This is a genomic window from Streptomyces natalensis ATCC 27448 (assembly GCF_000935125.1).
GTDB classification, from domain to species: domain Bacteria; phylum Actinomycetota; class Actinomycetes; order Streptomycetales; family Streptomycetaceae; genus Streptomyces; species Streptomyces natalensis.
Genome location: NZ_JRKI01000017.1, coordinates 170,748 through 227,049 on the forward strand (window position 1 = coordinate 170,748; position 56,302 = coordinate 227,049).

52 protein-coding genes and 1 pseudogene (1 of these 53 running past the window's edge) are annotated in these 56,302 nt (G+C 72.9%); 16 read left to right on the forward strand and 37 right to left on the reverse strand.

The genetic code is table 11. The annotated features are described in order from the left end of the window. Positions 1-18 precede the first annotated feature (18 nt). Entirely contained in the window at positions 19-768 is a 750-nt protein-coding gene (locus tag SNA_RS11930; RefSeq protein ID WP_044364732.1) for a GntR family transcriptional regulator, read from the forward strand. Between the two features lie 18 nt (positions 769-786). Here SNA_RS11930 and SNA_RS11935 read toward each other — a convergent pair whose 3' ends face one another. Further along, positions 787-2,148: an MFS transporter gene (locus tag SNA_RS11935; RefSeq protein ID WP_044364735.1), complete on the reverse strand. Its 1,362-nt coding sequence runs from the start codon at positions 2,146-2,148 to the stop codon at positions 787-789. 203 nt (positions 2,149-2,351) lie between these two features. Between SNA_RS11935 and SNA_RS11940 the strand changes: the two genes are divergently transcribed. Further along, the gene (locus SNA_RS11940) at positions 2,352-3,632 is read left to right on the forward strand and encodes a type ISP restriction/modification enzyme (RefSeq protein ID WP_420823470.1); all 1,281 of its coding nucleotides are present in this window, start codon (positions 2,352-2,354) and stop codon (positions 3,630-3,632) included. A 166-nt stretch (positions 3,633-3,798) separates the two neighbouring features. Here the strand turns inward: SNA_RS11940 and SNA_RS39410 are convergent, their stop codons facing one another. From SNA_RS39410 to SNA_RS11950, 3 genes are all read right to left on the reverse strand, one after another. Further along, entirely contained in the window at positions 3,799-4,062 is a 264-nt protein-coding gene (locus SNA_RS39410; RefSeq protein ID WP_078969868.1) for a hypothetical protein, read from the reverse strand. Positions 4,063-4,321: 259 nt separating this feature from the next. Continuing rightward, positions 4,322-5,128: an SGNH/GDSL hydrolase family protein gene (locus SNA_RS11945; RefSeq protein ID WP_030072436.1), complete on the reverse strand. Its 807-nt coding sequence runs from the start codon at positions 5,126-5,128 to the stop codon at positions 4,322-4,324. 145 nt (positions 5,129-5,273) lie between these two features. Next, positions 5,274-5,993 (reverse strand): YoaK family protein, encoded by a 720-nt coding sequence (locus SNA_RS11950; RefSeq protein WP_030072434.1) that lies wholly within the window; start codon positions 5,991-5,993, stop codon positions 5,274-5,276. A 232-nt stretch (positions 5,994-6,225) separates the two neighbouring features. Here SNA_RS11950 and SNA_RS11955 point away from each other — a divergent pair, with 232 nt between their 5' ends. Continuing rightward, positions 6,226-7,398, forward strand: a complete 1,173-nt coding sequence (locus tag SNA_RS11955; RefSeq protein WP_275041998.1) for a DUF5925 domain-containing protein — start codon at positions 6,226-6,228, stop codon at positions 7,396-7,398. Positions 7,399-7,458: 60 nt separating this feature from the next. Here SNA_RS11955 and SNA_RS11960 read toward each other — a convergent pair whose 3' ends face one another. The 7 genes from SNA_RS11960 to asnB all read right to left on the reverse strand — a co-directional run bounded on the left by SNA_RS11960 (position 7,459) and on the right by asnB (position 13,606). After that, positions 7,459-8,586 carry a sensor histidine kinase gene (locus tag SNA_RS11960; RefSeq protein WP_030072428.1) on the reverse strand — a complete coding sequence of 376 codons (1,128 nt, stop codon included), beginning with the start codon at positions 8,584-8,586 and terminating at the stop codon, positions 7,459-7,461. 10 nt (positions 8,587-8,596) lie between these two features. Beyond that, a complete protein-coding gene (locus SNA_RS11965; protein ID WP_030072426.1) occupies positions 8,597-8,827 on the reverse strand; it encodes a hypothetical protein in 231 nt (76 codons plus the stop codon). 224 nt (positions 8,828-9,051) lie between these two features. Beyond that, the gene (locus SNA_RS11970; protein ID WP_037794028.1) at positions 9,052-9,732 is read right to left on the reverse strand and encodes a response regulator transcription factor; all 681 of its coding nucleotides are present in this window, start codon (positions 9,730-9,732) and stop codon (positions 9,052-9,054) included. Positions 9,733-9,808: 76 nt separating this feature from the next. Further along, positions 9,809-10,228, reverse strand: a complete 420-nt coding sequence (locus SNA_RS11975) for a hypothetical protein (RefSeq protein WP_037794020.1) — start codon at positions 10,226-10,228, stop codon at positions 9,809-9,811. Positions 10,229-10,331: 103 nt separating this feature from the next. Next, on the reverse strand, positions 10,332-11,108 hold the full coding sequence (gene ddaH, locus SNA_RS11980) for a dimethylargininase (RefSeq protein ID WP_044364739.1): 777 nt from the start codon (positions 11,106-11,108) through the stop codon (positions 10,332-10,334). Between the two features lie 83 nt (positions 11,109-11,191). Beyond that, positions 11,192-11,581: a GntR family transcriptional regulator gene (locus SNA_RS11985; protein WP_044364906.1), complete on the reverse strand. Its 390-nt coding sequence runs from the start codon at positions 11,579-11,581 to the stop codon at positions 11,192-11,194. 174 nt (positions 11,582-11,755) lie between these two features. After that, the gene (gene asnB / locus SNA_RS11990) at positions 11,756-13,606 is read right to left on the reverse strand and encodes an asparagine synthase (glutamine-hydrolyzing) (RefSeq protein ID WP_030072419.1); all 1,851 of its coding nucleotides are present in this window, start codon (positions 13,604-13,606) and stop codon (positions 11,756-11,758) included. 215 nt (positions 13,607-13,821) lie between these two features. On the opposite strand from asnB, the gene SNA_RS11995 reads away from it, so the two are divergent. Beyond that, entirely contained in the window at positions 13,822-14,751 is a 930-nt protein-coding gene (locus tag SNA_RS11995; protein WP_030072418.1) for a GNAT family N-acetyltransferase, read from the forward strand. A 79-nt stretch (positions 14,752-14,830) separates the two neighbouring features. On the opposite strand, the gene SNA_RS12000 is transcribed toward SNA_RS11995, so the two are convergent. Next, a complete protein-coding gene (locus SNA_RS12000) occupies positions 14,831-15,445 on the reverse strand; it encodes a class I SAM-dependent methyltransferase (RefSeq protein WP_030072416.1) in 615 nt (204 codons plus the stop codon). Between the two features lie 276 nt (positions 15,446-15,721). Here SNA_RS12000 and SNA_RS12005 point away from each other — a divergent pair, with 276 nt between their 5' ends. Further along, positions 15,722-16,750, forward strand: coding sequence for a lytic polysaccharide monooxygenase auxiliary activity family 9 protein (locus SNA_RS12005; RefSeq protein ID WP_044364742.1), 1,029 nt, complete (start codon positions 15,722-15,724; stop codon positions 16,748-16,750). 109 nt (positions 16,751-16,859) lie between these two features. Here SNA_RS12005 and SNA_RS12010 read toward each other — a convergent pair whose 3' ends face one another. Then, positions 16,860-17,318 (reverse strand): Lrp/AsnC family transcriptional regulator, encoded by a 459-nt coding sequence (locus SNA_RS12010; protein WP_030072412.1) that lies wholly within the window; start codon positions 17,316-17,318, stop codon positions 16,860-16,862. Between the two features lie 81 nt (positions 17,319-17,399). On the opposite strand from SNA_RS12010, the gene SNA_RS12015 reads away from it, so the two are divergent. Further along, complete coding sequence (locus SNA_RS12015) at positions 17,400-18,689, forward strand: APC family permease (RefSeq protein ID WP_044364745.1); 1,290 nt, start codon at positions 17,400-17,402, stop codon at positions 18,687-18,689. Positions 18,690-18,699: 10 nt separating this feature from the next. Here the strand turns inward: SNA_RS12015 and SNA_RS12020 are convergent, their stop codons facing one another. Further along, positions 18,700-19,182 carry a hypothetical protein gene (locus SNA_RS12020; RefSeq protein WP_030072410.1) on the reverse strand — a complete coding sequence of 161 codons (483 nt, stop codon included), beginning with the start codon at positions 19,180-19,182 and terminating at the stop codon, positions 18,700-18,702. 110 nt (positions 19,183-19,292) lie between these two features. Here SNA_RS12020 and SNA_RS12025 point away from each other — a divergent pair, with 110 nt between their 5' ends. After that, entirely contained in the window at positions 19,293-19,901 is a 609-nt protein-coding gene (locus SNA_RS12025) for a TetR/AcrR family transcriptional regulator (protein ID WP_044364747.1), read from the forward strand. A gap of 31 nt (positions 19,902-19,932) precedes the next feature. Here SNA_RS12025 and SNA_RS12030 read toward each other — a convergent pair whose 3' ends face one another. The 3 genes from SNA_RS12030 to SNA_RS12040 form a co-directional block, all read right to left on the reverse strand. Continuing rightward, complete coding sequence (locus SNA_RS12030) at positions 19,933-20,787, reverse strand: esterase/lipase family protein (protein WP_044364749.1); 855 nt, start codon at positions 20,785-20,787, stop codon at positions 19,933-19,935. Positions 20,788-21,040: 253 nt separating this feature from the next. Beyond that, the gene (locus tag SNA_RS12035) at positions 21,041-22,105 is read right to left on the reverse strand and encodes a DNA polymerase Y family protein (protein ID WP_078969856.1); all 1,065 of its coding nucleotides are present in this window, start codon (positions 22,103-22,105) and stop codon (positions 21,041-21,043) included. Next, positions 22,102-25,659, reverse strand: a complete 3,558-nt coding sequence (locus SNA_RS12040; RefSeq protein ID WP_030067880.1) for a DNA polymerase III subunit alpha — start codon at positions 25,657-25,659, stop codon at positions 22,102-22,104. Before SNA_RS12040 ends, SNA_RS12035 begins: the two co-directional genes overlap by 4 nt. Positions 25,660-25,881: 222 nt before the next feature. Between SNA_RS12040 and SNA_RS12045 the strand changes: the two genes are divergently transcribed. Further along, positions 25,882-26,964, forward strand: coding sequence for a YhgE/Pip domain-containing protein (locus SNA_RS12045; RefSeq protein WP_044364752.1), 1,083 nt, complete (start codon positions 25,882-25,884; stop codon positions 26,962-26,964). Positions 26,965-27,394: 430 nt separating this feature from the next. Continuing rightward, the gene (locus SNA_RS12050; protein ID WP_030067878.1) at positions 27,395-27,838 is read left to right on the forward strand and encodes a subtilase-type protease inhibitor; all 444 of its coding nucleotides are present in this window, start codon (positions 27,395-27,397) and stop codon (positions 27,836-27,838) included. 127 nt (positions 27,839-27,965) lie between these two features. On the opposite strand, the gene SNA_RS12055 is transcribed toward SNA_RS12050, so the two are convergent. From SNA_RS12055 to SNA_RS41180, 5 genes and pseudogenes are all read right to left on the reverse strand, one after another. After that, positions 27,966-29,039: a S1 family peptidase gene (locus tag SNA_RS12055; RefSeq protein ID WP_030067877.1), complete on the reverse strand. Its 1,074-nt coding sequence runs from the start codon at positions 29,037-29,039 to the stop codon at positions 27,966-27,968. A gap of 475 nt (positions 29,040-29,514) precedes the next feature. Beyond that, complete coding sequence (locus tag SNA_RS12060) at positions 29,515-30,600, reverse strand: slipin family protein (RefSeq protein ID WP_078969858.1); 1,086 nt, start codon at positions 30,598-30,600, stop codon at positions 29,515-29,517. Positions 30,601-30,773: 173 nt separating this feature from the next. Next, positions 30,774-31,682, reverse strand: coding sequence for a S1 family peptidase (locus tag SNA_RS12065; protein WP_030067874.1), 909 nt, complete (start codon positions 31,680-31,682; stop codon positions 30,774-30,776). Between the two features lie 503 nt (positions 31,683-32,185). After that, positions 32,186-33,994, reverse strand: a complete 1,809-nt coding sequence (locus tag SNA_RS12070; RefSeq protein WP_044364755.1) for an FAD/NAD(P)-binding protein — start codon at positions 33,992-33,994, stop codon at positions 32,186-32,188. A 29-nt stretch (positions 33,995-34,023) separates the two neighbouring features. Continuing rightward, positions 34,024-34,158 (reverse strand): annotated as a pseudogene (locus SNA_RS41180) (amino acid ABC transporter permease); the annotation flags it as partial. Positions 34,159-34,776: 618 nt separating this feature from the next. Here SNA_RS41180 and SNA_RS12080 point away from each other — a divergent pair. Next, the gene (locus tag SNA_RS12080; RefSeq protein WP_044364760.1) at positions 34,777-35,271 is read left to right on the forward strand and encodes a GNAT family N-acetyltransferase; all 495 of its coding nucleotides are present in this window, start codon (positions 34,777-34,779) and stop codon (positions 35,269-35,271) included. Between the two features lie 551 nt (positions 35,272-35,822). Next, positions 35,823-36,272 (forward strand): cell division protein SepF, encoded by a 450-nt coding sequence (locus tag SNA_RS12085; protein WP_030067869.1) that lies wholly within the window; start codon positions 35,823-35,825, stop codon positions 36,270-36,272. Between the two features lie 88 nt (positions 36,273-36,360). On the opposite strand, the gene SNA_RS12090 is transcribed toward SNA_RS12085, so the two are convergent. Both SNA_RS12090 and SNA_RS12095 read right to left on the reverse strand, forming a co-directional pair. Beyond that, the gene (locus SNA_RS12090; protein WP_044364763.1) at positions 36,361-37,563 is read right to left on the reverse strand and encodes an acyl-CoA dehydrogenase family protein; all 1,203 of its coding nucleotides are present in this window, start codon (positions 37,561-37,563) and stop codon (positions 36,361-36,363) included. A 134-nt stretch (positions 37,564-37,697) separates the two neighbouring features. Next, positions 37,698-39,341, reverse strand: a complete 1,644-nt coding sequence (locus SNA_RS12095) for an MFS transporter (protein WP_078969860.1) — start codon at positions 39,339-39,341, stop codon at positions 37,698-37,700. 235 nt (positions 39,342-39,576) lie between these two features. On the opposite strand from SNA_RS12095, the gene SNA_RS12100 reads away from it, so the two are divergent. Both SNA_RS12100 and SNA_RS12105 read left to right on the forward strand, forming a co-directional pair. Continuing rightward, positions 39,577-40,746, forward strand: coding sequence for a membrane protein (locus tag SNA_RS12100; RefSeq protein WP_044364766.1), 1,170 nt, complete (start codon positions 39,577-39,579; stop codon positions 40,744-40,746). A 277-nt stretch (positions 40,747-41,023) separates the two neighbouring features. Further along, positions 41,024-42,061 (forward strand): phosphatase PAP2 family protein, encoded by a 1,038-nt coding sequence (locus SNA_RS12105; RefSeq protein WP_030067865.1) that lies wholly within the window; start codon positions 41,024-41,026, stop codon positions 42,059-42,061. Positions 42,062-42,176: 115 nt separating this feature from the next. On the opposite strand, the gene SNA_RS12110 is transcribed toward SNA_RS12105, so the two are convergent. From SNA_RS12110 to SNA_RS12125, 4 genes are all read right to left on the reverse strand, one after another. After that, entirely contained in the window at positions 42,177-42,392 is a 216-nt protein-coding gene (locus SNA_RS12110; protein ID WP_030067864.1) for an I78 family peptidase inhibitor, read from the reverse strand. Positions 42,393-42,767: 375 nt separating this feature from the next. After that, positions 42,768-43,763, reverse strand: coding sequence for a hypothetical protein (locus SNA_RS12115; RefSeq protein ID WP_241779615.1), 996 nt, complete (start codon positions 43,761-43,763; stop codon positions 42,768-42,770). Then, a complete protein-coding gene (locus tag SNA_RS12120) occupies positions 43,760-45,016 on the reverse strand; it encodes a glycosyltransferase family 4 protein (RefSeq protein ID WP_044364769.1) in 1,257 nt (418 codons plus the stop codon). The genes SNA_RS12115 and SNA_RS12120 overlap by 4 nt, the downstream gene beginning before the upstream one ends. A 216-nt stretch (positions 45,017-45,232) precedes the next feature. Next, a complete protein-coding gene (locus tag SNA_RS12125; protein WP_052808899.1) occupies positions 45,233-45,934 on the reverse strand; it encodes a transglycosylase family protein in 702 nt (233 codons plus the stop codon). Between the two features lie 285 nt (positions 45,935-46,219). On the opposite strand from SNA_RS12125, the gene SNA_RS12130 reads away from it, so the two are divergent. Next, complete coding sequence (locus tag SNA_RS12130) at positions 46,220-47,038, forward strand: hypothetical protein (protein ID WP_030067857.1); 819 nt, start codon at positions 46,220-46,222, stop codon at positions 47,036-47,038. A 169-nt stretch (positions 47,039-47,207) separates the two neighbouring features. Beyond that, complete coding sequence (locus tag SNA_RS12135; RefSeq protein WP_044364771.1) at positions 47,208-47,489, forward strand: hypothetical protein; 282 nt, start codon at positions 47,208-47,210, stop codon at positions 47,487-47,489. A gap of 61 nt (positions 47,490-47,550) precedes the next feature. On the opposite strand, the gene der is transcribed toward SNA_RS12135, so the two are convergent. The 5 genes from der to aroH form a co-directional block, all read right to left on the reverse strand. Next, a complete protein-coding gene (gene der / locus SNA_RS12140; RefSeq protein WP_044364773.1) occupies positions 47,551-49,011 on the reverse strand; it encodes a ribosome biogenesis GTPase Der in 1,461 nt (486 codons plus the stop codon). 58 nt (positions 49,012-49,069) lie between these two features. Further along, positions 49,070-49,738 carry a lysophospholipid acyltransferase family protein gene (locus tag SNA_RS12145; RefSeq protein ID WP_030067854.1) on the reverse strand — a complete coding sequence of 223 codons (669 nt, stop codon included), beginning with the start codon at positions 49,736-49,738 and terminating at the stop codon, positions 49,070-49,072. Then, positions 49,735-50,466: a (d)CMP kinase gene (cmk, locus tag SNA_RS12150; protein ID WP_030067853.1), complete on the reverse strand. Its 732-nt coding sequence runs from the start codon at positions 50,464-50,466 to the stop codon at positions 49,735-49,737. Before cmk ends, SNA_RS12145 begins: the two co-directional genes overlap by 4 nt. Before the next feature lie 87 nt (positions 50,467-50,553). Next, on the reverse strand, positions 50,554-51,639 hold the full coding sequence (locus SNA_RS12155) for a prephenate dehydrogenase (protein WP_030067852.1): 1,086 nt from the start codon (positions 51,637-51,639) through the stop codon (positions 50,554-50,556). Next, positions 51,636-51,998: a chorismate mutase gene (gene aroH, locus SNA_RS12160; protein WP_030067851.1), complete on the reverse strand. Its 363-nt coding sequence runs from the start codon at positions 51,996-51,998 to the stop codon at positions 51,636-51,638. Before aroH ends, SNA_RS12155 begins: the two co-directional genes overlap by 4 nt. Before the next feature lie 135 nt (positions 51,999-52,133). Here aroH and SNA_RS12165 point away from each other — a divergent pair, with 135 nt between their 5' ends. Then, a complete protein-coding gene (locus tag SNA_RS12165; RefSeq protein WP_030067850.1) occupies positions 52,134-52,841 on the forward strand; it encodes a nucleotidyltransferase domain-containing protein in 708 nt (235 codons plus the stop codon). A gap of 398 nt (positions 52,842-53,239) precedes the next feature. Here SNA_RS12165 and SNA_RS12170 read toward each other — a convergent pair whose 3' ends face one another. The 4 genes from SNA_RS12170 to SNA_RS12185 all read right to left on the reverse strand — a co-directional run. Then, positions 53,240-54,262 (reverse strand): ADP-ribosylglycohydrolase family protein, encoded by a 1,023-nt coding sequence (locus tag SNA_RS12170; protein ID WP_241779616.1) that lies wholly within the window; start codon positions 54,260-54,262, stop codon positions 53,240-53,242. Positions 54,263-54,338: 76 nt separating this feature from the next. After that, positions 54,339-55,445: a pseudouridine synthase gene (locus SNA_RS12175; protein WP_030067847.1), complete on the reverse strand. Its 1,107-nt coding sequence runs from the start codon at positions 55,443-55,445 to the stop codon at positions 54,339-54,341. Further along, positions 55,445-56,101, reverse strand: a complete 657-nt coding sequence (gene scpB / locus SNA_RS12180; protein WP_044364920.1) for an SMC-Scp complex subunit ScpB — start codon at positions 56,099-56,101, stop codon at positions 55,445-55,447. The genes SNA_RS12175 and scpB overlap by 1 nt, the downstream gene beginning before the upstream one ends. Positions 56,102-56,151: 50 nt before the next feature. Further along, positions 56,152-56,302, reverse strand: the final stretch of a protein-coding gene (locus SNA_RS12185; RefSeq protein WP_030067845.1) for a segregation and condensation protein A. The gene runs 830 nt beyond the window's last position; 151 of the gene's 981 nt are visible here — the last part of the coding sequence; its start codon lies beyond the right edge, outside the window — the gene reads right to left on this strand; its stop codon occupies positions 56,152-56,154.

The following is a 56,302-nucleotide window of genomic DNA, read 5'->3' on the forward strand; positions in this document are numbered from 1 at the left end:
TGACACCGGAGCCCCTCTGTGACCACCTTCGCCCCCGACTCGCTCGCCCTGAACCGCAAGCTGCCGCTGTGGTACCAGGTCTCGCAGTCGCTGCGCGCCTCCATACTGGGCCGCTCGCCCGACGCACCGCTGCGGCTGCCCACCGAGGACGCCCTCGCCGCGCACTACGGCGTGAGCGTGCTGACGATGCGCCAGGCCCTGAAGGAACTGGAGACGGAGGGGCTGATCAGCCGGCACCGGCGGCGCGGGACGTTCATCGAGCCGGGGGCGCAGCGCGGTGCGCCGGTGCGGCTGCTGGGTTCGGTCGATGCGATCGTGGCCCAGCAGTCCGGGATGCGCACCGAGCTGCTGGAGCACGGGCCGGTGCCGGTACCGTCCGGCCTGGCCGAGCATTTCCCGGGGCTGACGGAGGTCGCCGGGTTCCGGCGGCTGCGCAGCGACGAGGAGACGGGCGAGCCGACCAACCACGCGCGCAACTACGTCCGGCCCGATGTGGCCGACCGGATCGACCCGGCGGATCTGGAGCGCTGGCCGATGACCAAGGTGCTGCGGGACGCGGTGGGCGTACGGATCGGCCGGATCACCGACACCGTCGAGGCGCGGCTGGCGGATCCGGAGACCGCGGCGCTGCTCCAGGTGCCGCTGCTCAGCCCGATCCTGCACTACACGGGCCTGACCTGTGACGAGGACGGCCGGGTGGTCGATATCGCGGTGATCCACTACCGCGGCGACCGGTTCTCGTTCACCGTCACGCTGGACGCGCACTGACGGCGGCCGCCCGTCCGCTCAGATGCGCTCCAGGCTCCGTCCCGTGGTGCGCGGCCCCAGCAGCGCCACGTCCAGGCACAGCAGCACCATCAGCACCGCCGACCCGGTGAACACCGCGGCCGCGCCCAGCCGGTCCAACAGCGTCAGCGCGACGAACGGCAGCACCACGGACGTCAGCCGGGACAGCGAGTAGGCGATGCCGATGGCGCTGCTGCGCAGGCCGGTGGGGAAGATTTCGGTCTGGTAGACGTGGAAGGCGTTGGAGAAGACGTTGCTGCACACCGTCAGCAGGAAGCCGAACGCGACGATCGCCCAGGTGGCGTCGGCGAAGCCGAAAGCGAGACCGCAGCCGGCGATGCCGAGCGCGGCGGCGATGATCAGCGTACGGCGCTCGATCCGGTCGATGAGCGGGACGGACAGCGCGGAGCCGATCGGATAGCCGCAGTAGCTCAGGGCCGCGTACAGCAGCGATTCGGTGACGGTGTGACCCTTCGCCGTCAGCACCACCGGCGCCAGCGAACCGAAACCGTAGTAGCCGACGGTCTGGAGCACCTGGAAGAGCCACCACATCACGGTGCGCCGCCGGAAGTCGCCGCGGAACATCTCGCCCAGCGGCACCCGGCGCTCGGGGACGGTTTCGGCCTCCGGGACGGACGGGAGCGTCCGGCCGGTCTCGTGGGCCACCCGTTCCTCGATCCCGCGGACGATCCGGGCGGCCTCCTCCTCGCGGCCCTGGACCGTCAACCACCGTGGGGATTCCGGCAGTTGGCGCCGCATGAGCTGGATGAAGGCGGCGCCCAGCGCGCCCGCGACCAGCAGCCAGCGCCAGCCGTCGATGCCCAGCGGCTGGTGTCCGGCCACCAGCCGCGCGCCCAGCAGCGCCGCCACCGGCACCCCGGCGAAGCCGAAGGTGTACGCCAGGGCGATATAGCGGCCGCGTACCGCCCGGGGCAGGAACTCGGCGAGGTAGGTGTCGACGAGGACGAGTTCGGCGCCGAGGCCGAGCCCGCACAGGAACCGCAGCACGAGCAGCGCGCGCAGATCGGGAGCCAGCGCGCAGGCCAGCGAACAGGCCGCATAGCCGCCCAGGTTGACCAGGAACATCCGGCGCCGCCCGAAGCGGTCGGCCAGCACCGACAGGACGTTGGCGCCGACGAACATGCCGAGGAACCCGGACGCGATCACCGCGGACTTCGCGACGTCCCCCAGGTGCCACTGCGCGGCGAGGACTGCGGCGAGCACCCCGCCCAGGAAGATCTCGTAGAGGTCGAAGAACGCACCGATCCCGACGGTGAGGGTGAGCCGGCGGTGCCAGCGGGACGGCGGCAGCCGGTCCAGCCGTGCCGCGGCCCGCGCTCCCGCCACGGCGGTGTCGGTCATACCGTCCTCCCCTGCATACGGTCTCCCCTGCGTACGGTCCTCGCGCGGCCCGGTCGGGCGTAGGGCCTGTCCGTTGGCGGGACCGTACCGTCCAAGATCAGTTGGCGGAAGGGCGCACCGGGGCGGGACGGGCACGCCGTCGGGGCGCTCGCGCCCGTCGCTACCATGCCGGGGTCAGCCGAACGGTCCGGGAGGGGCTCCGCGTGACGGCGAAGCAGGACGCGCCACGGAACGACGTACCGCGGAAGGACGCACCGCAGGCGGCCGCGCCACGGCTGGCCGACCTGATGCCGTGGTCGGTGCCGCCGCTCCGGCTGGGCCGCTCCTGGGTACGGGGGCCGGATCCGGCCGTGCTGCGCGCCCGGTGGAACGCGCTGGTGACCGCAGAGGACGCGGCCGCCCGCGAGCGGCTGTTCCGCCCGTCGCGGTCGCGGACCCTGCATTCGGCCGTCGCCCAGCTGCCGGGCCAGGCCACGCCCACCGGCCGGCTGGCCCGCGCGAGCGGCCCCTGCCCCGAGCCCGTACGGATCCTGCACGGCCCCTTCGACCGGCAGTGGCTGCTGCCCGACCACCGGCTGATCGACGGGGCGCGGCCCGAGCTGTGGCGGGTGGCGGACGCCCGGCAGCTGTTCGCGGTCGAGCTGGGGCCGGTGCCACAGACGCCGGGACCCGCCGTGGTGTGTTCCGCCCTCCTGCCGGACGGGCGTTCCCCGGCCGGCCGCCCGGGCCGGATCCACCCCCTCCACCGCCGTCCCGGCGGCGCCGAACCCAATATCGCGCCCGGCCTGCTCGGCCTCCTCGCCCGCCGCCTGGACCGCCCGGTGGGCCCGACGGACCTGCTGGCCTGGATCGCCGCGAGCGGCCGCCACGCCCCCGACGGCACCGAAGTCCCCCTCACCACGGATGCGGACGTCTGGGACACCGGCGTCGCGCTCGGCGAGCGCCTGCTGTGGCTGCACACGTACGGGGCCCATCCCTACGGGGCGGGCGTCGGCGAACGGCCGCGGATGCCGGGCGGCCGCCGCCCCTACGTCCGCTCGGCACTGCCCGCCCGCGGTCTGCCGGCCTCTCTCGCCTACGACGACGGCGAGGAGGCCCTGCTGCTCGGCGACGGCCGGATCTCGCCGGTGCCGCAGGGCGCCTGGGACTTCCACGCGGGCGGGGTACGGGTGCTGGAGTCCTGGTTCGAGGAACGGACGGCCCCCGCGGACCCCGCGCAGGGCGCGCTGGCGGCGCTGCGCACCCCCGCCTGGCCGCAGGAGTGGACCTCGGAGCTGCTGGAACTGATCACCGTGCTGGCGCTGCTGGCCGAAATGGCCCCGGAGCTCGCCGGGTTGACGGCCCGTACGGCGGACGCCCCGCAGCTGACCGCCAAGGAGCTGCGGGAGGCGGGCGTCCTTCCCGTACCGGCCGCGGCGCGCCGCCCGGCATCCGTGCTCGACCATCAGGAAGAGGGGCCGGAGGGCCAGTTCGCGCTGTGGTGAGCGGTCCGCGCAACAGTCCCCGGAAGGGGGCCCACGAAAAAACCACCCGTCACAAGAACGGGTGGTGAAGGAAGAGCCGGGTGGTGCGTGCCTCGGCGAGCACACCGACGCGCTGCGCGGCAACGCGGTGCCGGGACGGTGTGGTCGCGCGAGGTCTCGCGTCAGGTCAGCCGTGGCCGCCGAACAGCGAACGCCGAAGCCTGCGCAGCGGAGCGAACAGCGACACCCTGGCTCCGCGGCTCTTCCTCGTGCGGGAGTGATCACGGGTGGTGAGTTCGCGCATCAGCGACGTCGCACCTTCCGTCTCCCGCTGCGGTATGGCGGGTCCGCCGAGCACCGCGAGATGGCGGTCCAGACGCGCACTGGACGCGCCGCTTCCGCAACTGATGGCAGGGACTCTCGCCCTGCTTCGCACTGTTATCTGTTCCATGACTCTCCCCACCCTGACGAGGGCACCCGGCACGGGCAGGGTAACCCTATCTCCCTTGGAGGACATGCGTGCAGACCGGTCAACGGATTCACCTGCCTCTCTTGACGTTGCCGAACACCATACGTAATGACCCCTACAGGACGCTCAGCAGGGCGAGTTGACTGACCGTCGGGCCGCTTGGGGCCATCTGACGGGGCAACGGGACGCACGAGGAGGTTCCGGGAGGGCGGTTCCTCCCCGGCGTCGTGTGTACGGACGGTCACGCAGCGGAGGCGAGGACCGGGAGATAGCCGCCCGACTGACCGGCGGCGGTGGGGTGGTAGGACTCGTCGACCGGGTAGGTCACGCTGTGCAGCCAGGGGCTGCCGGAGCACAGTTCATGGCCGGAAAAGGTGGGGTTGACGTCGGCGAAGGAGAAGCCGTGGTCGGCGGCGCGCTTGGCCATGACGCCGTTGATGTCGTCGGCCGCGGCGTCTATGGCGGACCGGGACTTCTCGGTGAGCCCGGCGACGCAGACCCCGCCGAGCTTGTAGAAGTGCGGGTAGCCCAAAACCACCACACGGGCGGACGGGGCCTTGGCCTGGATGGCGTTGTACACGGTGTCGAGCTTGCCGGGCAGCGTGGTGTCGATGTACTGGCGCGCCTGGGCGATGCGGGCCAGGCAGGCGCTCTCACCCTGGAGCGCACAGGTCGTCATGGTGTCGGCGAAACCGGCGTCATTGCCGCCGATGGTGATGCTCACCAGTCCGGTGGAGCTGTTCAGCGGGCCGAGCTGGCCGTTGACAACATCACCCGTACGGGCGCCGGAGCAGGCGGTGAAGGAGAAGGTCGAGGGGGTGTGGGCGGCGGCCCAGAGGGCCGGGTAGGCCCTGGTGCTGCGCTTGCAGGAGCCGCTGCTGCTGTCGTAGCTGCCGGCTCCGACACCCGAGGAGTAGGAGTCACCGAGGGCCACATAGCCGGTGGCGCCGGAGAGTTGGTCGGATGCGGCGGCGCTCGCGCCGGTGAGCGTGAGCGCCGTGGTGACAAGGAAGGCGGCCCCCAGGGCCGCCGCACGGGACAGTCTCATGGAACCTCCCATAGCAGGATCTCTGCCTTATTCGTGGTAGCAGGACCCCCGGAGCGCCGGAAGTGTCCATGCCAAGAATCCCTCCCGTGTCGTCCAGCATTCACGGGACATCCACCGATGTGTCCGGATCTTCACCGCGATATCTTCACTGCGATGTCCTTGGCGGGCCGTCCTGACGGTGGGTGAGTCCCGGTACGAGGAGCGCGGTGGCCGCGACCAGTACGGCGACGAGCAGCAGGACCAGGTGCGGGCGGGTGCCCAGTCCGATCAGCCAGGCTCCCAGCAGCGCGCCCAGGAACATCGAGGCCACCGAGGCCAGCCGGCGGGGCACGGCGTGGGTGCCGTGGCCCAGCCGTCTGTCGTGGCCGAGCGGGGAGCCGCTGAACAGGGCGGTCATCGCCCGGGTCGCCACAGTGGTGGTCAGGTCGGGAGCGCCGACCCGTATGGCGGTGACGTTGCGGACGCCCATCGCCACCGCCATCAGGCCGATGACGGTGCAGCGCCGGGCGAGCGCCGGCCCCCAGGCCGGGCCGGCCTCCCAGCCGGTCACCGCCGCGGCGGCCAGCAGCCCGGCCTCCGCCAGCAACGCCGCCGGGAACCAGTGCTGCTGACGGTCGGCCAGCGTGGCTTCCATCCGTGCGCCGAGCACCGCGCCCAGCGCGAAGGAGCCGAGCGAGACGACGGTGAGCACCACCGGGAGCCCGCCCTGCCCGGCGATACCGAAGCCGAGGAAGAGCAGATTGCCGGTCTGGGTGGCGGTGAAGACATGGCCGAGGGCCAGAAAGCTGACGGCATCGAGCACACCGGTGGCCACGGTGAGGCACACCATGACCACCGTCAGGGCGGTTCCGCTCGGCGGCTCCACGCGGCGGCTCCCTTCGAGCGGCGGTCACGCCGGCACAAGTGTCCGCCGGCCCGCGGCCGCCGTCCGGCCATTGCGCCGTCTGTGGGCGGCCCTCGTCCTGACGGGCCGACGGGCGCCGCGCGACATCGAGGCCCGGCTTCCGGCGCCGGGGCCGCGTGGCCGGGTTGCTCCGTCTCCGCGGAGCCGGGTTATTCCGTATACGCGGCGGGGCCGTCTGGCGGATCATGGCGGCATGTGTGCCGATCACGTGCAGCCGTCCCTCGTGCCGCCGTCCGCCGAGCCACCCAACGCCGTACCCCCTGCCGCCGCGCCGCCGTCCGCCGCCGGGAAGGCGCTGCCGATCCGGCTGACCATGGACGACAGCGATGCGCCCGCCGATGTCGTCGATGCGCTGTTCCTGGGGCGGTTCGCCAACGGCGAGCAGCCGTACGCCCGCAGCCGCTCGGTCGACCGGGTGAAGTCCGGGCTGACGCTGCTGCCGCCGGGGGCGCGGGTGCTGCGGGCCGCACGCGACGAGGACCGCAGCGCCACCCTGGCCGAGGGCGACGGCTACACCCTGCTGGTCTCCCGCTGGAGCCGCGGCGCCGATGTGACGGTCACCGCCGTCACCGACGAACTGGCCGAGAAGGTGCTGGGGCAGTCGGCCGACGGTGCGGAGGACGAGCCGGAGCCGCAGCCGGACGATGTCGCGATGGGCTTCTGGTACTTCTCGCCGCGCCGCGGTCCGTACCGCACCTCCCGGCAGATCACGGCCGGCACCTGGGAGGAGATCCGCCGCAACTACACCGCGCCGGTGGCCGAGGCGATGGATGCGCTGATGAAGGTCGCGCCCGAGGAGATCGCCGGCCGCCTCCTGCTGCTGCACGGCCCGCCCGGCACCGGCAAGACCTCGGCGCTGCGCACGCTGGCCCGCTCCTGGCGCGACTGGTGCCAGGTGGACTGCGTACTGGACCCCGAACGGCTCTTCAACGACGTCGGCTATCTCATGGACATCGCCATCGGCGAGGACGACGGCGCCGGCAAGGGCCGTTGGCGGCTGCTGCTCCTGGAGGACTGCGACGAGCTGATCCGCGGCGAGGCCAAGCACACCGCGGGCCAGGCGCTGTCCCGGCTGCTCAACCTCACCGACGGGCTGCTCGGCCAGGGCCGCAACGTCCTGGTCGGCGTCACCACCAACGAGGACCTCGAACGGATGCACCCCGCGGTGGTGCGCCCCGGCCGCTGTCTGGCCCGTATCGAGGTCGGCCCGCTGACCCGCAGGGAAGCGGCCGGCTGGCTCGGCACGGAGGAGGGCATCGGCCGCGACGGCGCCTCCCTGGCCGAGCTGTACGCCCTGCGCCGCGGAACCCGCCCGGCATCGGTCCCGGCCCAGGGCCCGGGAGGGGAGGCGGGGTTGTACCTGTGAGCGGCTGTATTCGTGAGGGGCGGCCTGCTTCACGAGCCGGCCGACGCGGTCGCCGGCCCCTCAGGCGGTGACCTCCACGACCAGCCGCCAGGTGCGGCGGGACGCGTCCGGGCCGGTGTGCAGCGTGCCGCCGACCAGGGCGAGGCGTTCGCGCATCCCGGTGAGGCCGTATCCGGAGACCGGCGGGCCGGCGGTGACGAAGGCGGCGGCGCGCGGGATGTCGTTGCGCACCTCCAGGCGGACGCGGTCGGCGCCGTAGTCCAGGCCGACGGTGACGGCGCCGCCGGGTGCGTGCTTGGCGGCGTTGGTGAGCGCCTCACGGGTGACGCGGACGAGGACGACTACGGGGCCGGAGGGCAGCGGGCGCGCGGTCCCGGTGGTGGTCAGCCGCACGTCGGTGCGGTGGTCGCGGCCGAAGTCCGCCACCAGCGCGGCCAGCATGTCCGGCAGCGGGATCACCTCGTCGCGGAGCGCGGCGACCGCGGCCGCCGCTTCGGCCAGGCCGTCGTCGGCCAGCCGGCCCGAGCGCCGGACCCGGGCCCGCGCGCCGTCGAGGTCCCCGCCCTCCAGCAGCGCATCGGCCGCCTTGAGCTGGACGGTCAACGCGCCCAGCGAATGCGCGAGCACATCGTGGATCTCCCGCGCGATACGGGCCCGCTCCCCCAGCACGGCGACCTGGGCCTGTTCCTGCTGCATCAACGTGGTCTGGTGCAGCAGCCGTTCGGCCTGGTCGGCCCGCAGCCGGTACTGCCGCTGGTTGAGGCCCAGCAGGGTCAGCAACAGCATCATGACGGCGTAGCCGGCCAGATCGCCCGGTCCGGCGCCGCCGGCCGCCGAGGTGAGCAGGGTCAGCAGCAGACAGCCGCAGAGCACCGGCCACAGGGCGGCCGCCCTCGGCCGGTGCCAGGCGGCGAACCGTCCGAGCAGCACGCTCACCAGGATCACCGCGGTGGAGTCCTGGGCCCAGCCCGCGGCCACCGCGGGCAGCAGGGCGCTGAGGAGCAGCGCGACCCCGGCCCGGCGCGGCCGGGCTGTGACGAGGAAGTGGAAGGCGAACCAGCCGGCGCAGCAGGCGCCGTAGACCACCCACAGGGTCAGGGAGCCCTCGCGGGCGGTGGCCAGCGTGCCGGCCAGCAGACCGAAGCCGACGATCTGCATGACCACGTTCGCGGAGGCGTACCGCGTCATGGCCGGCCGGTCACCGCCGCCGGTCGCGGTGGCGCCGGCTGTCCAGGACGGTGCGGGCGAGCGGTACGGCGTGCTCGCGCGCCCGGTTCAGCGTTTCCTGACCGGCCGTTCCCCGGCGCCTGAGGTACAGCAGCGCCGCGAAGGCGATGATGGCGAGAAGCAGGACACCGCCCGCGATCAGGGCGAACCGTAACAGCACGAAATTCATCAGCATGTCGCCGTTCAGCGCCAAGGCCCCCATGCTTTTCTCCCTCCGTTTTCTCTCCGGATTTCCGTCCGGATTTCCGTCCGGACGTCTTTCCGGACTTCTCTCCGGATTTTGCTCCGGCGGATTCCGGCTTTCCCGCCGGCGGATTTCGACGCTATCGCGGCGATCGGCCGCACCGGGGCGGTCCGCGGGTGGACTTCGGGTGGAGGCAGGTGGATTTCCCGTCCACCTGCCTCCACCTGGCCGGTCATCCCCGGTTATACGGGGTCGGTGTCGGTGTCGGTGTCGGTGTCGGCGTAACGGTGCTGTTGGGCGTAGCGAATCGCCTGGGCGCGGTCCTTGCTTCCCGTCTTGGCGAAAATGCGGTTGATATGGGTTTTGACGGTGGGTTCGCTGATGAACAGCCGCCGGGAGATGTCGCGGTTGCCGCATCCGGCGGCGATCAGCTTGAGGACGTCGATCTCCCGCACGGTGAGCCCGTCGGCGGGCGCCGGGACCGGCCGGCCGCGGGTCGCCGCCTGGATGAGGGTGCGCTGTACGCCGGGGTCGAGCACCGCCTGCCCGGCGGCGGCAGCGCTCAGCGCGCGGGCGATGGCGTCCTTGGTCGCGGACTTGGTGAGATAGCCCAGGGCCCCGGCGCTCAGCGCCTCCAGAGCCAGGTCCTCGGACGCGTAGGTGGTGAGGACGACGACCTGGGTCCCGGGGTGGTCCCGCCGCACCCGCGAAGTGGCCTCCGCGCCGGTGACGTTGGGCATGCCCAGGTCCATCAGGACGACGTCCGGGCGGTGTTCGGCGACCTGGGCGACCGCCTCCGCGCCGTCGCCCGCTTCGGCCACGACCGTGATGCCCGGCATGGTCCCGAGGAGCAGAACGAGTCCTTCGCGCACCGCCGCCTGGTCGTCGGCCACGATCACCCGGATGCTGGCTTGTGTGGTCACGGTGCCAGTGTCCCCCGCGGCGTCGATCACGGCCAAGGCGATGGCAGCACGCCCGGGAGTCGATAAATCGCTGCTGCTACGGCCGACTTGAGGGACCGGAGGCCGACAGCGGGCGCACATCGGACGCGCCCGTCCCCGTCGCCCCCGTCCGCGACGCCGCCTCGCGCCACACCTGCGACGCCTGCGATACGGTGACGGCGATCCGGCTGAACGGGGCGGTCGGGCGCAGCTCGATCCGGACGACGGGGCCTCGGCGCGGGGCGAGGGCCAGGAAGTCCCGTCCGTCGCGGTGGCGCCACTCCCCCAGGCAGAGGGAGCCGGGCACCTTGAGCCCCCGCACCCGAGTCCCCCGCACGGCGCGCCACCAGTCCTCCTGGACCGACACCTCCGCGACGGCCCCCAGGGGCACGCGCAGGGATCCGCGCCGGGCCACCACCCTCTCCCACCAGGCCAGACGGACCACCAGCACATCCGCCGCCAGCTCCAGCCGCGCCATCACCCTGCACCTCCTGGGACACCGCCGTCCGGGCCCGCCCGGCACAGCGAGGCGATCATGCCCGATGTGCCCCAGTATGCAGGGAGTGAACGCGATCAGCGCGTTATGCGGCGAGCCCGCGCAACCGTATCGACAGGCAGGTGACGCAGCCCTCCAGCTTCTCGAATTCGCCGATGTCCACCAGGACCGGCCGGTAGCCGAGGCCGGCGAAGAGCTCCGCGGTGCGCGGCGCGGAGGAGGCCATCAGAAGGGCGTCGCCGCCCAGGAGGACGACGTGCGCGCCGGCCTCCTCGGGAACGGGGCGGAAGGCGGGGAAGAGGGCGGGGTCCTCGACCAGGGCGGGGTGGCCGATGACCGTGCCGTCCGGCAGGGCGGTGACCGCGGACTTCAGATGCAGCACCCGGCTGATCGGTACGGCGACGACACGGGCCCCCAACGGTTCGAAGGCGGCGCGGAGTTGGCGTACCCCCTCGGCGTTGGTGCGGCCGCCGCGGCCGACGTACACGGTGTCGCCGATCTTGAGGATGTCGCCGCCGTCGAGCGTGCCGGGCGCGCGGACCTCGTTGAGCGAGCAGCCCAGCGCCTCGGCGGCGCGGCGGGCGGCGGGTATCTCGGCCCGGCGCACCTCCGCGCCCGGCCGGGCGATCAGCGCCACATTGCGGAAGACGACCATGGTGTCCTCGATGAACACCGCGTCCGGGCAGTCGTCGGCGGGCGCGACCTCGGTGGTGTGCCAACCGTGGTCCCGGAGCGTACGGACATAGCGTTCCCACTGGTCCAGGGCGAGCGCGGGGTCCACCGGGCGGCGTTCGACATGGGTGACCAGACCCTCGGCTATCCGGGGGCCGGGGCGGCGGACGAGGGCCTGGGGGCTGGGCATGAGTCGCTTTCCTTCGGGTCGGGAGGAGAGGAGAGGACAGGGGGAGAGAGGAAGGGAGAGGCCGGGGAAGGGGTCGGTGCGGGTCAGGCGTCCGTGTCGTAGGCCGCCCGCAGCGCATCGCGGACCGCGGCGAGGGCGGTGCCGTGGTCCAGGCCGAGGCGCCGGGCGCGCCGGGCGTAGATCTCGGCGGCCGCGGCGACCTCCTTGTCGGCGGCCTCGCCGGCCGCCGCGACGAAGCTGCCGTTGCGGCCGCGGGTCTCGATCACCCCGTCGCTCTCCAGGGCGCGGTAGGCCTTGGCGACGGTGTTGGCGGCCAGACTCAGCTCTTCGGCGAGCCCGCGGACGGTGGGGAGCTTGTAGCCGACGGGCAGCCGGCCGTCCCGGGCACGGTCGGCGATCTGGGTGCGTACCTGCTCGAATGGCGCGTCGGCCGCGTCCGGATCGATGGTGATCGTGAGGGTCTGCGGGGACACGGTGGCGCTCCTGGTGCGGACGTCGGTGCGGGGCACCCATTGTGCGCCAGGAGCGGCCACCACGCCGGTTTTCCGGCGGTAGCCCTTTGGGGTGGTGACGGGCCGGTGTGACAGGCGGGGCCCAGGGCCTGTCCGGAGTGTGCCGCGGGCCGGCACCGACCCCTCGGACGGGTTCTAGAGCTCCAGGGACGTACCGGTCGTCCGGAGCCAGGCGTCGATGCCGAGGACCAGTTCGGCGCCGGGCCGGATGTCGTTGTCGGCGCCGTCGGCGGTGGCCTCGGCGGTGGCGCCGGCGTCCAGCAGCGGCCGTACGGGGGCGGTGCGGTCGGCGGTCAGGTCCCTGAGCCGGTCGCGCAGCACCTCGCTGTACCGGGGGTCCTGGGTGCTGGGGTAGGGGCTCTTGACGCGGTCGGCGACCAGGTCGGGCAGGACGTCGCGGGTGGCGGCGCGCAGCAGCGACTTCTCGCGGCCGTCGAAGGTCTTCAGGGACCAGGGGGTGTTGAAGACGTAGTCGACCAGGCGGTGGTCGCAGAACGGGACGCGGACCTCCAGGCCGACGGCCATGCTGGCGCGGTCCTTGCGGTCGAGGAGGATCTGCACGAAGCGGGTCAGATGCAGGTAGCTGATCTCGCGCATCCGGCGCTGGAGTCCGGTGTCGCCGTCCAGGTACGGGACTTCGGCGAGCGCCTCGCGGTAGCGGCGGGCCTGGTAGCCGCGCAGATCGAGCTTGTCGAGCAGGGCACGGTCCAGCAGCGCCTCGCGGGTGGCGTTGCCGCCGGTGAAGCGTCCCGACAGGCCCGCGGCGATCCACGGGAAGGTGTCGGCGTGCACGGCCTCGGGGTCGTGGAACCAGCGGTAGCCGCCGAAGATCTCGTCCGCGGACTCGCCGGAGAGGGCGACGGTCGACTGTTCCCGGACGGCCTTGAACAGCAGGTAGAGGGAGGTGTCGCCGTCACCGAAGCCGTTGGGCAGATCGCGGGCGGCGAGGACGGCGGCGCGGTGGGCGGGGTCCATCAGGTCGGCGGTGTCCAGGACGATGTCGCGGTGGTCGGAGCGGACGTGTTCGGCCAGGGCGTGGGCGTACGGCCCGTCGGGGGTGCCGCGCAGGTCGTCGGGGGTGAAGTTCTCGGTGTAGCCGGTGAAGTCGACGGCGAAGGAGCGGACCGGGCCGCTGCCCTCCGCCGCCAGTGCCTTGGCGGAGAGCGCGGTGATGGCGGAGGAGTCCAGGCCGCCGGAGAGCAGGGTGCACAGCGGCACATCGGCGATCAGCTGGCGGGCGACGATGTCGTCGAGCAGGGCGCGGATCCGCGCAACGGTGGTGTCGCGGTCGTCGGTGTGCTCGCGGGCCGTGAGCGCCCAGTAGCGCTTGATGGTCAGGCCGCCGCGGCCCACCCGGACGATATGGCCGGGGCGCACCTCGTACATGCCCTTGTAGACGGCGTGGCCGGGGGTCTTGGTGAAGGTGATCAGTTCGGCGAGGCCCTCGGCGTCGACGGTGGGCCGTACGGAGGGGTGGGCGAGGATCGCCTTGGGTTCGGAGCCGAAGAGGACGCCGTCGGAGGTCGGGTAGTAGTAGAGCGGCTTGATCCCCATCCGGTCGCGTATCAGCAGGAGTTGTTCGGTACGCGGATCCCAGAGCGCGAAGGCGTACATACCGTTGAGGCGCTCGACGAAGCCCTCGCCCCACTGGAGGTAGGCGTGCAGGACGACTTCGGTGTCGCTGCTGGTACGGAAGGTGTGGCCGAGCCGGGTCAACTCCTCGCGCAGTTCGCGGTAGTTGTAGACCTCGCCGCTGTAGGTCGTCACGACCAGGGTGCGGCCGTCGTGCTCGACGGCCATGGGCTGTGCGCCTCCCTCGATGTCGATGACGGCGAGGCGGCGGTGGCCGAGCGCGGCGTGGGTGTCGAGCCAGATGCCCGCGGCGTCCGGCCCGCGGCGGGCCATCGTCGCGGTCATCGCCTCCAGGGTCGCCCGGCGCCCCGTCAGGTCGTTGTCGTAGGAGATCCATCCGGTGATTCCGCACATGGTTCGCGGCTCCTCTCCACGGTGGTGCGGCGGGCCGCCGCATCCGGCCGGCGTCACCGTACGCCCAGATAGATGCAGTGGCCACCTATTAGCCGCACAAGCCGTCCGGAATGAGCCACACCCCTGCCACACTTCGGAAAAGGGACGGCCAACTGCCCGCCGCCCAGCGGAAAAGGAGAGGCAAAACGGCCGGGGGCGGCGTACCGTCCGCGCTCATGACTCTTCTCGTACGCGACTTCCGCGCCGCCGACGCCAAGGCCGTGGCGGAGTTGCAGCGTGCCGCGCTGCCCTTCATGGTCTTCACGCCGCAGGGCATCGCCTGGCAGGCGGCCGACGCGCTCCCGGAGGAGCACCTGCGGATGTTCGTCGCCGAGCTGGACGGCCGGATCGTCGGCTCGGTCAGCAGCAGGCTGTTGTGCGAGAGCAGCACCCCGGGCCAGGGCGCGGCCACCCCGAAGGTGCACCCGGACCACCGGCGCCGGGGCGCCGGCACCGCCCTGCTGACCGCGGCCGAGGAGCATCTGACGGCGGTCGGCGCCACCCACCTCTTCACCTGGGCCGTCGACGAACCCGGCCCCCTGGCCTTCGCCGAGCGCCGCGGCTACCGCCGCACCCGTTCCGCCCACTGCCTCCGCCTCGACCTCACCACCGCCGATCTGCCGCCGCTGCCCTCCCCGCTCCCGCCCGGCGTCCGCCTGCTCACCGCCGCCGACTTCGGCGCCGACCCGCACCCCCTCTTCGCCGCCGACGCCGAGGCCATCGCCGACGAGCCGGGCGACGTCCCCACCGACGCCCTCACCTACGACAACTGGCTGCGCACCATCTGGGAACGCCCCGATATCGACCTCGACCTGACCTCCGTGGTGACCGTCGGCGACACGGTCGCCGCCTACAGCCTGGCCGCCACCGACAACCTGGGCCGCTACTCCTCGGTCGGCACCGGCACCCGCCCCGCCTTCCGCGGCCGCGGCCTGGCCCGGCTGGCCAAGGCGCACTCCCTCCGCCGCGCCCGGGACGCCGGCTGCACCGTGGCCTTCACCGGCAACGACGCCACCAACGCCCCGATGCTCGCCATCAACCACTCCTTCGGCTACCGGCCGTTCCTCGGGGAATGGAGGTGCGTCCGGGAGCTGGGACGGGGGTGAGCCGCCGGACGTGCGTCACGGGGCCGGGGCGAGCCGCCGGACGTACCTCACGGGGCCGGGGTGAGCCGCCGGACGTACCTCACGGGGCGTGGGCGATCAGCACATAGCGCTCATCGGTCACCTCCTTGCCCCACAGGACGGAATCCCCGGAGAGCGACTCCAGCTCGGTACGGACCGCCAACGGGGCCACGAGACCGGTCAGTTCGGCGCCCGGTATGCCCATGGGCTCCGCCTCGCCCCACCGTCCCTCGACCAGCACCAGCCGCCCACCGGGCACCAGCAGGCCGGCCCAGCGCCGGAGCACGGCCGCCGGATCGGGCAGCGCCCACAGCACATGCCGCACCAGCACCGCATCGAACCGCCCCTCCCCCACGGGCGGTTCGGCGGCGTCCCCGACCAGGAACCGGGCGTCATGCCCCGCGAGCTTGGCGCGCGCCCGCGCGACCATTCCGGCCGAGCGGTCGACGCCGGTGACCCGATGCCCCTGCTCGACGGCCAGCAGCGCCAGGCTCCCCGTACCGCACCCGAGGTCAAGTATCCGAGCGGGCCCGTCCGGCAGCCAGGACCGCAGCCGCCCGGCCCAGGCCGCCCGCACGGCGGGATCCCGCAGCCCGTGATCGGGCTCGTCGTCGAAGCGCTCGGCGGCGGCTTCCCAGTAGGCGGCGTCGGCGGTGGGCAGATCGTTGGTGGTCATGTCTCGAGGGTGCCATCGACCACTGACAATGCCCGCTTTGGGCGCTCCTGCCTGTGCCCCCGCTTAGCCCTTCCTTAAAGCGACCATAAGGATCTCCAGGATCGGCCCTCGGGGCTCAAATCCGCTGTTCAGCGCGGCTAGCGTGCTTCTCGCAAGGCGGGGTTCGTGCCATTGGTGCCGTTCATCGGGGGGCGGCACCGGGCATGCGTCCCGACCCCCCACGGCTCGTCTCGCCGGCCGCCTCGTCCGGCAGATCCGATGAAGGAGACCCCCACGATGACCGCTCGTCGTCAGGACAGCCGCAAGACCGGTCACACGGCCGGCCGCAGGGCCGCCCGGCTCGCCCTGGCGGGCGTGGCACCGCTCGCACTCACCGTCGTGACCGCGGGGCCGGCCGCGGCGCACGGTTCGATGTCGGACCCCGTCAGCCGGGTCTTCGCGTGCTACGCGGAGGGTCCCGAGAGCCCCAAGTCCGCGGCGTGCAAGGCGGCCGTCCAGGTCGGCGGCGCGCAGGCGCTCTACGACTGGAACGCGGTGCGGGACGGCAACGCGGCGGGCCGGTCGAAGACGAAGATCCCGGACGGGAAGCTGTGCAGCGCCGGCAACCCGGAGTACAAGGGGCTGGATCTGCCGCGCGGCGACTGGCCGTCGACCGCGATGAAGGCGGGCACGCACACCTTCCACTACAAGGCGACCGCCCCGCACAAGGGCAGCTTCGAGCTGTACCTCACCAAGGCCGGCTACGACCCGGCCAAACCGCTGAAGTGGTCGGACCTGGAGGCCAAGCCGTTCGCGAAGGTGACCGACCCGAAGCTGACGAACGGGGAGTACGTCTTCGCCGGGAAGGTCCCGCAGCGCACCGGGCGGCAGCTGATCTACAGCATCTGGCAGCGGTCGGACAGCCCGGAGGCGTTCTACACCTGCTCCGATGTGGTGTTCGGGAAGGACAACGGCGGGTCCGCGGGCTCCGGTGCGACCCCTGCGCCGACCGCCTCCGCGCCGACGGACCGTCAGATCGCGGCGGGGGCGGACAAGTCATCGATGAAGTCGATGAACATGAGCCACGGCGGCCATGGGACCGGCACCGCGCACGGCTCCGCCACGGACGGCTCCGCCGCGGTGCATGACAAGGCGGCCGGTGGCGCGCACCCGGACGCCGTGGTCCGCCCGGCCGGTGGCAAGCACCTGGCCGAAACCGGCGGTGACAGCTCGACCGCCCCGCTCGCGATCAGCGGCGCCGCCGTCCTGGCCGCGGGCGCCGGGGTCCTGTTCGCCACCACTCGCCGCAGGGGAGCCCGCCGCTGACAGTCCCGTACGACGCCGGCTCCGGCCGGCACCCAGGCCCGCCGGGGCCGCCTGCGACGGCCCCGGCGCACCGTGACGCCGTCCCCTCCCCGCCCCGGAGGGGGCGGCGTCACACCGTCAGCGGTCCGATGACGTCATTGGCGACATGCTGGTAGATCACCGAGCTGCGGCAGTCGACGACCTCCCGGCGTTTGAAGACGCTGTCCATCAACAGCGTGTGCAGCCGGTCGAGGTCCGGTACGGCGACATGGACCAGGAAGTCGTCGCCGCCCGCCACGACATAGATGTTGAGCACCTCGGGCAGCGAGACCAGGAACGCCTTGAAGCGCTCGATGACCTCGCGGTTCATGGGACGGATCCGGATGGTGAGCAGGGCCTGTACGGGGCGGTTGAGGGCGCCCAGGTCCACCGTCGCGCGATAGCCGGTGATCACCCCGCGGGCGCGGAGCGCACGGACCCGTTCCAGGCAGGTGGAGGGGGCGATGCCGAGTTTGTGGGCGAGTTCGCGGTTGGTCTGCCGTGCATCGCGCTGGAGTTCGCGGACAATCGCCGAATCAATGTCGTCCATGACATCCATGATGCGGCCCACCGCCGAATTTTATTCGGCGACAAGGAAAAATGATCAATTTTTCGGTTACGTTCTGCGATCGTGACCGTACAAGAAACCACACTTTCCGCTTCCGCACGGCCGGATGTACGGCGGCTGGGCGTCGGCGGCGGTACCGCGCTGTGCGCCGGTGCCGTGCTCGGCCCCGGTGTGCTGACCCTGCCGTCCCTGGCCGCCGCCGCGGCCGGGCCCGCCTCGATCCTGGCCTGGGTCGTCCTGCTGGCCATGTGTGTGCCGGTGGCCGCCTCGTTCGCGGCGCTCGGCGTACGGTTCCCCGACGGCGGGGGCGTGGCCACCTTCGTCCACCGGGCGATCGGGCCGCGGGCGGCGGCCGTCGTGGGGTGGTGGTTCTACGGGGCGGTGCCCATCGGCGTGGTCGCGGCGGCCTGGATCGGCGGGAAGTACGTGGCCGACGCGGTCGGCTGGGGCGAGGCGGGCGCAGCGGCGGTCGGGGGGCTGGTGCTGGCCGGGGCGCTGGTGTCCAATGCGGTCGGGCTGCGGATGTCGGGGCGGGTGCAGCTGATGATGGGCGGTCTGCTGGCGGCGGTGCTGCTGTGCGCGGTACTGGCCGCGGCCCCGCGGATCACCGCCGCGCATTTCACCCCGTTCCTGCCCGGCGGCTGGACGTCGGTCGGTTCGGCGGCGTCGGTGCTGTTCTTCGCGTTCGCGGGCTGGGAGGCGGCGAGCCATCTGTCGGGCGAATTCGCCGACCCGGGGCGGGATCTGCCGCGGGTGACCCGTAACGCGCTCGCCGTGATCACCGTGCTCTACCTGGGCCTGGCCGTCGCCACGATCGGCGCGCTGGGTCCGGCCGCGGCCGACACCGACACCCCGCTGACCGCGCTGCTCGCGCAGAGCGTGGGCGTCGCCGCCCGTCCCGTCGCCGCCGCGGCGGCCCTGTTTCTGACCTTCGGGGCCGTCAACTCCTATCTGGCGGGGGCCTCCCGGCTGGGCGCCGCCCTCGGCCGGGACGGGGCGGCGCCCCGCTGGATGGCCAAGGGCGGCGAACCGGGCGAGGTGCCGCGCCGCTCGCTCGCGGTGGTGGGCACGGCCGCCGTCGCGCTGGCCGTGGCGGCCCAGTGGCGCGGCGCCGATCTGCGCCTCCTGATGGAGGCCACCGCGACCTGTCTGGCAGCCGTGACCCTGGCCGGGCTGGCCGCCGCACTGGTGCTGCTGCCGCGTCGTACTCCCCTGTGGTACGGCGTGGCGGCGGCCTCCGTGCTGACGGTGGTGGTGCTCGCCTTCTCGGGGTGGCTGCTGCTGATTCCCCTCGTCCTGGCGGTGGCTTCCTTCTCGTTCCTCACCGCGCGGCGGGTGCTCGTACGGAACTGACCGCGCCGCGTCAGGCGACGAGGCGGCGCAGCAGCCGGACGTACGCGCTCCAGCGGGCGGGCCGGGCGACGGTGCCCGTGCAGGCGCGTTCGGCGCGGTCCAGGCTGTCCTCCAGGCACGCGTCGTGCAGCGGACGGAAGGCCAGCGGCCAGCTGAACCGGGCCGGGCCGCGGGCGCGCATGGCGAGGGTGTGCCGCAGCAGGGTGCGGTCCGGGCCGAGCGGATGGACGGTGTACTCGTGGAAGCCGTGGAAGCCGCGCGGCCCGCGGAAGGCGAAGCGCACCCACTGGCCCGGTACATAGGTCGCCACGCTGTAGCGGACCGGGCCGTGGCCGCCGGCCGCCCCCGGGCCCAGCGGGGCGTCGAACAGCATCGGGAACCAGTCGCGGCCCGGCCACAGCCGGTCGGCGTCGCCGGACAGCCCGTCGATCAGCGCTCCCGCCTCGGCCGCGGACACCGGCAGCACCCTCTCGTGGACGTTGTAGACCCCCATGGACGGCAGACCCCATTTCTGGAAAGACCTTCTGGGACGTTCTGGAGAAACCTTCTGGAGAGGGCTTCTAGAGAGTTCTCTCTAATATTATGGAGGCTACCCTCTAGAACATGGCCAGGCCACCCCGTTTCGACATCTCGGACCTCCTCGACGCCGCCGTACGGCTCGCCGCCGAGCACGGCCCCCCGGGCGTCACCATGTCCGCGGTCGCGGCGGCCGCCGGCGCGCCCAGCGGCTCGCTCTACCACCGCTTCGCGGGGCGCTCCGCGCTGCTCGCCGAGGTGTGGCTGCGCACCGTGGAGCGCTTCCAGGAGGGCTACTTCGCCGCACTGGAGTCGTCCCCGGACCCGCGCGCCGCGGGCCGTGCGGCGGCCCGGCACGTCGTGGCGTGGACCCGCGCACACCCCCTGGAGGCCGGGCTGCTGCTGTACGGGGCCCAGGACTTCGGGCGGGAGGACTGGGCGCCGGAACACCGCCGGCGCGCCGACGAGGGCAACCGCCGGGTGGGGGCGGCCACCGCGAAGCTCGCCGACGCGCTGGGGGCGCGCGACGCCCAGGAGGCCGAACGGGTCACCCTCGCGGTCATCGACGTCCCGCTCTCCGTCGTCCGCCGTCCTCTGCGGGCCGGCACACCGCTGCCCGCCCATGCCGAGGAACTGGCGGAGCGGTGCACCGATGCGCTGCTGAGCCTGCGCGGTGACGGGGCGTCGGCCACCTGACGCGTCGCGCTGAGCAGGGGCAGGCGGGCGCTCAGGCCGCCGAGGCGCAGGTCGTCGGGGTGGCGTGGGCGGGGTCGAGGGCGTTGGCCGTTTCGTGGAAGGCGATGCGGTCGCCGAGGCCGATGGCCACGTGTTCGGACAGGTCGACCGGACACAGGTCCTGGAGCACGACGTTGTGGACGTCGGGGCCGTCGAGGAATCCCGAACGGTAGGGCGTGACGACCTCGTCGTGCCGGGTGGCGATGACGGTGTAGTGCACGCCCGGGACGGTGTCGCCGCCCGCGTTGAGGCGGCTGAGGATGTCGGAGCCGGCGATCTGGTCGGTCAGGCCGGGGGTCAGCGTGCCGAGGTACTTCTTGGCGTCGGGGAAGTGGTCCAGGAGGCGGGTCAGGCCGTCCAGATCGGTGCCGTGGTTGTCGGGGGCCAGCCCGACCAGGGTGTTCACCTTGTCCGCGCCGCCGTAGAACTTCAGATAGACGCGCGGCATCATGCCGCCCTGGGAGTGGCCGACCAGATCTGCCTTGTGCGCTCCGGTGGCGGCCAGCACCTTGTCGACGTAGGCGGCCAGTTGCCGGGCGGAGGCGTCGACCGGGCCCAGGCCGTGGAAGAGCGGGACGCCGGGGAGCTCGCCGTAGTCGAGGGAGAAGACGCAGTAGCCGCGGGCCACCAGGTAGGGCGCGAGGCCCAGCCAGTTGTCGACGGAGTTGCCGAAGGTGCCGTGCACCAGGACCACCGGGCGGGGGTGTTCGGCGGACGGGGTGCAGGAGAGGTTGTTCCAGCCGCTGGTGACGGCGGCGGCCTCGGCGGAGGCCGGGGCGGTGGTGACGCCGAGCGCCAGGGCGAGGGAGGAGAGCAGGGTCAGCGCTCGTGACCAGCGCAGCTTCATACGATGCTCCTTGCGGGGGGGGTGAGGGGACTCCGAAGTGCTCGGTGAGCCGTTCACCTGCGATCCGGATCGCAAGGGCCAACGCAGTTGACTCCCAAGTAAGTTACGGCCGGGTAAGCAAGATGTGCCAGCCGCGTGACGGTGAAGGAAAAAGCACCGAATCTCCCCCGGACATGCGGGTGCGGCTGCGGCCGGGCCGGTTGTCAGTGGCGTCCCGTACCGTCGAAAACGACGGCGAGCGGCGGGGCGGCGGTCAGCGGGTGGCCTTGCCGCCGGGCTTCGCCGCGGGGCGTACGGCGCCGGTGCCGAAGCGGGCGCGGGCCCGGTCGACGGCCGCCTCGATGCGGTACGCCTTGTCGGCGACGGGGTCGAAGGACAGCTGGCGCGCGGCGCGTTCGGCGCGGCACAGGTCCTCCGCCCGTAGCGCCACGGACCGCACCCGCGCCCGCTGGAGCCCGAGCGCGGCGTGCAGGGCATAGGCCGCCTCGGTCAGCGCGGGCCCGTGCGCGGTCGGCGCCTCCAGCCGCCGGGTGCGGGTCGTGGTGGAGCGGTCGGCGTAGCGGACGGTGAGGGTGAGCGCGCGGGCCGCCTGCCCGCTCGCGCGCAGCCGGGCCCCGAGGTCGTCGGCGAGCGAGAGCAGGGCCTGGCGGCGGCGTCGGGGGTCCAGTTCGTCGTGGGGGAAGCGGTGTTCGGCGCCCGTCGAGCGGGCAGCGGCGTTGGGGGTCACCGGCGTCGGATCGATGCCGCGGGCCCGCTCGTACACCGCGCGGCCGGTCTTCGCGCCGAGGATCCGCTGCAAGGTGGCGGGCGGGGCGGCGGCGATCCGTTCGACGGTGTCGAGTCCGTAGGCGCCCAGGGTGCGCGCGGTCGCGGGCCCGACGCCGTAGAGCGCCGAGGCCGGGCGGCGGGCGAGGAAGGAGGTGACGGAGGCGGTGTCGGCGGGGACGGCGCGGATCTCGCCGGGCGACGCGGTCCGGGCCGCCATCCGCGCGAGCAGCGGGTTGGCGCCGATGCCGATCGTGCACCACACGCCGTACCAGGCCAGCGCGCGCAGCCGGATCAGCTCCGCGATGCCCTCCGCGTCCCGGTCGAAATAGCGCAGCGCCCCGCGGACGTCGGCCAGTGCGGCGTCCGGCGGCAGCGCCTCGATCACCGGCGTGAACTGCCCCAGGAGATGGAGCAGTTGCTCATAGCGGTCGGCGCCGACGGGAGCGCCGTCGGCGGTCCGGAAGAAGCGGATGTGGAGCGTGGCCGGCGGGGCGGCGGGGGGCGCAGCGCCGGCCGCTCCGGTGGAGCCGGTGCCCGCATCGGTGTTCATCCCGCGCTCCCCGGGCTGGAGTGCCACAGCTTGCGGCCGGTGGCGGCGCGTTCGCCGGCGGGCTGGAGGTCGGCCCACGGGTGCATTTCGTAGCCGGTCTCCAGGCGGATGGTACGGCCGGGGGCGGCGGGCGAGGGCTCCTCGGATCCGGCCTCCGGGCCGGGCTCGGGGCCGGACGCCGGGGCCGGGCGGTCGGGGCCTTCGGCCAGCCGCGCGGCGACCGCCTTCAGACCGCCGGTACGGCGCAGTTCGGCCAGTTCGGCGAGGTTCCAGGCGGCCGTGCCGACCACGCTGAGGCTGCGCGGCCCGCGGCGCTGGACCGTCCCGCGCACCAGCAGCAGCCAGGAGTGGAAGACGGTGTGGGCACAGGCCGCGTGCGAGTCGTCGAAGAAGGCGCAGTCGACCAGGCCCGTGCTGTCGTCGAGGGTGGTGAAGATGACCCGGCGGCCGGAGCGGATCGGCGGGGTCTGGGTGGCCGCCTTGGCCCCGGCGACCAGCACCGTCTCGCCGTGCCGGGCGCCGCGCAGCAGCCGGGCCGGCAGCGCGCCCAGCTCCGTGAGGAACTCCCGGTGGTCGGCCATCAGATGACGGGAGGCGTCCATGCCGAGGACGCCCAGCTCGGCGCTGAGCCGTTCGATATCGCTGAGGTCGGGCAGTCCGGCCGGCTCGACCGCGTCGGCCTCCGGCTCCTGTCCGGTGTGCAGCGTCAACTGCCCGCCTGCGGCGCCGCGGTGACGATGGTGCAGCTCGGCGACGTACAGCAGCAGATCGCGCCGGTTGGCGCCGAAGGAGTCCAGCGCGCCCACCCGGGCGAGGCGTTCGGCCACCGGACGGGACGGCCGGGCCCGCTGCCACAGGTCCTGGAGCGAGCGGTACGGCTGCCCGGTCTCGATCCGCCGCGCCTCGGCCTCGCTCATCCCGTGGACGTCGGAGAACGCGAGCCGCAGCCCCCAGACGCCGCGGTCGACGTCCCCGCCGGACACCAGTTCGATCCGGTGGGCGACCGCCGACCGGTTCACATCCAGCGGCAGCACCGGCACCCCCCGCCGCCGGGCGTCCGCGAGCAGCAGCCGCTTCGGGTACATCCCGGGGTCATGGGTGAGCAGCCCGGCGTAGAAGGCCGCGGGGTGGTGCGCCTTGAGCCAGGCGGACTGGTACGTGGGCACCGCGAAGGCGACGGCGTGCGCCTTGCAGAAGCCGTAGGCGCCGAACGCCTCCACGATCTCCCAGGTGTGCGCGATCACGTCGGCTGTGTAGCCGCGCCGTTCGGCCCGCTGCGCGAACCAGGCGCGCACCTGCCCCTGCACCTCCGGATGCGACAGCGCGCGCCGTTTCTCGTCCGCCTCGTCCCGTCCGCAGCCCGTCATGATCCGCAGGATCTCGATGATCTGCTCGTGGAACACCACCACCCCGTAGGTCTCGCGCAGCGGTTCCTCCAGGTCCGGGTGCGGATAGCGGACAGGCCTGCGGCCGTGCCGGGCCTCGATGAAGGGCCGCACCATATCGGCGGCGACCGGGCCCGGCCGGAAGAGGGAGATGTCGACGACGAGATCGTGGAAGGTCGCGGGCTGGAGCCGGCCGACCAGATCGCGCTGGCCGGGCGACTCGATCTGGAAGCAGCCGAGCGTCTCGGTGGAGCGGATCAGGTCGTAGGTCCGCCGGTCGCCCGGCGGCACCTGCCGGGGATCGTCCAGGTCGATCCGGCGCCCGGTGGCACGGCCGATCTCGGCGACGGCGTGCGCCATCGCGGACTGCATCCGTACGCCCAGCACATCGAGCTTGAGCAGCCCCATCTCCTCCACGTCGTCCTTGTCGAACTGCGACATGGGGAGGGGCGCGCTCCCGCCAGGGGGATCCCCTTCCGCGCCCTTGTGGCCGAGGGGGACCTCGCCGCTGGTGGGCACCACGGGCGTACGGTCCAGCAGCGTGGCGTCGGAGAGCAGCACCCCGCACGGGTGCATGGCGATACCGCGCGGCAGCGCGTCCAGCTCCTCGACCAGCTGCCACAGCCGTTCGCTGCCGGCCTCGCGCATGCCGCGCAGCTCGGGGAGTTCGGCCAGCGCGGCCCGTGCGTCGCGGGCGCGGATATGCGGAAACGCCTTGGCCAGCCGGTCCACCTGCGCCGGGTCCATGCCCAGGGCGGCGCCCACATCCCGTACGGCGTGCCGTACGCGATAGGTCTCGGGCATCGAGACGGCGGCCACCCGCTCCTCCCCGAACCGGTCGAAGATCGCGCGGTAGACCTCCAGCCGGCGGGCGGACTCCACGTCGATGTCGATGTCCGGCAGCGCCTTGCGCCGCGCGGACAAGAAGCGCTCCATCAGCAGTCCGTGCTCGACCGGGTCGGCGTGCGCGATGCCCAGCAGATGGTTGACCAGCGATCCGGCGCCGGATCCACGGGCCGCGACCCGTATGCCCAACTCCCGTATGTCGTCCACCACTTGGGCGACCGTCAGGAAGTAGGAGGGGTAGCCGAGCCGTTCGATCGTGCGCAGTTCGTCGTGCAGGCGCGCCCAGCGCTCGCGGTCGCGGTCGTAGCCGCGCAGCACCATGGCGGCGGCGCAGCGCGAGCGCAGCACCCGGGCGGCGGTACGGCGGTGGGCGCCGACCAGCTGCGGCTCGGGGAAGTGGATCCGGCCGAGCCCGATGTCGCCCCGGGGATCGACCCGGCACTCCCCCGCGGTCTCCTCGGTCATGGCCAGCAGCCGGTGGGCCAGGGCGCGGCGGAATCCGGCCGCCTCGGCGATCCGCTCGGCGGTGCGGGCCATCGCGGCGGTGTCCTTGAGCCAGCGCTCGCCGCCGTCCCGGGCCTCGGGGCGGCGGTCGACCGGCACCAGGCGGCGGGCGGAGTCCAGGACGTCGGCGACCGGGCCCTGGCCGGGGTCGGCGTAGCGGACGGCGTTGGTCAGGACGGCGCGGACGCCCTGGTCGACGGCGAAGCCGACCATACGGGCGGCCAGCCGCGGGGAGCCGGGGCCGCTGCCGGGGCGGCCGTGGTCGACGACCTCCAGGCGCAGCGCATCGCCGTACAGCTCGCGCCAGGGGGCGAGGAGGCGGGCGGCGCGGTCGGGGCGGGCGGCCGAGAGCGCCCGGCCGACCTCGGAGTCCGGGCCGAGCAGGACGGTCAGGCCGTCGGCGGTGGATTCCAGCGCGTCCCAGGGCGCCAGGGGCCGCTCCCGCCGGCCGGCATGGGCGGCGGAGACCAGGCGGCACAGGGCGGCCCAGCCCGCCGCGCCGTCGCGGGCGAGGAAGACGGCGCGAGCGGCGGATTCGTCGAGGAAGGCGCCGCCGCGGACCGGGGTGCGGCGGCGGGCGGTGGCCGGGGGCGCCGGCTCGCGGTCCGCCACGGCGAGTTCGGTGCCGAACAGCGGGCGGATACCGGCCCGGGCGGCGGCCTTGGCGAACCGTACGGCGCCGGAGAGGCCGTCCCGGTCGGTCAGCGCGAGGGTGTCCATGCCCCGCTCGGCGGCGCGCTCCACCAGCCGTTCCGGGTGGGAGGCGCCATAGCGCAGGGAGAACCCCGAAGCGGTGTGCAGATGCGTGAACCCGGCCATCCACACCTCCTGCGCCTCATTCGCCCCCTGGCTGCCCTCGGTCCCGCTGGCTTCATCGGTCCCTCTGGTTTCTCTCCTCCACCATAACGCGTAACTCGAACATGCGTACGAACACACGCTCGGGGAGACCGCCGGCCATCCGTCGTTCGGCCCCGCCCGGTCTGCGGAGCCGCCGCGACGGCCGGAGGATGTGGGGACACCGGCCCCCGAACGGAGCGGCGCATGGGCACCACGGATGACGGCACCCGCACCCGGATGACCTTCACGGAGGAGGTCCGCAGCGCGGTGACGGTCCGGGCCGCGCTGCTGGTGACCGGCGTGCTGGGGCTGATGGTGGCGTTCATCACGTCCTACGCGGGGGCGTTCCATCACCCGAGGCCCAAGGACGTACCGCTCGGCGTGGTCGCGCCCGCGCGGGCGGCCGGGCAGGTGGTGGCGAAGCTGGACCGGCTGCCGGGCTCACCGCTCGCCCCGCGCACGGTGGGCTCGGAGCGGCAGGCACGGCAGCAGATCGCGGACCGGACGCTCGACGCCGCGCTGCTCGTCGATCCGCGCGGCACCACCGACCGGCTCCTGGTGGCGAGCGGCGGCGGGGCGTCCCTGTCGCAGTCGGTCGAAGTGGTCGTCCGGGAAGCGGAGAAGTCCCAGAAGCGCACCGTCCGTACGGTGGACATGATCCCGGCCGACGCCGCCGACAGCCGCAGCCTGACGTCGTTCTACCTGGTCGTGGGCTGGTGCGTGGGTGGCTATCTGTGCGCCGCGATCCTCGCCGTCAGCGCCGGCGCCCGGCCCGCCAACGGGGCCCGCGCGGTCATCCGGCTGGCCGCGCTCGGGGCCTATGCGCTCGTCGCCGGGCTGGCGGGCGCGCTCGTCGTCGGGCCGGTCCTGGGCGCGCTGCCCGGAAGCCTCTACGGGCTGTGGGGCCTGGGCGCCCTGATCGTCTTCGCGGTCGGGGCGACCACGCTGGCCTTCCAGTCGCTGCTGGGGGTCATCGGCATCGGCCTGGCGATCCTGCTGATCGTGGTCCTCGGCAATCCGAGCGCGGGCGGCGCCTATCCCTATCCCCTGCTGCCGCCCTTCTGGCGCGCGATCGGCCCGGCCCTGCCCCCGGGCGCGGGCACCTGGGCGGCCCGCTCCGTCGCCTACTTCCGGGGGCGGGCGATGACCGGGCCGCTGCTGGTACTGGCGGCATGGGCGGTGGGCGGCACCCTGGTCACCCTGGTCCGCTCGGCTCTGCGCAGGGGGGCCGGGGCGGGGGCGGGTGACGAGGCCAGGGCCGCCGGGGCGCGGCCGCCCACGTCGTAGGAGGCGTCACCTAGGGCCCTGACGGCCGGGCTGGCGGAGCCCCTCGACGGCGCGGGGGCGTAGGGCGACGGGCCGAGCGTGGACTCCTGCCCCGCCGTACCCCCTCCCAAAACCATGCGGAGGCCCTCTCCGGCCACCTTCTTCGGACATTTGGCAAAGATCCATCCCCGCCCGAACGACCGGTCGGTGGCCGGATTCCCTCCTTCCGGGCGCCGCGGAGCCCGCCTCCCGTACGGCGACGGGCGCCCCGTCCCCGCTGGCCGCACACCACGCGGTCACACCCTTTTCACAACTCCGCCGCATTCGTTCGCGCCATTACCCACCGCATGCATCTACCGACTCAAAGCGATCGGCCGAGGTGCGTCCGGGGCGCCGTTGGGTCCAGACTCCCGTTCGGCATCCCGCACCAACAACCAAGGGAGTTCACGTCATGCGGTACATCTCCGGTGCTTTGGCGCTCGGCGCGGCGCTGGTTCTCGGCTCGCTGGCCACCACGGCTCAGGCGGCCGACGCCCCGGTCCACAACAGCATCCGTACGGGTGGTCTGTACGCCCCGACGGAGCTCGTGATGACCGTCGGCCAGGGCGAGACCCGCGCGACGGCCACGGTGGAGCGCGCGGTCACCCTCAGCTGTATGCCGGGGGCGACCGGCAGCCACCCGAACCCCAAGGCCGCCTGCGCCCAGCTGCGTTCGGCGTCCGGTGACTTCGCCAAGGTGACCGGCACGGGAACGGAGCGCATGTGCACCAAGATATGGAACCCGGTGGTCGTCACCGCCGACGGCGTCTGGGAGGGCCGCCGGGTGTCGTACACCTACACCTACCCCAACTCCTGCATGATGGACGCCGCCCAGCAGTCGGTGTTCCGCTTCTGACCGAGCACGACGTTCCGACCACGCACGACGTACGGCCCCGGACATTCGCGGTGTCCGGGGCCGTACCCCTGCCGTCTGCCGTCGGGCCGTGCCCGCCGGTCAGCCGAGACCGGTCGTCCGAGGCCGGTCAGCCGATCTGCGCGCCGTAGGCCGACAGGGCCTCCGGAACCGGCTGGAAGAACGTCTCGCCACCGTTGGTGCAGTCGCCGCTGCCGCCGGAGGTGAGGCCGACCGCGGACTCGCCGTCGAAGAGCGCGCCGCCGCTGTCGCCGGGCTCGGCGCAGACGTCGGTCTGGATCAGCCCGTCGACCGTGCCCTCCTGGTAGTTGACGCTGGCGTTGAGCGCCTTGACGGTGCCGTCGTGCACCTGGGTGGTGCTGCCGCTGCGCTGTACCTTCTCACCGACCGTGGCGTCCGCGGCCTGGGTGATCTTCTGGGTGCTGCCGTTGTAGAGGTCCACCTCGCTGGGGTGATCGGTGTTGCCGGTGTACTTGACGATGGAGTAGTCGTGACCGGGGAACGTGGACGCCTCGGTGGTCGCGATCTCCGAGCCGCCCTGCGTGTCGGACCAGCTCTTGACGGCGTTGCCGCAGTGACCGGCCGTCAGGAAGTACGGCTGGCCGTCCTTGACGACGTTGAAGCCGAGCGAGCAGCGGGCGCTGTCGCCCCAGATGGCGTCGCCGCCGCCGATGAAGGGCTTGAACTCGCCCTGGCTGTGGCGCAGTTCGACCTTGTCGCCGAGGCTCCGGGCAACCTTGGTGAGGCGGTCCAGCTTGGCGCCCTTGACCGTGCGGTCGGCGGTCACCACGACCTTGTTGCTGACCGGGTCGACGCCCCAGGCGGTGCCGGGGATGGTCGCCCTGGACTTCAGCGTCTGCCGGGCCGCATCGAGCTGGGCGAGGGAGTGCTTGACGAGTCTGGCCTGGGCCCCCTTGGCCCGTACGGCCTTGGCCGCGGTCTCGTCGACGACGTTGACCACCAGCTTCTTGGCCCGGGCGTCGTAGTACGCGCCGGCCGCATTGCTCTTGAGCTGGGAGGCCAGGGCGGTGGCCGCGGCGGAGGTCAGCTTGAGGGGCTTGGGGATGGTCGGGGCGGGGGCCGCGTGGGCGTTGGCCAGGGTGACGGTGGCGGTGGCGGCGAGGGCGAGCGCTCCCGCGCCTGCCAGGACCGCACGGCGGTGGGGTATGCGTCGGTGCTTCAACTCAGTGCCTCCCGTGGGGGGATGGGCCCGGCTCCGTGGGGAGATGCGCGGGCCCGAGAGTGTGAGGAATCTGGACACAAACGTTCCGCCCGGCGTAGCAGCACTTGAGGAATCAGCGCTCCGGTGAGTCGCGTCCATGCCAACGTGCGAAGCCGAGTATTCCCACCCCTCTCACTCGCGCACAAGGCTGAGTACCGGCCTTGAGTACGGGAGTTCACCTTTTCCACACATGGCGGTCACACGTGTGACCGGACGACGTTTCAACGGGTTCCGACCGATATGCGGGGCGTGCCGTCTCGAAGTGCGGACGAACGCGGTGGGGCACGGGCGGGCGGCGCCTGTCCGGATTGCAACCTTGGGCGCACGCAGGTCGTCGCCGGACGGACGCGAGCGCCGGAAGCGCGTGAGCGCACGCAAGTGATCGCCGTACGCGCCCGGGGCACGTACGGCGATCGATTACGGTCGGGGCGGGCTGCTAGCCGCGTTCGGCGCCGCGGCCCGCGTTGTGGCCGTCCGGGGCCTCCTGGGTGTCCAGGGCCTCCTCGGCGCCCGGGACACGGTCGACGTCCGCATCGCGGTCCACGTCCGAGACGCGATCGAGGTCCGAGACCCGGCCGAGGTCGGCAACGCCGTCGATGTCGCCGATGTCGTCGACGCCGCCGGCATCCGGGGTGCGGGGCCCGCCGTCGGCATCCGGGGTGCGGGGCCCGTCGTCGGCTCCCGCGCCCTGCGCCCCCGCGCCGTCCGACTCGGCCCGCCGGCGCTGCTCCGCCTCGGTCTGTGCCGTCTGCGCCTGGGCCTGGAGGCCGGAGCGCTCCAGGAAGCGCAGCAGCTCGACGGGGAAGGGCAGGACCAGGGTGGAGTTCTTCTCGGCGGCGACCGCCACCACCGTCTGCAACAGGCGCAGTTGCAGCGCCGCGGGCTGGTCGGACATCGCCGCGGCCGCCTCGGCCAGCTTCTTCGACGCCTGGAGCTCGGCATCGGCGTTGATCACGCGGGCGCGCCGGTCGCGGGTCGCCTCGGCCTGGCGGGCCATCGACCGCTTCATGGTCTCCGGCAGCGAGACGTCCTTGATCTCCACCCGGTCGACGGTCACGCCCCACCCGATGGCGGGACTGTCCATCATCAGCTCCAGCCCCTGGTTGAGCTTCTCGCGGTTGGAGAGCAGATCGTCCAGCTCGCTCTTGCCGATGATCGAGCGCAGCGAGGTCTGCGCCATCTGCGAGACCGCGAAGCGGTAGTCCTCGACCCGGATGACCGCGTCGGCGGCGTCCACGACCTTGAAGTAGACCACCGCATCGACCCGGACGGTGACGTTGTCGCGGGTGATGCCCTCCTGGGCGGGCACCGGCATCGTCACGATCTGCATATTGACCTTGCGCAGCCGGTCGACCGCCGGAATGATCATGGTGAATCCCGGCGGCCGCACCTCGGAGGCCAGCCGCCCCAGCCGCAGCACCACACCCCGCTCGTACTGTTTGATCACACGGGCCGCGGCCATGAGGTACACCAGGCCGGCGCACCCCACCGCCACCCCGGCCGTCACCAGTTCTTCGAGCATCACGGCCCCCTGACGTCCGCCGTAAGCCGTTCACCATCCGGCCCTCACCGACCGAATGACGCCTTTTACCATGGTATGCCCGGTTGGCGGGGCTGAGGCGAACGGCGGACGCAGGGGGCGCAGGGGGACGCAGGGGGCCTGGCCTTGTCATGACCTGGCCGACGGGCCCGCGGTCAGTACACGCTCACGCCGTACGCGCTGAGCGCCTCCGTCACCGGCTGGAAGAACGTCGTCCCGCCGGAGGTGCAGTCGCCGCTGCCGCCGGAGGTCAGACCCAGGGCCTTGGTGCCGGAGTAGAGGGGGCCGCCGCTGTCGCCGGGCTCGGCGCAGACGGTGGTCTTGATGAGGCCGGAGACGATGTCGCCGTTGCCGTAGTTGACGGTGGCGTTCAGCGCGGTGACCTTGCCGCTGTGGACGCCCGACGTGGAGCCGCGGCGGGTGACCGACTGGCCGACGGTCGGATTCCCGGCGCTGGTGATGTCCTGGCTGCCGACCGTCCCGGGGTGCGACAGGGAGGTATTGGTGTACTTCACGATGCCGTAGTCGTTGCCGGGGAAGCTGGTGCCGGTGGTCGGCCCGATGCCGGTGGTGTCCAAGGAGTTGGTGTACCAGGGCGGTTTGCCCTCGGTGCAGTGCCCTGCCGTCAGGAAGTAATAGGTGCTGCCGCTGCGGACGTTGAAGCCGAGGGAGCAGCGCCAGCTGGGTGCGTAGATGGCGTCGCCGCCGGAGATGAGCTTGCGCAGGGTGCCGGAGGTGCGCTCGATGCGCAGCGCGCCGGCGGTGCTGCCCGCGGCCCGCTCGATGCGGGCGATCCCGGCCCGGGAGACGGTGCGGTCGGCGGTGACGACGAGGGTGTGGGTCTTCGGGTCCACGACCCAGGCGGTGCCCGCTACATCGGCGGCGCGTACGGCCTGGCCGGCGGCGGAGAGCTGGGTGGCGCTGAACGTCCGTGCGGGGGCGGGGTCTTGGGCGCTGGCGGTGGGGACGGCGATGGCGCCGAGGGCCACCAGTCCGGACGCCACGGCGATCAGCCGGGTGCGTCTCGCCGCGCCGCTGCGGGGGGTGGTGCGCTCGTTCCTCACGTGATGCCTCCGAGGGGGATGACTGGCCGCCTGCGGGCGGCCGGTGAGGCGCAGCCGAGGGGCATGCGGAGATCCGTACACGGCGGTGCGGGGGTGCCGTTCGCTACGGTGTTCGACGTGCCCCTGACAAGCGCTGACCGGAGTGTCCGGGCTGCCGGGCCGGAGCGCAAGAGGGATGCGGGAAGATGTCGGACAGCGGCCGCGCGCCGCGCACCCCGGCGGCGCCCGGAGCACGGCGTGGCGCCCAACGCGCCGCCCCGGCAGCCCTGTTGAGGCTGCCGGGCGGGTCTCACCTCACAGGACCCCGGAAAGCCGCGTCACAGGACCTCGGAAGGAAACGACGCGGTGCGCTCATGGCGCGGGCTGTCGAGGACCTGGGCGGGCGGGCCCTGCTCGACGGTCCGGGCGCCGTCCACGATCCACCCCGCGGAGCACCTCCAGCACACCGAAGCTCTTGCGGACGGAGCCGATCTCGACCATTGCGCGGGTCGCAGTCGTCGTGCTCATCGGGTGGCTCCCTTGGCGAAGTGGCCTGCGAGCGGGGCGGTTCGGTCCCGGAGGAAGGCGAGCAGGGCGCGCGCCGTGGCGTCGTTCTGCCGGAAGGCGGGGGCGTTGGTGCGGGGGCGGGCGAAGGCGCCGCCGGCGCGGGCGTCGGTGTGCGGGCCGAGGGCGAACCGGCGCGGGTGGGGGCGTCCCGAGCGGTCCAGGATCCGGCCGTCGTCGGGGCTCACGGCGAGCAGACCGGCGGGGGTGGCGGCCGCGCCGTCGGCGTACAGGGCACGCAACAGGGCGTCGCGGGTGTGCGCGACGGTCGGCTCCGGCAGCCGCGCCTCCACCAGCGCCCGCGCCTCGACCGATTCCCCCGGCACACTGGCGCTCGACGCCCGGAAGACCCCGCGCCGCGCATCGGCGGTGACGGTGGTGCCGGCACCCAGGAAGCGCACCACCCCGGCCCGGGAGAGCGCGAGCAGCTGCCGCAGCCGCGGGCCGGGCGGCCCGGAGGCGAGAGAGCTGAAGAAGCCGTGCCACCAGGGGCCGCGGTCGCCGATCCGCACCAGCTGGCCGTACACGGACAGCAGGGCGAGGAAGACCGCCAGGTCGGGGCTGTGCGCGGGGTCGTGGCGGCGGGCGAGGTCGGCCGCGATATGGCCGCGCAGCCCCTCTTGCAGGGCCTCGCCGTCCCGGTAGCGGACCCCGGCCAGCGGGCGGTCCAGGGCGTCCAGGTCGAGGCGGTCGGCGGGGTCCGGGACGGCGGCGCCGACCAGAGCCTGGAGTACGGCACTGCCGGGGTCGGCGGCGGCGTACTTCTCCTCGAAGTCCGGCCAGTTCATCCGGGTGCGTGCGCGATGAGCCGTGAACAGCCGGTGGTAGTGGGCGAAGCCCAGTTCCTTGTCGATCAGTGGCCGGACATCGCGCCGGAAGTCCAGGTCCCCGCGCCGGGCGAGCAGCTCGTCGACCTGCTGCGGACCGAAGAAGCGCGGCACCGGCGGCGGTTCGCCCGTCAGGCCGTAGCCGATCTTGGAGCGGTACGGGACGCCGCGCCGCGACCCCACGTGCAGGACGGGCTCGCGGCCCGAGGGCCGGTAGGTCAGCCGCCCGTCGGCCCCGGTGGTGTAGCTCCCGCCGCGGCCCTCGGTCAGCAGCACCATCAGATCGACGAAGGCCAGCCCGAAGCCGCGGACGAGGACCGGCTCGCCGGGGCGCAGCACGCCCAGATCGCTGTCGGCGGTGAAGGCGGGCGGGAGGTGGACCAGGCCGTTCCGGGCCGCGAAATCGCTCAACTCCCGCTGATCGGTAGGAAGTTCGGACTCCAGATGGCCCTGGGCGAGGACGACGAGATCGGCGGGCAGCGGGGCCGGGCGGCCGGCCAGCCATACCTGCTGGCGGCCGCCCGGCGGACCGGAGACCCGTACCGCCGTGTCCCGGTGCTCATGGACGGCGACGCCCGGCGGCAGCGCGGCCACCGACCGCGCGTACACCCAGCTCAGATACCGGCCCTGCGCCCGCCGGCTCGCAAAGGCCCGCCCGTCGGCCCCGGACCACTCGGCGAGCGTCGGCCCCGGCAGGACCGGGCCCTCCTGCTCCACCGTCTCGTCGGTGAACATGGTGACGTCCTCGGCCATGGAGTTCATCCACAGCAGGGGCGACTGCTCCTGGGACCAGATGCGGCCGCCGCCGGGCGGGTGCGGGTCGACGAGATGGATGTCCAGGGGCCGGTCCCCGTAGAGGGAGGGGATGTTGGCGGCCAGCCGCTCCAGAAGCCCGGTCCCCCGCGGACCGGCCCCGACGATGACGAGCGAGGCGGCGGTCATCGGGCACCGGCCGCGAGCCATGCCGGGCAAAGCCGCGGCGCCGCCGGCAGCCGCATGATGGCGAGGAGCGTGCAGAGCACGAAGCCCAGCGCCATGGCGAGCGCGGTCAGCCAGAGAGTGCGGCCCGGACCGCGCAGGACGGCGGTGGTCAGGAAGTGGGGGGCGGGGCCGGGCGGGGCCGGTTCGGCGAAGGTGTCGGAGGCGGGGTCGACCAAGGACATGCGAAGGCTCCGTGGATGCAGTGATCGAACACGGGAGTGAAGCGCCTTCACACAGGCCGGCGTGCGCCGTTGATACGCAGCGGTCGCGCCCCTCAGCACGACCGGCTCCTGAGGCTATGGGGTGAACACCGCTGGCTGTCAAGGGCGTCCGCACGGTGAGCGTGGATCCGACATCTGGTTGACGCGGAAACGGATGCCTGTTCCACTTAGGCGCATGTACTCCTGGCAGCGGCTGGTCACCCGCGACCACATCGACTTCGGTCGTGTGTGGTCGTCCTCCTGTTGAACTGACCCCCTGCCCTGACGCCCGCCGCCCCTGAGGCACCGCCCCCGGCCCGGGCCGTTTCGCGGTTCTCCTTCTGCCACCGCGCCTTCACACTTCGCGCCACCGGCCGGCGCGCCCTCCCCTCATCCCCCTCTCCCCTCCTATCCTCCTCCGTTGTGCCATTGCCCCCGTGAGGTCGTCGAACTCCCCTTCCTTGTGGAGGAGTTGGGCTTGGCAGCCTCCGGCTTCGGGAAGCGGCACGGCGCCCCGTTCCCGCTCACCACGGAGGCCCTTCGATGACCGTGCCGAAGTCCGGCCCCACGGTCCTGCACACCACCGTCACCGACCCCCTCGCCCGCCCCCTGCTGGACGAGCTCACCCACGAGTACAGCACCCGCTACCAGCGGCCGGTCGACCTGAGCCGGGAGTACCCCGCCGATGCGTTCACCCCCTCCCAGGGCGGCGCCTTTGTGCTGCTTCTGGAGGACGGCGGGCCGGTCGCCGGCGGCGCGTACCGGCGCCATGACGCCGTGACCGCCGAGCTCAAGAGGATCTGGACGCACTCCGCGCACCGGCGGCGCGGCCTGGCCCGGCGGGTGCTCACCATCCTGGAGCGGGAGGCCGCCGCCCGCGGCTACACCCGCATCTGCCTGACGACCGGGCCCCGGCAGCCGGAGGCCAGGTGCCTGTATCTGGCCGCGGGCTACCGGCCGTTGTTCGATCCGACCGCCGCCCCGGAGTCCGTCGGCCCGCTGGCCTTCGACAAGCATCTGGAGACCCCTCGCCCCTGACCGAACCCTGCCCCGCGCCGCCGCCTTCCTCGCCGCCGCGCTGCTGCCCGCCGACGTCCGCAAACGGGGCAGGCGCCCTCCGTCACCCCGCTCACCCAGCCGTGCGGGCTGACGGTCGCCACGAGCGCGGGCACCGCCTTCGAGGCGACGCCGGAGGAGAAACCGGCATCTGTGCCGGGACGCGGGAAGGAGACTGCGGTTCCTCGATGCGTTCGAGCGGCTGGACGTCGGCTTCGCATTCACGGGGGGGGGGACGCCGCTGGCCCCCGGTATCCGCCCTGGTCCCGTGCCGGAACCGACCCCAAGGTTGGATCCGGTATCCCGTGACCACTTGTCGACATCGCCGGTCAGGTACCGACCGTGATGTCCATCGCACTGTCAGTTTCGCGCAGGGGCGCGCAAACTGACGTCGCGCCACCCTCTTTGCACCAGATGTGTCACGAACCCCCCGTGCGGCGGCTATCCACTTGGCACACCCTCCGCATCATGCACGACGATAGGGGACGGAACACGGAAAGACGGAACACCACCGCGGGTGAGAGGAGGCGTCAATGGGATCGGTGCGCAAGGCGAGTGCCTGGCTTGGCCTCGTCGACGACAACGATGACGAGCGCTACTACGACGACGACTACGCCGAGGGACCCGGGTCCGCCGCCCCGGCCGGCGAACCCTGGGTGACCGATCCCCGGGTGCGGGTGGCCGATCGGACCGCACAGGACCAGGGCACCCGTATCGCCACGGTCACCCCGGACGGATTCGGTGACGCCCGCGGTATCGGCGAGCTCTTCCGTGAGGGCGTCCCGGTGATCGTCAACCTGACGGCGATGGACCCCACCGACGCCAAGCGCGTGGTGGACTTCTGCGCGGGCCTGATCTTCGGCCTGCGCGGTTCGATCGACCGCGTGGCCACCCGGGTGTTCCTGCTCACCCCGCCCGCCTACAAGGTGGTGAGCGGGGGGCAGGAGGGCCACCGTAACGGGGGGTTCTTCAACCAGAGCTGAGGCTACGGGGGGGCGGTGGTGTTCCGGCCGGGGGCCCGGGGGGCGTCCCCCGGGAAATGCAGTACGACAGCTGAGGGGCGGGGCCCGCTTACCGGAAGGCGTCCAGGCCGCCGGTGAGCGCCTTGCCCAGCACCAGCTGGTGCATCTCGACGGTGCCCTCGTAGGTCAGCACCGATTCGAGGTTGGTGGCGTGTCGCATGACGGGGTACTCCAGTGAGATCCCGTTGGCGCCCAGGATCGTGCGCGCCGTGCGGCAGATCTCGATGGCCTCACGGACGTTGTTCAGCTTGCCGAAGCTGACCTGCTCGGGGCGCAGCCGTCCCGCGTCCATCCGCAGCCCCAGGTGATGGGCCAGCAGAATCCCCTTGTGCAGCTCGACGGCCATATCGGCGAGCTTGGCCTGGGTGAGCTGGAAGCCGCCGATGGGACGGCCGAACTGCTCGCGGGTGCGGGCGTAGTCGAGGGCCGTCTCGAAGCAGGTGCGGGCGGCACCCATCGAGCCCCAGACGATGCCGTAGCGGGCGTGGCTCAGACAGCCCAGCGGGCCGCCGAGGCCCTTGGCCTCCGGCAGGACGGCAGCGGCCGGCAGCCGGACGTCGTCCAGGACGAGTTCGCTGGTCACCGAGGCGCGCAGGGACCACTTGTGGGTGATTTCGGGGGCGGTGAAGCCGGGGGTGTCGGTGGGGACGACGAAGCCCCGGATCCCGTCGTCGGTCTGCGCCCAGACGACGGCGACCCCGGCGACCGATCCGTTGGTGATCCACATCTTGCGCCCGTTGAGCACCCAGTCTCCCCCACCGTCGCGCTTGGCGTAGGTCCGCATGCCCGCCGGGTCCGAGCCGTGGTCCGGCTCGGTGAGGCCGAAGCAGCCGATGACCTCGCCGGCCGCCATCCGCGGCAGCCACTGCTGCTTCTGCTCCTCGGAGCCGAAGCGCCGGATCGCGTACATGGCGAGCGAGCCCTGCACGGAGACCAGCGAGCGGATGCCGGAGTCGGCGGCCTCCAGCTCCAGGCAGGCCAGGCCGTACTGGACGGCGGAGGCGCCGGCGCAGCCGTAGCCGGTCAGGGACATGCCGAGCGCGCCGAGGGCGCCGAGCTCGCGGGCCAGTTCGCGGATGCCGGGCAGTTCGCCGTCCTCGTACCACTGCGCGATATGCGGCAGGACGCGGTCGGCGGTCCACTGGCGCACGGTGTCGCGGACCGCGCGGTCCTCGTCGGTGAGCAGATCGTCCAGGCCCAGCGGGTCGCGGGGGTCGAACGGCGGGAGCTTCGAGGACGGCGTTGCGGACATGCGGACCTCCGGCGGGTTCAGCGCTCGCGCGTAAAACTAGCAGTGGTAGTTATGGCGCATCCGACGTTACGGCCCCGGTGCCGCGCGGGCAAGGGCCGTTGCCGCGCGGCGGATTCCGGCGGGGGAGAAGGCGGTCAGCGGGCGGAGCCGGCGGGGGCCGGCGTGCCGTCCCGGCCGGGGCCGGCGGCGCTCTCGCCCGCGGGGGCCTCGCCCTCGGCGCGCTCGGTGGACTCCGCGGCCCGGCGCGGCAGCCGCAGCGCGATGGCCGCGCCGACCATCAGCAGGACGGCGCTGGCGACGAGGGTGATGTGCAGTCCGTGGACGAACGATTCGCGGGCGGCTGCGCGCAGTGCGCTCCGCGCGGCGGGGCCGAGAGCGGCGGCCACCTTGTAGGCCTCGCCCAGCGAATGCGATGCGGCGGCGACGGCATGGTCGGGCACCTTGCCGACATGGGCGAGGCCGGGCGCATAGGCGGCGTTCATGACGCTGCCGAGCAGGGCGACGCCGATGCCCGCGCCGAGCTGGTAGGAGGTCTCGCCGATCGCGGCGGCGCCGCCGGACTGTTCGGCGGGCGACTCGCTGAGCATCGACTCGTACGCCCCGAACAGCGTGGACTGATAGCCGTAGCCGAGCAGGACGAAGCCCAGGGAGAGCTGCCAGGGGCGGTCCTGGTCGCTCATCATCGTCAGGCACAGCACCGCGATGGCGGTCAGGGTGAAACCGGCCGAGACCATCAGCCGCGGGCCGAGGGCCTGGAGCATCTTCGAGCCGGTCAGGCCCGCCGCCATGGCGGAGAACACCAGCGGCAGCATCCGCACGCCGGTCTCCAGGGGGCTCATCCCCAGGACGAGCTGGAGGTACTGGACGGCGATCAGCTGGAGGCCCACCAGGGCGAGCATGGCCAGCACGATGCAGCCGACGGAGGTGCCGAACGCGGGCCGGGCGAATAGCCGCATATCGATCAGCGGGTGCTCACGGCGGCGCTGGCGGCGTACGAAGACGATCAGCAGCAGCGTGCCGAGAACGATCGGGCCGAGCGTGGCCGGGCCGAGCAGCGCCGACCCGTTGCCGATGCGCTTGACGCCGAGGACGATGCCCAGCACACCGAGTGCCGCCATGATCGCGCCGATGACGTCCCAGGGGCCGTTGCGCTCGCCCCGCGACTCCGGCAGCAGCCAGCGCCCCACCAGCAGCATCACGGCCATCATCGGGATGTTGATGAGGAAGACCGAACCCCACCAGTAGTTCTCGACGAGGAAGCCGCCGAGGACCGGGCCGACGGCGGCGCCGACCGCGGCCACCGCGCTCCACACGCCGATGGCGACCGCGCGCTCGCGCCGGTCGGGGAAGACCTGCCGCAGGATCGACAGCGTCGCGGGCATGATCATCGCGCCGCCGATGCCGAGCAGCGCGCGGGCCACCATCAGGATCTGCGGATTGGGCGCGAGGGCCGCGCCGGCCGAGGCCAGGCCGAAGAGGCCGTAGCCGAGCAGGAGGATGCGGCGGCGGCCGACACGGTCGCCCAGCGTGCCGAAGAGGATCAGCAGGGACGCCGCTATCAGCGGATAGATGTCGACGATCCACAGCAGTTCCACCGGCCCGGGACGCAGGTCCTCGGTGACGGAGGGCACGGCCACGTAAAGGATCGTGGTGTCCAGCGCGACGAAGAGCAGGCTGATACACAGCACGATCAGCACGGTCCAGCGATGGGCGCCGTCGCGTGCAAGCCGGGTCACACCAGTCGTCCGTCCACTGCCGGACGCGGTCGTCCCGGACATGCAGTTCCTCCTGTCATGCTCTCGCGGCTCGCGGATCCAGGCGCGACAGTGCCCCGGGCAAAACCGGCGGCACGGGCGAGTTGAGACGTCAGACTACGCGAGACACCCAGCGTGCCGCGTGGCCCACCTCACGGTGAGACGCTCATCGCAGCCCCGGACGTTCCCCCTGGTCCCGCCTCATCCCCCGCCGACGGTCGTTCTTCGGCCACCTGGATCATCATCGATAATCGTCCGGATGAACGATCTTGCCCCCGCCGTGGTTCCCGGCCCGAGCCGCGCCGCCGCTTTTCCGGCCGCGCTGCGCCGCGCCGCGCCCGCGCTGGCCGGCTATACGGCGGTCCGGCTGCTGGGCGTGCTGGTGCTCGTGGTCTGGTCGAGCGCCGAGGGCAAGGACTGGCACACGCTGCTGAGCGCGCGCTGGGACGCGCTCTGGTACACCGGCATCGCCGAGCACGGTTACGGCCACACCCTTCACCTCGCCAACGGCGCCGTGCACTCCGACCTGGCGTTCTTCCCGCTGTTTCCGTGGCTGGAGCAGGGCCTGGCGGCCGTGACGCCGCTGTCGGCCGCGGACGCCGGACTGGCGGTGGCCTGGTGTGCTTCGCTGGCCGCGGCCTGGGCGCTGTATGCGACCGGTGAGCGGGTGCACGGCCCGCGGACCGGGGTGGCACTGGCCGCGCTGTGGGCCGCCCTGCCGGTCGGCGTCGTGCAGTCGATGGCGTACTCGGAATCGCTGTTCACCGCACTCGCGGCCTGGGGCGTGTACGCCGTACTGACCGAACGCTGGGTGGCGGCGGGCGTGCTGGCCTCGCTGGCGGGGCTGACCCGGCCGGTGGGCGCCGCGGTCGTGGCGGCCGTATGGATCACCGCCGCGGTGACGCTGTGGCGCGCCCGCTCCGACGGGATCCGCGCGGCCCTGCGGGCGCACCGCGGACTGCCGGCGGGCGTTCTGCTCGCCCCCCTCGGCTGGTGCGGCTATTTCCTGTGGGTGGGCGCGCGGCAGGGCAGTTTCACCGGCTATCTGGACGTCCAGGGCGGCTGGGGCAACGGCTTCGACGGGGGCGTGGCCTTCACCCGGTTCCTGTGGCAGCTGCCGCCCGCCGCCGGGCTCGGTCTCGCGCTGGGCGTGGCGCTGGTGATCTGGCTGTACGTACGCGGCGTACGGCGGGGCCAGCCACTGCCGCTCGCGGTCTACGGCGGGACCGTCCTCCTGATGGCGCTGACCGCCAAGGGCTACTTCGGCTCCAAACCGCGGCTGATGATGCCCGCCTATCCGCTGCTGCTGCCACTCGCGGCCGGGCTGGCGAGATGGCGGCCGGCGCGGTCCTGGCTGGTCGTCGGGCTGGTGGCGGCCGCATCGGCGGTCTACGGGGCGTTCTGGCTGAACGGTTCCGGGCCCCCGTGACCGACGGGACGAACAGAAGTTCCCCCGTTGTGAACCCCCGTGCGGGCAAACTTCCCGCGACGCCCGCGGAAAGCACGGATAAACGCCTCCGGAGAAAAACGGATAACTGCTCGCGGCACCGACACGCGGAGCACCCGCCGGGGATTCGGAAACGCGCCGAATTCCGTTCCAAAACCCGTGGGCAACATCACGCTTGAGACGCATTCCACATCACATCGTCATTACAAAGCGCACAGTTTGACCAGGCACCTACATCACACGCGGTAACGTCCATTGAGTGCGTACCGATGACAAGCTCGACCAGATGGAGGAGCGCCCGACCGACCGCGTTCAACCGCCCCCGATGACCCCGACCCGCCTGTGGCTGTTCGGCGGCACGCTGGCGGTGTATCTCGCGATCGTGATCGGCGTGCTGACCACGTCATGGTTGGTCACCCTCGACTGGCAGGTCATGTTTTTCCGGCCCTACAAGCAGTGGCCGGAAATCCACGCCTTCCTCGACTACTTCGTGGTCCTGGGCCAGCGCGGCCCGACCGCGGTGGCGGTGGCGGCCTGGCTGGGCTGGCGCTGCTGGCGCCAGCGCAACCTCCACCCGCTGCTGGTGCTCGGCGCCTCGCTGCTGCTGCTGAACATGACCGTGGGCGCCGCCAAGATCGGCATGGGCCGGCTCGGTCCGCACTACGCGACGACCGTCGGCGCCAGTGAGATGTGGCTGGGCGGCGACATATTCCCGTCGGGCCACACCGCGAACGCCGTGGTCACCTGGGGTGTCCTGGCCTATATCGCGACCACCCCGCTGCGCCGCCGCATCCTGTCGGTGATCGCCGCACTGGGCGCGCTGGGTGTCGGCATGACCACCGTCTACCTCGGTACGCACTGGGTCAGCGATGTGGTGCTCGGCTGGGCCGCGGGCCTTCTGGTGCTGCTGGCGATGCCCTGGCTGGAGCCCGGCATCACCTGGGTCGAGGACCGCCTGATGGGCATCATCCTGCGGCTCTGGCTGCGGCTGCGCCCCGATTCGCTGCGCGGCCCGCTCCCGGTCGGTGTGCCGGCCCCGGGGTTCTCCCGGCGGCGCCTGACGCCCGAGGGAGACGTGCTGGTGCGCGAGACCATCGGCGCCGGCACGGTCGGCCGTACCGCCCCCGGACGCCCCCAGGACGGCTGGCCGCACCACGCGACGCGCCCGTACGCCATCCGCTCCGAGCGCTCCCCGGCCGCCCCCACGGGCAGCCGCCGCCCGCCGCACGCGGACCGCGTCCCGCGCACCACTCCGCTCAGCCCGGCCTCCGGCCGCGGCCGCAACACCACCGGCTGACCGCCCGGCAGACCGCGGGGCCGGTACGCACACCCTCACCCCGCACCGAAGGCCCCGGCCGCTCCTTCACGAGCAGCCGGGGCCTTCGGCGTCTTCGGCGAGCGGTCGGCGGCCGTCAGCCCTGCCAGCTGCGGTGCACCACATCGTCCTTCACCTCGAAGTTGATCCGGCCGACGAGGTATTCCATGGTGATGATCGCCCCCGGCGGCAGCGACCGGACGGTGGTCCAGCCGCGCTCGCGGGCCCGCTCCTCGGCGGCCTGCCGGGCAAGACCCACATAAGCCTCGATGTCGTCCTGCGGTTCGCTGGGAAGATCCGGTACGGGTGCCATGCCAGCCACCGTAGGTGCCCGCGGCGTTACGCGGAAGGCCCGCCCGGCGCACACTTCGGTGTCCGTACGGTCCGTCATTGGTCACACTTGTGTCACAGCCGACGCTGCGGCGTTTGCGGTAACTTCCTCACCCGTACGAGCCGTGTGGTGCGGCAAACGGGTGGAAAACAATGCGGCCGGAATTCCTCCCTTGATCACCGGCTAATCCCGGCACCGGCCCGGCACCGGCCCGGCGCCGGGGATCGCACCGGAGCCCGGGAATTCGACCGGCCCCGCCGCGGGAATCCCCTCCCCCGGTCACAATTACCGCCGGGCGAATATGGCCGGACGAGACACAGCCCACGCACATTTCCCGCACATCCTGTGGCCCGGGGTCTACGGCCGCTCCCGGCGGACGGGCCCCTCGGACAGCCCCTGGTCCTCCGTACCGGTGAACCGCAGCGCCAGGTCGTTGTCGAGGGTGTAGTACGGCTTGACCTTGACCTGCCCGGCCGCCGTCGGCAACGGCAGTGCGGGATAACGGAAGATCTGTTTCTTGTCCGGTACGTCGTCCAGGAGGCGGGCTATGCGCACCGGGTGGGCGTCCGCGGCGGGGCGCAGCCACAGGTCCCACGGCTCGCCGCCGTCCGGCCCGGTGCCGGCCAGTTCCTCGTGGGTCAACGTGAAGGTGAAGTCCGGGCCCTCGATGTCCAGCGGGACGGTGACGGCGGGCGCGGCGTCGTCCACGGCCCGCGTGGTGCGCCGGGCGCGCGCCTCGGCCCGGGCACCGGCCGCCGGGGAGGCGCCGTAGAGCCGGCCGGAGACCGTGATGCCCTCGGGCGTCACCCGGATGTCGCCGGCCTCGGCGTGCGGGCCGCGCAGCCAGCTGCGCAGGGCGAGATTGCCGAATTTCGTGGCGTACGGAATGCGCACGCCGAGCCGGCCGATACCGGCCAGCGGGCGGCGGTCCACCAGGGAGCGCAGATCGTTGATGCCGGGCAGCAGGCGCCGCGGGTCCGAGCCGTCGCCCAGGTCGGCGTAGGCGTTCCAGCGGCCCTCGGCGAGCGCGACGGTGCTGGGCAGGACGGCGCGCAGCCGGCCGGAGCCGTTCGGGCCCAGCGGCAGCCGGACCTCGTCGTCGACGCCGTCGCCGCCGCGCAGCCGCAGCACCAGGGCGGCGTTCCAGGAAGTGGGGGCGGACTCGGGGGCGTTCAGGTCGAAGGTGAGGCCGCCGGCGGAGTCGGCGATGCAGTCGGCCCGCAGCTCCACCGGAGCGGCGGCCGCGGCCTGGGGTTCCTGGTCGATGACCGCATCCTTCGTCGGGGGTGTCGGGGTCGTCGTGGAGCTCATCGGCGTCGTGGGGGTCCCGGGCGTGGTGGTCGAGGCGGTCATGCCGTGCGCACCCCTCTCACCGCGCGGGCGGCGTCCTTGGTGGCGTAGACGCCGCTGAGCAGCGCGCCCCGGGTGCGGTGCCAGGTGCCGCGCAGGCGGTGGCCGCGGCGGCGGGCGAGCAGTTCGCCGAAGAGGGCTTCGTGGCGTCCGGCGACGACGGCCGGATCAAAGCGGCCGGAGGCGGCGAGCGCGGCGCGGCCCATCCGCTTGCGGGCGCCGTCGTCGTTGATCAGCTCCAGCAGCGCGCCGGCCAGCGCGGGGGGATCGCCGACCGGTACGAGCCGGCCGTCCACCCCGTCGTCGATGATCTCGCCGGGGCCGTGCGGACAGTCGGTGGCGACGACCGGGAGGCCACAGCGCATGGCCTCCACGATGGTCATCCCGAAGGCTTCGAGGCTGGAGGAGACCGCGGCGATCGAGCCCTTGGGCCACTCGGGCTCCAGGGGGCTGGCCGGGCCCATCAGGAAGACGTGGTTGTACAGGCCGAGTTCGTCTATGAGCGCGCGCAGCGCCGCCTTCTCCACGCCGCCGCCGTATATCCGCAGCCGCCAGTCGGGGCGCTGGGCGACGACCTCGGCGAAGGCGCGGACCAGGATGTCGTAGCGCTTGGCGCGGGCCAGCCGGCCGGCCGCGACGACCCATTTGCTGCCGCCGTCGGCGGGCTGGACGCCGGGGGCGGGCACGCTGTTGGGCACCGCCGCTATCCGCACGCCGGGCAGCCGCAGCGCGCCGCGGTAGGCGCGGGCGTCGGCCTCGGTGACGGTGGTGACCGCGTCCAGCCGCGGATAGGCGCCGCGCAGCGCGAGCCGGAGCTCCCGGGAGTGGGTGTTCAGGGTCAGATGCTCCTGCCCGATCCGCACCGGCCCGCGCCGGGCCTGCCGGGCGATGTGGACGTTCAGTCCGGGGCGGGTGCCGACGACCACGTCCGCTTCGAGGCGGCGCAGATGCTGGGCGATACGGCGGTCGGTGAGCTCGCTGTACTGGGCGTGGCGGCGCTCGGCGGCGGGGAACACCTTGGCGGGCCGCCGGTGCGCCGGGTCGGCGCCCTCGTAGCCGGGGCCGTCCTCCCTGAGGTCCACCAGATGCCGCAGCGTGACCCCGGCGCCGAGGCCGAGGACCGGGGTGTCGCGGTGGCGCAGTACGGAGACGATCTCGACGTCGTGCCGCTCGGCGAGCGTATGGGCCAGGTTGAACGTGGTGCGGATCGTCCCCCCGATCCCGTACGCGTTGTGTAGCAGGAATGAGATGTGCATCCGTCCCCGTGTCCCCTGGTCTTCCGTTTTCCGGCCGTGCCCGGACTCCGCGCGGACGACATCCCGCGCCCCCCGACGGCGTCATACGTCCGGCTGCTGAACGGTTGGACACCGCAAAGGAGTTCCGGGTTGGGGGGTTTCGCCAAGTTGTTCCTTAAAAGTTAGGTCATCGGTAGCGACGGAAGGGAACCTTCCGGGACCGGATCGCATCCTCCGTCAGATGCCCGGTCCGCCGGACGGGCCGGACGGGCCGGACGGGCCGGACGGGCCGGACGGGCCGGACGGGCCGGACGGGCCGGACGGGCCGGACGGGCCGGACGGCGCCATGGACGGCCCCGCGGCCGGAGCCGCCGGCGGAGCGGCCGACGGCGCAGGGGCCGGGTTGTCGGACGGGGCGGCGGGCCGGCCGGTGGGCGGCGCGGCCGGCGCCCCCGGGGGCGGCGCGGCCGTCGGGTCGGGCGACGGCGCCGGGTCCAGCGGGTCGGGGCGCGGGACGTAGGTGGTCCCGCTCAGCCCGTAGCGCCGGGCGCAGGCCGGCCAGGCACCCCAGCCCTGGGAGGCGAGGACCCGCTCGGCGACCGCGATCTGCTCCTCGCGGGAGGCGAGGTCGGCGCGCGGTGCGAAGTCGAGGCCGCCGTAGCCCCGCCAGGTCGGGTACCCGAACTGGAGGCCGCCGTAGTAGCCGTTGCCGGTGTTGGCGCGCCAGTTGCCGCCGCTCTCGCACCGGGCGATGCAGCCCCACGGCCAGCGGTCGGCGGCGCAGGAGTAATCCACCGCTCCCCCGTCGTTCCCGTCCCCGGGGCGGGCCTGTGCGTCGGCCGGGCCACCGGGCAGGGTCAGGACCAGGGCGGCGGCCGCCGCGACGAGCACGGAGAAGGCACCCGCACGGCGCCGGAGCGCCGGAAAGTGGTCGGACATAGCCGGTGACGCTAGGCAGGTTCCCGCCGCGGACTCACGCGCCGCGCCCGCCACGCCGGGCGTCCCCGCCCGCGACGGCGTAAGGAAACCGCCCATTCGCGTCTGTTTTCCCTACCGAAACCGATCATTCACGACCGCTTTTCCCCCACTCGCCGCCCTTCTTCGCTGTGCGTCGTTTGGTTCGATTCTGTTCCCGTCCGCGCGTGACTCCGGCCGCAGGTCACCCGTTGTCCTTGTAGGAGCCGGGACAACGCCCGGCAGCCGCTCAGAGATCGAGGAGCCCCCGTGCCGCGCATGCTCGACGTCAGCGACGAGGTCCGCGCCGAGATCGGCGACGAAGAAGCCGATCGCCTGCTGGACGGTGGCGACGCCCCCGGAAGCTACGACTGCACGTCATGCCGCACCCCCGGCGACAGCGAGCAGGAGCGCACCAGCACCGTCCTGTTCGTGGGCGAGGAGACCGCGGTGCTCGCGTTCGCGCACGCCACCTGCATCCCCTCGCAGGTCGTCCCGGTGTCGGAGGAGCAGCTCAAGGGCGCCGTCCGCTCCATCACCGGCAAGGACGACGACACCGCCCACACCCCCGTGCAGGAGCCCGGCCCCGTCGCCCCGCCGCCCGCCGGCGAGCATCAGGCGACCCTGGGAATCACCTGCGGCCTGGTGCTGATCGAGGGCGAACTGCGCCCGGCGCTGGTCGTCGAGCCCAACGGCCCCATCGCCCGCCCCGGTTCGATGAGCCAGCAGGACGAATTCCTCCCGCTGCTGCGGGAGCAGGGCTTCGGCAATGTGACGGACATGAACCAGCTCCCCGCCCCCAACCCGGGCTGGTCCGCCCTGCTGGCCATGGGCAAGCTGCACGCCGTGCTCCAGCCGGGCTCGGCCGGCAACCAGTCCGCATGGTGGCAGGCACATCAGCCGCTGGCGGTCTCCGAGGGCTGGCGCGCGGCGGCCAACAAGGCGCAGGCCGTGCTGATGTACGCCGCGCCCGCGGGCACCATCGGCCACCAGCCGCGCGAGGACCTGATGCGCCAGGCGCTGGAGCAGGCCGCCGCCCAGGGCGTGCTGGTGGCCGCGGCGATGCCGCTGGCCGGCACCGCCGCCTGAGCCCGGCCGCAGCCACCGATCGCGGGAGCGACGCCGCCTGATGGGCGGTATTGCCCCGCGATCGGCCCTTTCCGGCCGAAAGCCGCACCCTCCGGGCACCGGGGTCGTTTGCAGATACGTGCACGCATACGACCCCTCCTCCCGCGCCCCGTACCACCCGATCCCCGGCATGCGCCCGTCGCACGAGCCCGGGGGGCACTCGCCGGACCGCGCCTCGGGCACCCCGATCTATGACGCGCTCTACGCCGAGTACCGCCGCTCCTTCAAAGCACTGCCCGGGGACCGTACGGACGAGGCGGAGGTCCCCGAGTCGCTGCGCGGCAACTGGAACCGCACGACGGCCTCCACGGGCCACTGGGAGGTCGTGGGCCGCCAGCCCTACCACCCCCGGGGCCATATCCCCGCGGCCCTTCCCCCGGGCCAGCGCGACGCCCGTTCCCAGGGCCGCTGAACCCCGCACGGACACGACGGCGCCCGGACCCCGCCGGGGTCCGGGCGCCGTGCTGCCGCCGTTACTTCTTCCTGCCGCGCTTCTCGCGCACCCGTACCGAGATGTGGACCGGCGTCCCCTCGAAGCCGAACTCCTCGCGCAGCCGCCGCTCGATGAAGCGGCGGTAGCCCGCCTCCAGGAAGCCGGAGGCGAAGAGCACGAAGCGCGGGGGCCTGGTGCCGGCCTGGGTGCCGAAGAGGATGCGGGGCTGCTTGCCGCCGCGGATCGGGTGCGGGTGGGAGGCGACGATCTCGCCGAGGAAGGCGTTCAGCCGGCCCGTGGGGATACGGGTCTCCCAGCCGGCCAGCGCCGTCTCGATCGCCGGGACCAGCTTCTCCATGTGGCGCCCGGTGCGCGCGGAGACGTTCACCCGCATCGCCCACGGGATCTGGACGAGATCCCGCTCGATCTCCCGCTCCAGGTAGAAGCGGCGCTCCTCGTCGAGGGTGTCCCACTTGTTGTACGCGATGACCAGGGCGCGCCCGGCCTCCACGGCCATCGTGATGATCCGCTGGTCCTGGACGCTGATGGACTCGCTGGCGTCGATCAGGACGACCGCCACCTCGGCCTTCTCCACGGCCGCCGCGGTGCGCAGCGAGGCGTAGTAGTCGGCGCCCTCCTGGAGGTGCACCCGGCGGCGGATACCGGCGGTGTCCACGAACTTCCAGGTCTTGCCGCCCAGTTCGATCATCTCGTCGACCGGGTCGCGGGTGGTGCCGGCGATCTCGTTGACGACCACCCGCTCCTCGCCGGCGACCTTGTTCAGCAGCGACGACTTACCGACGTTCGGGCGGCCGATCAGTGCGATCCGGCGGGGGCCGCCGAGGGCGGCGCCGAAGGTCTGCGCGGGTGCCTCGGGCAGCGCCTCCAGCGCGGCGTCGAGCATGTCGCCGGTGCCGCGGCCGTGCAGCGCGGAGATCGGGTGCGGCTCGCCCAGGCCCAGCGACCACAGCATCGCGGCGTCCGCCTCGCCGGACGGGCCGTCGACCTTGTTGGCGACCAGCACGACGGGCTTGCCGGCGCGGCGCAGCAGCTTGACGACGGCCTCGTCGGTGTCGGTGGCGCCGACCTTGGCGTCCACGACGAAGACGACCGCGTCGGCGGCCTCGATGGCGAACTCGGCCTGCATCGCCACGGAGGCGTCGATGCCGAGCACGTCCTGCTCCCAGCCGCCGGTGTCGACGACCTTGAAGCGGCGGCCGTTCCAGTCGGCCTCGTAGGTGACGCGGTCGCGGGTGACGCCCGGCTTGTCCTCGACGACCGCCTCGCGGCGGCCGATGATGCGGTTCACCAGCGTCGACTTGCCGACATTGGGGCGGCCGATGACGGCGAGGACGGGCAGCGGACCGTGTCCGGCCGCCGCGATGTCACCCTCGACCTCTTCGAGGTCGAAGCCCTCTTCCGCGGCGAGCTCCATGAACTCCGCGTACTCGGCGTCGCCAAGCGCACCGTGCTCGTCGCCGGTGGGGGTCTGGTCGTTCATGAAGTCCGTTCCTCGTTCATCATCGTCATCGGTGGGGCACTGGTACGCGCCCCACTACTCAAAGTGTCGGTCGGCGCCCGGTCAGGCGCCTGGCCTCGGCCAGGTGGGCGGTCAGCCGCTCCTGGATCCGTACGGTCGCCTCGTCCAGCGCCTTACGGGTGCGCCGCCCGCTGCCGTCGCCCGCCTGGAAGCCGTCACCGAAGACGACATCGACGCGGCCGCGCAGCGGCGGTATGGCCGGGTTCAGCCGGCTGGTGCGGTCGGTGCTGCCGAGCACCGCGACGGGCACGACCGGAGCCCCGGAGCGCACCGCGAAGTACGCCAGCCCGGCGCGCAGCGACGCGAAGTCACCCTCGCCGCGGGTGCCTTCGGGAAAGATCCCCAGCACACCGCCGCGCTCCAGCACACCGACCGCGTCGGTGATCGCCTTGCGGTCGGTGGCGTCGCGGTCCACCTTCAGCTGCCCGATACCGCGCAGGAAGGGATCCAGCGGGCCGACGAAGGCTTCCTTCTTGATGAGGAAGTGCACCGGCCGGGGCGCGGTGCCCATCAGCATCGGGCCGTCGATACCGTGCGAGTGGTTGACGGCGAGGATCACCGGGCCCGCGGACGGCACCTTCCAGGCGCCCAGCACCCGCGGCCGCCACAGCCCGTACATCAGGCCGATGCCGATCCGCCGGCCGACCGCGGCGCCGGCCTCGCTCGGCGCCCTGCCGGATTCGGTCACCGGGCGAGTCCCGCCTTTGCGGCGCTCGCGCCCTCGATCAGGGTGACCACGCATTCGATGACCTGCTCCAGGGTCAGCTCGGTGGTGTCCACCTCGACCGCGTCGTCCGCCTTGGCCAGCGGGGAGGTCTTACGCGAGGAGTCGGCGGCGTCCCGCTTGATCAGGGCCTCGCGGGTGGCGGCCAGGTCGGTGGCGTCCTTGCCCTTGAGCTCGCCCGCGCGGCGGGCCGCCCGGGCCTCGGGGGACGCGGTGAGGAAGACCTTGAGGTCGGCGTCGGGCAGGACCGTTATGCCGATGTCACGGCCCTCGACGACGATGCCGCGCGGCGCCTCGGCGGCGATGGTGCGCTGGAGCTCGGTGATCCGGGCGCGCACCTCGGCGACCGCGCTGACGGCGCTGACCGCGGCGGTGACCTCCTGGGTGCGGATCGGGCCCGCGGCGTCCAGACCGTCGACCGAGATGGTCGGGGCGGCCGGGTCCGTACCGGAGACGATGTGCGGCTTGGCGGCGGCATCGGCGACGGCGGTGGCGTCCTGGACGTCGATGCCGTTGCTCAGCATCCACCACGTGATCGCGCGGTACTGGGCGCCGGTGTCGAGATAGCCGAGGCCCAGCTTGGCGGCGACGGCCTTGGACGTGCTGGACTTGCCCGTGCCTGCGGGGCCGTCGATGGCGACAATCACTGCAGCCGGGGCGGTCCGGGTGGCGGTTTCCACGGTGACGAACACCTTTCCTGTGCACGGGGCGGAGGTCCACGGCCGATAAGTGGCCTCGGACAAGGTTACTGGCTCGCCCGCACCGCCCCGTCCACGGTCTCACTGGCGGATCGACCAGCCCCGCTCCCTCAGCTCCGCGGTCAGCGCCGGGACCGCCGCCGGCTGCACCGTGAGCTGGATGAAGCCGGCCTGCTGGCCGGTGGCGTGCTCGATGCGGACGTCCTCGATGTTGACCCCGGCCAGGCCGGCGTCGGCGAAGATCCGGGCCAGCTCGCCGGGCTGGTCGCCGATGTAGACCGCGACCGTCTCGTACGCGGCCGGGGCGGCGCCGTGCTTGCCCGGCACCCGCTCGCGACCGGCGTTGCCGCGGCGCAGGACGTCCGCGATACCGCCGGCGCCGGCGCCGCGTTTGTCCTCGTCGGCGGACTGGAGGGAGCGCAGCGACCGTACGGTCTCGTCCAGGTCGGCGGCGACCTCGGCCAGCACATCGGCGACCGGCCCCGGATTGGCGGAGAGGATGTCGATCCACATCGCCGGGTCGGAGGCCGCGATCCGCGTCACGTCCCGGATGCCCTGGCCGCACAGCCGCACCGCGGTCTCGTCGGCGCCCTTGAGGCGGGCGGCGACCAGGCTGGAGACCAGCTGCGGGGTGTGCGAGACCAGGGCGACGGCGCGGTCGTGGGCGTCGGCGTCCATCACCACCGGCACGGCCCGGCACAGCGCGACCAGCTCCAGCGCGAGGTTGAGGACCTCGGTGTCGCCGTCGGGCCGCGGGGTGAGCACCCAGGGCCGGCCTTCGAAGAGATCGGCGGTGGCGGCCAGCGGCCCGGAGCGCTCCTTGCCGGACATCGGGTGGGTGCCGAGGTAGCCGGACAGATCGCAGCCCAGCGCCTCCAGCTCGCGGCGCGGGCCGCCCTTGACGCTGGCGACGTCGATGTAGGCGCGGGCCGCGCCGCGCCGCATGGCACCGGCCAGCGCCGCCGCGACATGGGCCGGCGGCACCGCCACGATCGCCAGGTCGACGCGGCCGGGCGGCGCCTCCGCCAGGCCCGCGCCCAGCGCCGCGGCCGTCAGGGCCTGCGCCTGGTCGTGGTCCTCGAGGTAGACCTGGACGCCGCGGGCGTTGAGCGCCAGCGCGGCCGAGGTGCCGATCAGGCCCGTTCCGATGACGAGTGCGGTCCTCACTGGGCGATGTCCTTCCGCAGCGCCGCCGCCGCACCGAGGTAGACGTGCGCGACCCCGGCCTTCGACAGCCCGGTCTCGACATGGGCCAGCACCCGCACCACCCGCTCCATCGCGCCGGCCACCTCCAGCTCCTGGGCACACAGCAGCGGCACATCGGTGATCCCGATACTGCGCGCGGCGGCCGCCGGGAAGTCGCTGTGCAGATCGGGGGTGGCGGTGAACCACATGCTGATCAGGTCCTCCGGCACGAGGTCGTTGCGCTCCAGGATGGCCAGGAGCAGCTCGGCCACCTGCTCCCGCATGTGCTGCGCGTCGTCCCGCTCCAGCTGGACGGCCCCCCGGACCGCTCGTACCGCCACGTCACCGCTCCCTGCGTTCTGTGCGTACGCCTCTGCGTCCGCACAGATCAGCGTATCGAGAGGCGCTGACAACCGTGCGCCGAGCCAGTGCAATTCCGGTGACAGCCACCGCCCCGACCGGTGACAATCGCCCGCATGCCGACCGACCGCCCGACCGTTCCCGCAGGCCCTGAGCTGGTTGCCCACCACACCGTGTACGCGTGTGTGATGGGTTCGCGCGCCTTCGGGCTGGCGACGGAGTCCAGCGACATCGACCGGCGCGGGGTCTATCTCGCGCCCACCCGGCTCTTCTGGGCGTTCGAGAAGCCGCCGACGCATGTGGAGGGGCCGCGCGAGGAGGAGTTCTCCTGGGAGCTGGAGCGCTTCTGCGAGCTGGCCCTGCGGGCCAATCCCACCGCCCTGGAGTGCCTGCACTCCCCCCTCGTCGAGCGCATCGACGCCACGGGCCGCGAGCTTCTCGCACTGCGCGAGGCGTTCCTCTCCCGGCAGGCGCACCGCACCTTCGCCGGCTACGCGGCCGGGCAGCTCAAGCAGCTCCATGCCGATGTGCGGCTGCGCGGCGCGCCCCGCTGGAAGCACGCCATGCATCTGCTGCGGCTGCTGGCGAGCTCGCGTGATCTGCTGCGGACGGGCGTCCTCACGCTGGACATCGGCGAGGCCCGGGAGGAGTTGCTGGCGGTCCGGCGCGGGGAGGTGCCGTGGGAGGAGGTGGAGCGCCGTCTGGTGGCGCTCACCGAGGAGGCCGAGGCGGCCGTCTCGGGCTCCCCGCTGCCGGCCGAACCGGACCGGGCCCGGGTGGCGGACTTCCTCTTCCGGGTCCGCCGTGCCTCCGCCCTTGGCTGATGGCCCCACGTTTTTGTCTTTCCCGCCGTGGTGTGTTCTCGCCGTTGCTCCCCCAGCTAACGCTGGGAGGTACCCCCAGCTGCGGGCGTGGGTTTGTCGGGTGCGGTACCACGCCTCCGGACTTCGTCCTGCGGCGCGGCCCCTCCCGACGGTGGGGGGTAAAAACCCGTGCCCGCCCCCACCGTCTTTCCCCACCCCCAACGGGGAGGTGCCGGACCGTAGCGGCGGAGCCGTGTAGGGGCGGTACCGCTGCCGGACAGCCCCGCGCCAGCGGCAACGCCCGCCGCAGGCGTCACGGTGGGAAAGCCCGAACGTCGGCTCAGGCAAAGCGCAGCGAACGGGCCGCAGGCGCAACGGCGACAAACCCCTACGGCGGGCAAGCCGAAAACGTGGGGCCATCAGCCCAAGGCAACGAGTTCCGCCCGGTACTCGATACGGGCGGACCACTCCGCGGGCCACGCGTCAGCGCCCGCGTGAGCCCCGGCGAACGCGCCGGCAAGGCACGCGATGGAATCGGAGTCGCCGGAGGTACACGCCGCGCGCCGCAGTACGGTGAGCGGTTCGTCGGGGAAGAGCAGGAAGCACAGCAGGCCCGTGGCCAGCGCCTCCTCGGCGATCCAGCCGGCGCCGGTGGCCAGGCACGGATCGGCCTCCGGGTCCGGCGCGGCGAGCGCCGCGTCCAGCCGGTCCAGGACGCCCAGGCACTCGTCCCAGCCGCGGGCGATGAACGTCGTCGGCGTGGGGTCCTGGGCGTACCGCCACAGGTCGCCGAGCCAGTCCTCGCGGTATTCGGTGCGGTGGGCGTGGACGTACGCGCGCAGCAGACCGGTCAGCTCGGCGGGGCGCGCCCCGTCGGCGAGGAGGCGTACGGCGTACGCGGTCAGGTCGGAGGCGGCCAGCGCCGTGGGGTGGCCGTGGGTGAGCGCGGACTGGAACTGGGCGGCGCCGGAGCGCTGCCGGCCGCTCAGCCCGGGGGCGAGCCCGACGGGTGCGACGCGCATGTTGGCGCCGCAGCCCTTGGAGGTGATCTGGGTGGCCTCGGCCCAGGGCCGGTCCTCGTCGCTGAGCAGCTCGCAGGCGCGCAGGCAGGTGTAGCCCGGCGCCCGGTTGTTGTCGGGCGAGCGCCACCAGGCGACGTACTCCCGGCGTACGGGGCCCTCCAGGCTCCGCGCGGTGAGCTCGCCCTGCTGCATGGCCGTGCGCAGCCCGCGGCCGAGCGCCAGCGTCATCTGGGTGTCGTCGGTGACGATGGCGGGATCGGGCAGCTCCATCCGCCGCCATGGCCCGCACTTGGCGAGGATCGCCGGCACGTCGTTGAACTCGGTCGGAAAGCCGAGCGCGTCACCGAGCGCGAGCCCGATGAGCGCGCCGGTGGCGGCGGAGTTCGTGTCCCCCATCGCGTCCATCATTGCCTCCCCCATGAAAAACCACCCCTTAATCGTCATTATGACGTTAAGGGGTGGCGCGGCAATACCGCAAGCGGCAAGCGGGGTCCGGCTACAGCTCGACCTCGCGCATCAGCATGCCGACCTCGGTGTTGGTCATCCGGCGCAGCCAGCCCGACTTCTGGTCGCCCAGGGAGATCGGGCCGAAGGCCGTACGGACCAGCTTGTCGACCGGGAAGCCCGCCTCGGCGAGCATCCGGCGCACGATGTGCTTACGGCCCTCGTGGAGGGTGACCTCGACGAGGTAGTTCTTGCCGGTGTTCTCGACCACCCGGAAGTGGTCGGCGCGGGCGTAACCGTCCTCCAGCTCGATGCCGTCCTTGAGCCGCTTGCCCAGGTCGCGCGGGAGGGGGCCCTGGATGGCGGCCAGGTAGGTCTTCTTGACGCCGTAGCGCGGGTGGGTGAGGCGGTGGGCCAGCTCGCCGTGGTTGGTGAGCAGGATGATGCCCTCGGTCTCGGTGTCCAGGCGGCCGACGTGGAAGAGACGGGTCTCGCGATTGGTGACGTAGTCGCCGAGGCACTGGCGGCCGTCGGGGTCCTCCATGGTGGAGACGACGCCGGCCGGCTTGTTGAGGGCGAAGAAGAGGTAGGACTGGGTGGCGACCGTCAGGCCGTCGACCTTGATCTCGTCCTTCTCCGGGTCGACGCGGACGCCCTGCTCCGTGACGATCTTGCCGTTGACCTCGACCCGCGCCTGGTCGATCAGCTCCTCGCAGGCCCGCCGCGAGCCCATACCGGCCCTGGCCAGCACCTTCTGGAGCCGCTCACCCTCCTGCTCCGCGCCGGGGAAGGTCTTGGGGGTCTTGACCTGCGGCTTGTCGTGGCGGGCGCGGTTGCGCTCCTCGACCTGGGCGTCGTACTCGCGGGGCCGCGCGGGGCCCTGGCCGCGGCCGCGCTGGGGACCGCCGCCCTTGGCGCCGAAGCCGGACTTCGCTCCCGTACGGGGACCGCCCTTGGCGCCGCCGCGGGCCGCATCGCCGCGCCCCTTGCGGGGGCCGTCGCCGGTGCCGCCGCCGGATCCGCCCACGTCGTAGCGGCGCTCCTCGGGACGGGGGCGGCCCGAGCGCTGCTGCTTGTCGTCCCGCTGGTTGCCGGCACCGCGGTGGTTGCCCCTACCGCCGCCGCTGCTGCCCCTGCTGTTCCTGCCGCTGCTTCGCATCAATGATCCGTCTGAGAGTCGCCGCTGTCGTCTACGTCGAACGACGGGATACCTTCCGGGGAGTCGCCCTCGACCGCGTCCGCCTCCGGGAGGAACGGTGCGAGCTCAGGGAGCTCGTCCAGGCCGCGCAGGCCCATCCGCTCCAGAAAGTAATTCGTCGTCCTGTACAGGATCGCACCTGTTTCAGGTTCCGTCCCCGCCTCCTCCACCAGACCGCGCTGGAGGAGCGTGCGCATCACACCGTCACAGTTCACCCCACGTACGGCCGAGACCCGGGAACGGCTGACCGGCTGACGGTACGCGACCACGGCCAGAGTCTCCAATGCGGCCTGGGTGAGGCGGGCCTGCTGGCCGTCCAGGACGAAGCTCTCGACGGCGTCGGCGTACGCGGCGCGGGAGTAGAAGCGCCAGCCGCCGGCCACCAGGCGCAGATCGAAGCCGCGGCCCTCGCGGGTGTAGTCGTCGGACAGCTCGCGCAGCGCGAGGGCCACTGCGCGGCGCGGGCGCTGGAGGACCTTCGCCAGGTGCTCCTCGGTTGCCGGCTCGTCCACGACCATCAGGACGGCCTCCAGGGCGGGTTTGAGCGCCAGCTCGGCGACCCCCAGCGCCCCCGCCGGCGCCGCGGGCCCCGCGTCCTCGGCGCCGGCTTCCTGCACCTCGTACGCGTCCTGGCGCGCCCCGTCCGCCCGGTCCGCCCCGTTCACGCTCACTGTGCCTCCTCCGTCCGCTGGGGCTCCTCCGCGGCCTCCGGTGCCGCCTCCTGGTCGAACTCGTCCGTCACGACCGGCACGGCTCCCTCCGCGCCCGTCCAGCGCACCGTCAGCGCCCCCAGCGCCTCCTCCTGGTCCAGCGCGACC

Bases quoted from the DNA above. Each gene is read 5' to 3' on its own strand.
- SNA_RS12125 (WP_052808899.1), bottom strand. From the start codon at position 45,934: ATGTCCGACCACTTTCCGGCGCTCCGGCGCCGTGCGGGTGCCTTCTCC.
- SNA_RS12175 (WP_030067847.1), bottom strand. From the start codon at position 55,445: ATGCGAAGCAGCGGCAGGAACAGCAGGGGCAGCAGCGGCGGCGGTAGG.
- SNA_RS12030 (WP_044364749.1), bottom strand. From the start codon at position 20,787: ATGAAGCTGCGCTGGTCACGAGCGCTGACCCTGCTCTCCTCCCTCGCC.
- SNA_RS12040 (WP_030067880.1), bottom strand. From the start codon at position 25,659: ATGGCCGGGTTCACGCATCTGCACACCGCTTCGGGGTTCTCCCTGCGC.
- SNA_RS12060 (WP_078969858.1), bottom strand. From the start codon at position 30,600: ATGCTCGAAGAACTGGTGACGGCCGGGGTGGCGGTGGGGTGCGCCGGC.
- SNA_RS12000 (WP_030072416.1), bottom strand. From the start codon at position 15,445: ATGACCACCAACGATCTGCCCACCGCCGACGCCGCCTACTGGGAAGCC.
- SNA_RS11995 (WP_030072418.1), top strand. From the start codon at position 13,822: ATGACTCTTCTCGTACGCGACTTCCGCGCCGCCGACGCCAAGGCCGTG.
- SNA_RS12035 (WP_078969856.1), bottom strand. From the start codon at position 22,105: ATGAACACCGATGCGGGCACCGGCTCCACCGGAGCGGCCGGCGCTGCG.
- SNA_RS12100 (WP_044364766.1), top strand. From the start codon at position 39,577: ATGAACGATCTTGCCCCCGCCGTGGTTCCCGGCCCGAGCCGCGCCGCC.
- asnB (WP_030072419.1), bottom strand. From the start codon at position 13,606: ATGTGCGGAATCACCGGATGGATCTCCTACGACAACGACCTGACGGGG.
- SNA_RS12085 (WP_030067869.1), top strand. From the start codon at position 35,823: ATGGGATCGGTGCGCAAGGCGAGTGCCTGGCTTGGCCTCGTCGACGAC.
- SNA_RS11955 (WP_275041998.1), top strand. From the start codon at position 6,226: ATGTGTGCCGATCACGTGCAGCCGTCCCTCGTGCCGCCGTCCGCCGAG.
- SNA_RS11975 (WP_037794020.1), bottom strand. From the start codon at position 10,228: ATGGCGCGGCTGGAGCTGGCGGCGGATGTGCTGGTGGTCCGTCTGGCC.
- SNA_RS12095 (WP_078969860.1), bottom strand. From the start codon at position 39,341: ATGTCCGGGACGACCGCGTCCGGCAGTGGACGGACGACTGGTGTGACC.
- SNA_RS11965 (WP_030072426.1), bottom strand. From the start codon at position 8,827: ATGGGGGCCTTGGCGCTGAACGGCGACATGCTGATGAATTTCGTGCTG.
- SNA_RS12045 (WP_044364752.1), top strand. From the start codon at position 25,882: ATGGGCACCACGGATGACGGCACCCGCACCCGGATGACCTTCACGGAG.
- SNA_RS12070 (WP_044364755.1), bottom strand. From the start codon at position 33,994: ATGACCGCCGCCTCGCTCGTCATCGTCGGGGCCGGTCCGCGGGGGACC.
- SNA_RS12110 (WP_030067864.1), bottom strand. From the start codon at position 42,392: ATGGCACCCGTACCGGATCTTCCCAGCGAACCGCAGGACGACATCGAG.
- SNA_RS12165 (WP_030067850.1), top strand. From the start codon at position 52,134: ATGCCGACCGACCGCCCGACCGTTCCCGCAGGCCCTGAGCTGGTTGCC.
- ddaH (WP_044364739.1), bottom strand. From the start codon at position 11,108: ATGCCCAGCCCCCAGGCCCTCGTCCGCCGCCCCGGCCCCCGGATAGCC.
- der (WP_044364773.1), bottom strand. From the start codon at position 49,011: ATGAACGACCAGACCCCCACCGGCGACGAGCACGGTGCGCTTGGCGAC.
- SNA_RS12115 (WP_241779615.1), bottom strand. From the start codon at position 43,763: ATGACCGCCTCGACCACCACGCCCGGGACCCCCACGACGCCGATGAGC.
- SNA_RS12005 (WP_044364742.1), top strand. From the start codon at position 15,722: ATGACCGCTCGTCGTCAGGACAGCCGCAAGACCGGTCACACGGCCGGC.
- SNA_RS12050 (WP_030067878.1), top strand. From the start codon at position 27,395: ATGCGGTACATCTCCGGTGCTTTGGCGCTCGGCGCGGCGCTGGTTCTC.
- SNA_RS12120 (WP_044364769.1), bottom strand. From the start codon at position 45,016: ATGCACATCTCATTCCTGCTACACAACGCGTACGGGATCGGGGGGACG.
- SNA_RS12080 (WP_044364760.1), top strand. From the start codon at position 34,777: ATGACCGTGCCGAAGTCCGGCCCCACGGTCCTGCACACCACCGTCACC.
- SNA_RS12170 (WP_241779616.1), bottom strand. From the start codon at position 54,262: ATGGGGGAGGCAATGATGGACGCGATGGGGGACACGAACTCCGCCGCC.
- SNA_RS11945 (WP_030072436.1), bottom strand. From the start codon at position 5,128: ATGAGACTGTCCCGTGCGGCGGCCCTGGGGGCCGCCTTCCTTGTCACC.
- SNA_RS12135 (WP_044364771.1), top strand. From the start codon at position 47,208: ATGCGCCCGTCGCACGAGCCCGGGGGGCACTCGCCGGACCGCGCCTCG.
- SNA_RS12090 (WP_044364763.1), bottom strand. From the start codon at position 37,563: ATGTCCGCAACGCCGTCCTCGAAGCTCCCGCCGTTCGACCCCCGCGAC.
- SNA_RS11935 (WP_044364735.1), bottom strand. From the start codon at position 2,148: ATGACCGACACCGCCGTGGCGGGAGCGCGGGCCGCGGCACGGCTGGAC.
- SNA_RS12025 (WP_044364747.1), top strand. From the start codon at position 19,293: ATGGCCAGGCCACCCCGTTTCGACATCTCGGACCTCCTCGACGCCGCC.
- SNA_RS39410 (WP_078969868.1), bottom strand. From the start codon at position 4,062: ATGGAACAGATAACAGTGCGAAGCAGGGCGAGAGTCCCTGCCATCAGT.
- SNA_RS11960 (WP_030072428.1), bottom strand. From the start codon at position 8,586: ATGACGCGGTACGCCTCCGCGAACGTGGTCATGCAGATCGTCGGCTTC.
- SNA_RS12020 (WP_030072410.1), bottom strand. From the start codon at position 19,182: ATGGGGGTCTACAACGTCCACGAGAGGGTGCTGCCGGTGTCCGCGGCC.
- SNA_RS12010 (WP_030072412.1), bottom strand. From the start codon at position 17,318: ATGGACGACATTGATTCGGCGATTGTCCGCGAACTCCAGCGCGATGCA.